This is a genomic window from bacterium (genome assembly GCA_013360215.1).
Taxonomy (GTDB): Bacteria; CLD3; CLD3; order SB21; family SB21; genus JABWCP01.
The window spans coordinates 1-41,647 of the sequence record JABWCP010000028.1; the positions used below are offsets into that span (position 1 = coordinate 1).

Sequence of the window (41,647 nt, forward strand, 5' to 3'; positions counted from 1 at the left end):
ATTTAATGCGAGAGTAATTCAGTGGTAGAATGCCGTCACGCAAAATGCGTGACTGGACGTCGCGAGTAAGATTACAAAGATAACTGATACCTAGTCTGAGAAGTAATAAGACAGTATTTAAATGCGAGAGTAATTCAGTGGTAGAATGCCAGCTTCCCAAGCTGGACGTCGCGGGTTCGACCCCCGTCTCTCGCTCAGAAGATCATTAGGAAACGTCATTCGGACGGAGTTCGGAATGGCGTTTTTTGTTATAACCAGAGACCTAGAGTGAGACGCGAACTGTTTTTTAGTTTAGTATTTTTGCTTAGTTGTACCGGTTGCACATCGGTGTCATCCATGTCTCCTGAAGAGCGGCATGATCGAGCCGAACAATATGTAGCGAAGGCGCGTTTATTTTATTTACAAGGCGATATGGAAGAAGCATTGGAATCATACTCACAAGCTTTGCAGTACGATTCATCACATACCGAAGCGCTGTTGGGTTCAGCCGAAATATGGACGCAGCAAAAACGTTACAACGACATTCTAATCGCTCTTCGAAATTTATCGTCTAAAAACCCGCGCACGGCGTATTTACGCGGGCAAGCCTACTTCGCAACATCCAGATATAATGAAGCGCTGGTTGATCTTTTATCGGTTTTAAAACATCCGGCTTACGGGTTATTGGCTTTACGCATGACGATCAGTTCGTATGCCCGCAATGGTGCTTATGCGCAGGCTGTTGATTTACTCGACAAAGAATTGCCTTCGCATGATCCGGCGACTGTTCGCGATTTGATCTTGGAACGGGAACGTTTGCATGATGCGCTTTTGATGGCCGAACCGATGCGGGGGTTTGAGGAAAAAAAATTAACCGTTCTGGAAAAACAATCGACGATTACACGAAGCGATTTGGCGTTTCTAGCGGTAACGTTATTGAGCTTGAAAAAAGATAGCGCCGGTTTGGCATTTCGTGACGTACCGGCTCAGGACACGATGGCGTTGTATTACCGAACCGCGATACGGTGCGGCTTTTTAGAAATATTACCGGATGGAAAATTTTATCCGGACCACATCATACGTCGCCGCAACCTTGCGCATTATATGTATCGTTTATTAAGAGCGCCGGAAGTCAAGCTCACCGCGTCCCCATGGTCCGATATTGATCCGCGTGATCCGATTTTTGCAGCAGCCCTGTGGGCTCATCAAAATAAAGTGCTTACACCACAAACTGGAACCCAATTTGGAGTGGATAAGCCTGTAACCGGATTGGAAGTTAAAAAAGCGTTAGAGCGTCTGGCGCTTTTGCGGGTCGAATTTTTTAAGTAGAATTGAAAACAGAAACTTATTGTTCCGCGTAGTTTGTGCTTATATATTGTTTGGTGCATTTAAAATAACCGAGGGTTCCTGTGTCTGATTCGTCACAAAAAGTCGTGTATGATCCGTTGATTGAAATCATCAATCACTTTGCTTCTAAAAAAAATGAAGCCAGCGTGTCTAAATCAACAACCGCCGCCACGGTCGAAGAACGGTTGAAAAACCGGATTATCGAAGGTGAAAAAAAAGGTTTGGATGATGATCTCAAATTGGCCATGCAAAATTATAAACCGCTTGAAATTATCAATACCATTCTCCTCGAAGGAATGAAAGTCGTAGGCGATTTGTTCGGCAAAGGCGAGATGCAGCTGCCTTTTGTTTTGCAATCGGCGGAAGTGATGAAAACCGCCGTGGCTTACCTGGAACCGTTTATGGAAAAATCATCCGGTTCTCAAAAAGGTACGATGGTGCTTGCTACGGTCAAAGGCGATGTGCACGATATCGGAAAAAATCTCGTGGATATCATTCTGACCAATAACGGATATAAAGTCATCAATCTCGGTATTAAAGTACCGGTAGAAACTATGCTGCAATCGCTGCATGAGCACAAAGCCGACGCGATCGGGATGAGTGGGCTTCTGGTAAAGTCAACTCTGATCATGAAAGAAAATCTTGAAGTGATGGCCGAACGCGGCATACAGGTTCCCGTTTTGCTGGGCGGTGCAGCGTTGACTCGTCGTTACGTAGAGGAAGATTTACGTTCCGTGTATGAGGCGCCGTTGTTTTATTGCGAAGATGCATTTTCAGGATTACGCGTTATGGAGCGTATTGCCAGTGGTGAACCGCTGCGGGCGGAAACGCAGGCGGACGTGCTCACGCAACCCGCAACTACAGTGGCCGAAACGATCAAACGTATTCGTATCGTACGTCATCAGTGGAATAAGGCCTTAGACTATATCACCGATTTGGATTTCGTCGTACAAAACACATTTGGTCGTTGGTCCGTGCGTGATGTGATCGCTCACTTTATCGGGTGGGAAAGAATACTGATCGAACGATTGGGTCACGTAAAAAACAACAATGCGGAGGGCGTGGCCGTATTTACGGATGAAGGCGTGGACGAAGTCAATACGCAGTGGGTGACCCGTTTCAAAGAAAGCGACCGATCCGAAGTGATGGACGAATGGAATGCGGCACAATCCGATTTACAACACATCATCCAATCGCTGACGGATTCGATGTTAGCCTCACAAGCGCGGGGGCGAACCGTATCTGAAATCATCGCGGGCTCTTCATTTGCACATGAATACGAGCATTTGCAGAAAGTGCAATCCTGGCTTCAAACTTTCCAAACTGCGTCGACGAGTACCGTCGGTGTACCGCGTGTTCGTTCCGATGTGAAGCCCTCATCGTCTATTCCGAATCCGCCTTTTTGGGGGGATCGCGTAGTCGAAGATATTTCGTTAACGGACATTTTTCCGTTTGTCAACGAAGTCGCTTTATTTCGCGGTCAGTGGCAGTTTACCAGAGGAAAAATGAGCGGCAGTGAATATCAGAGTTTCGTAGATGCGAAAGTACGCCCCGTATTTGATGCGTGGAAAAAACGCGCTTTGGAAGAAAAACTTCTTATTCCCAAAGTCGTTTACGGATATTTTCCTTGCCAATCGGATTGGAATGATCTGGTTATTTATGAAAACGACCATACTACCGAAAAATTACGTTTTACATTTCCGCGTCAGTCGGACAATCATCACTACTGTATTTCTGATTTTTTTGCGCCTAAAGAATCCGGCAAAATGGACGTGATCGGATGTATGCTGGTCACGGTCGGACAACAAGCGTCAGATTTTTCAGCGCAACTTTTCGAATCGGATAATTACGCCGATTATCTTTATTTTCACGGCCTCAGCGTGGAAACGGCCGAAGCGTTGGCTGAATATTGGCATCGCCAAATGCGACTGGAGTTAGGCATTGCGAGCGGAGATCATAGCGACACCAAAAAACTCTTTCAGCAATCGTATCAGGGCTCACGTTATAGTTTTGGGTATCCGGCATGCCCTCATCTGGAAGATCAAAGTAAATTGTTTACACTGCTAGACCCTAAACGCATAGGCATCACACTGACCGATGAGTATCATCTTGTACCCGAACAATCTACCAGTGCGATCATCGTTCATCATCCGGAAGCCAAATATTTTAATATATAACGAGGATTACATTTGAAACGCAATTTAATGCTTGGCATCACCGCGGCTTTGTTTATTGCCAGCTGTACTAAAACAGAGTTACCAACTATGAATACGATAGCAGAACATTATGTGCGTCTGATCCTTAAAATAGGACTGCACGATGGCGATTATGTGGATGCGTATTACGGGCCGGACAGCCTCAAACCGAAATCGGATGCGGCTTTACTTAAAACCGAATATCCGTTAACCGTTCTGCTCACGGAGTGTGATCAACTTCTTGCGCAACTGGCTCAAATAAAACCCGATCCGAAGCAACGCATGGACGGATTACGTCATACGTATTTGATTAAACAATTGACCGCGGCGCGTACGAAAATCGAAATGCTCAATGGAAAGAAATATTCGTTTGATGAAGAATCGCGTTTGCTTTATGATGCCGTCGCACCGACGTACGATTCGACCCATTTCCGAGCGATCCTCACGGAGCTGGAGCAAAAAATGCCGGGCCATGGCAATCTCACGGATCGTCTCGAAGAATTTCGCAAGGCTTTTATTATTCCCAAAGATAAGCTGGATGTGGTTTTCCAGGCGGCTATCAAAGAAGGACGCCGCCGCACTCAGCAGTATATCCCGCTGCCGGAAAAAGAAAATTTTACGGTCGAGTATGTAAACAATAAACCCTGGAGCGGATACAATTGGTATAAAGGCGGGGCTTACAGTTTGATTCAGGTGAATACCGACTTGCCGATTTTTATTGATCGTGCTGTGGATCTGGCCTGTCACGAAGGGTATCCTGGTCATCATGTTTACAATGCGTTACTTGAAAAGACACTCGTACGGGATCGGGGTTGGATCGAATTTACGGTCTATCCTTTGTTCAGTCCGCAGTCGCTGATTGCCGAAGGCAGCGCCAACTATGGTATTGAGATGGCCTTGCCCGGTGCGGAGCGCATGAAATTTGAAAAAGAAGTATTATTTCCGCTCGCCGGGATAGATGCCAAGCGCGTTGACGAATACTATGCCGTGCAGGCGCTTGTTGGAAAAATAAGTTATGCGGGCAATGAAGCCGCACGCGGTTTTATCAACGGTACAATGACACGCGAGCAAGCCATTGACTGGATGGTCACGTACGGCATGTACGCACGGGAGCGCGCAGAGCAACGCTTGCGTTTTATCGAACGCTACCGCAGTTATGTGATTAATTATAATTACGGCCTTGATTTGGTTCGCGGCTATATTGAAAAGAATGGCGGCACCTCGGACAAACCGGAAACGCGGTGGAAATTGTTTGAGAAGCTACTGTCAGAACCCACCATGCCGTCGGCGCTCCAATGAAAAAAGACAGTTCATACCCGCTTATTTGGGCAACGGTGATGAAAATTCCTAAAGGCAAAGTCGCAGCCTACGGTCAGATCGCTTATATCGCGGGACTGGGCCGACAGCCAAGATTGGTGGGGTATGCGCTGCATAATATTCCCGAAGGCATGGATATACCGTGGCATAGGGTGATCAATGCGCAAGGTAAAATTTCTTTTCCTAAAGGAAGCCGGCATTACGAGCGGCAAAAAAAAATGCTTAAAACCGAAGGTATCGAGTTTAATGGGGAGAAAATAAATCTCGATCGTTTTGGTTGGGATCCGGAGTAGGGAATGGATTTTTTTGATTTGTTTCTTTGGTATTCCGCATGGTTATATTTTTTTGGATTGACGGTTTTAGCCATTGGTTTTTGTTTGTATAAACCACACCGCGCTTCAAGTTATAATCCTCTCGTCTCTGTCGTTATTGCGGCACGTAATGAAGAAGTCCATATAGACCGCTGTTTAGCAGCGCTTTCGGAACAGACGTATCCTGCCGATCGGATGGAAATCATCGTGGTTAATGACCGTTCGACCGACGGAACAGAGAATGTCGTACAAACATGGTCTAAAAAAATTCCCCATTTGAAAATCGTCTCGATTCGTGAGGCATCCAAGTCCATGGCGCCAAAAAAATTTGCTGTGGATAGCGGAATACGGAACTCTAAGGGTGAGATAATTCTGTGTACAGATGCCGATTGCCGACCGGAGCGTGCGTGGGTTGCAACCATGATCGAACATTTTACACCGGAAGTGGGTATGGTGTTGGGGTATTCACCGTTGTGGCCGGTTCATCCGAATTCGTTATTCGAAAATTTTGTTGCTTGCGAAAGTATAGGGTTAGGTGTTGTAGCCGCTTCGACTACGGCATTACATAAACCATGGACCGTGACAGGTCGTAGCTGGGGTTATCGGCGTGGCGTGTATGACGAAGTCGGCGGCTTTACAAAAATTGCACTTCAGGTGTCAGGCGATGACGATTTATTGCTGGGTTTGATGAAAAAAACAAAGTGGAAGATCGCCTATGCGATAGGGGAGCAAGCCAATGTACGGACCGACCCGCCGAAAAGTATAAACCACTTTCGTAATCAGAAAACGCGCCAGTTATCTAAAACCCGCCTGTATTCGTTTAAAATGCAAATCAGTGTGATGTGGTATTATTTGTTTAATGTGGCGCTGATCGTATCACTTTTTTTTGCGGTTTTGTATTCTGAGCAATGGCGTACCGTTGTTTGGGCTTGGTCACTGAAAATGTTTTCGGACGTTATATTTTTGTCGGCCGGTGCGTATCGGTTTCGAGTCTTATTGTTTTTAAAATATTATCCGTTTCTTGTTCTAATTCATCCGGTATATGTATTGACGTTTGGTCTATTAGGACGATTTGGCCGGTATACCTGGAAAGATACGCCCGTGGCACAAGGAGAAGCGCGGTCATGATCGAAATGATATTATTTATTGTAATGGGTGTTTATTTCGCGAGCTATGTATTTGGCGTGATGTGGATACTTATGGGGTTATTTTTTCCGCATCGTGTTTTTTCAAAAAAGCAACCTAATGTATCCGTGATCGTAGCTGCGCGCAATGAAGCCGATAATATTCGGTACTGCGCGGAAAGTCTAGCTGCGCAGGATTATCCCAAAGATCAATATGAAATTATATTGGTTAACGACCGATCCGAAGATCAGACATTGGCGATCATGCAAGCGTTTGTCAAAAAATTCCCAGAGCAATTTCGTATTGTATCGGTTCAGGATAAGCCTCTGGATGCGTCCGGAAAGAAATATGCTTTGAAACAAGGTATTGAAGCCGCGGTCGGAGAGATACTTTTATTTACTGATGCCGATTGTACCGTCGGCCCGCAGTGGATAACGACGATGGCGTCTTATTTTTCGGATAAAACGGATTTTGTCATAGGGTTTTCTGAAGTACGTGCAGTAACGACATTTGAACGTTGGCAACGTACGGATTTTTTAGCCATGATGATCGCGGCTGCGGGCGTGTCCAACCTGGGAATGCCGTGGTCAGCCAGCGGACAAAATCTGGCTTATCGTCGCAAGGCCTATGATGCGGTCGGCGGTTTGGATCCGATCATGCATCGCATTTCGGGGGATGATATTTTGATGATGAATCGTATGCGACAAAACGGCGCGGGTATTGTCTTTGCAATGCATCCGGGCGCTTATGTTCAGACAGAGCCGGTACCGGATTGGTCAACCTTCATGCGTCAGCGCGCTCGCTGGGCATCCAACGGACCGATCATGCTGCGATACAATCCTTGGTTTTTTTGTTATCTCACGATCATATACGGCGTCTGCATTGGACTGATCGCCAGTTTGGCGGCGGGTATTTTTTTTAAACCGTGGCTATGGCTAGGCGGATTTATGTTGGTTGTTAAAGCTATAGTGGATAGCGCGGCCATGATGATCGGATCAAGGCAATTACAAAAGAAAGTATCGCCGACGGATTTTATATATTGGTTTGCCGTCCAACCTTTTTATGTGGTATGGTCAGGCTTGCGTGGTATGCTGGGGATATTTACCTGGAAATGAAAAGAATATCTCGATCTGAAGGGTTTTAGTACCAACGCGTACAAGATTTATAAACGTTATACTTTTCTCATATCGTATCTAAATAAACAAAAGACACACTAACTCAATAGATCGTACCTGATTACAGTCTATTAAAATAACTTATAATTATTTCACAAACTGGATGGAAGCGCCTTTGTTTTCATCATCCGTTCCGTAGATAATGCCGCCAAATTCGCCCGGTACCAATTCCATTGCTTCGATTTTATGTTTGGTATCCGTGAACAGGCGAACATATTGCGAATTGGCGGTGATAGATGCTTGTGTTCCGTTAAAGCGAATATTACCGACGATATAGACGGCCGATTCATAAGGACCGTTATCACCCGTATCGGATGAAGAAACAACATACAAAGTTCCGGCTTCATCCATTTTCATATCGGATATGTAACGCACTTTTTTCTTAGGGAACGGTGTTTTAAAAGGCAGTGTCATAATATTGGCGAACTTCATGGTGCGTGGATTGAATACACCGGAATAAATAACAGCCGGATCTTCATCTTGTCCGCGATGCCCCCAAATAGCTGCCATCAAGGTATCGTTGAGCAGGCGAAGATCAAATCCTTCGAAATTACTGCCTTTGGGCGCTTCGGGTAAATCAAAGCGACCGGTAATGGCTATTTGTTTAGAAGTCGGATCAAAGGTGAATAGAAAACATTTTCCCATGCTGGACATAACGACGTACGTGTTTTCGCCGATCGGATATTTACACAGCGCTTCACCGTCAATAGGGATATTTACGGAGTCCGGCCAAACCAAACCTTCATATTTTACAGGTTTTTTTTCTGCCATCGTAACCAATCCCAAACGTGGTTCGCCGCCTTTTTTATTATCATGTACGGTCAGCAAAACGGTTTCTTTAGCATCATGGCGCACCGTAGCGAAACCGCTGAATCCGTAGGGTTTTCCTTGTTTGCCGATATTCCAGTTACCGCAAGACGTCAGAGTGAGGCTGACGGTGAGCAAGGTAGTAGTCAACAACGCGCGCATGTGATTCCTCATAAGTGAGATGAAAAGAGTTGATCAATGTAGCGGAATCCCTACTGAAAAACAAAATATTTTTTTGAGAACTATAGGCGTGCCGCCGCTACTTTTTCAGAACCCGACATGACGAAAAAAGTGGCATCGTCGGTTAGGCTGTCAGTTTTGATATACGCTCGTGCGATGGGCGAGTGGTGACGATAGGAGTAACAAGCGCCGGTGATCAAACCGATTTCTTTATTATCCAAAAAAACTTTGTCGGCATAAGCGACTTCTTTTTCTATTTTAAAGGTAATCAATTGACGTTGTACTTTTTCACGACTATCCAGGCGTGCAATCACTTCTTGCCCGATATAGCACCCCTTGGTAAAACTGATGGCGCTTATCAATCCGGCTTCCAATGGATTATAGTTTTCTGATAACTCAAAATGGTACGCCGGTATGGCATCTTCGATGCGTACGGTTTCGTAGGTCATGCGTCCGCAGGGTTGTGCCACTGGAAGTAGTTTTTCGCACAACGCTTCGATAACAGAGGTTGGGCCAAAAAATTCAAATCCATTATTGGGATACGCCGCACATTGTGTATAGATGATATCGCCTTCCTTCAAAAATACGTTCGTGTCCGGTATGGTTATTCCTATTTGATTAAGCGCTTGTGCGGCTTGGGGGCCGATAAGAAATACAGAGGAAATGCTATCGGAAATATCATTTATCCGAACATCGTCCATGATGATGTATTTATCAAGCCATTGGGCGATCGTTGCTGACCGCTCCGCCGATATGCGAAGTGTCGTACTCTGATCGCCGTGGAATACACGCAATAAATCCATGATGCGACCACGATCGGAAGTGAGTACCGTTTGTTGTACGGTATTTGAATCCATGTTTTGAATATCTTGCGTAGACAAACGATGTAGTACGCTCAGCGTGTGACGGCCTTGGAGCCGGAGTGTTCCGTAAAATGAAGTGTCTATAAGTACCGCTTGTTCACGCGCCCGTCGGTATTCGGTTTCCGGATCATCATAATACGATACGAATGGTTGCGATTCCCCGTGTAGCGTGCTTTTCGGAGTGTCAGCTTTTTCAAATTGTTTGAACCACGGTATAGACATTATTGTTGCTTTCTATTCATATTTTGCGCTGCAATATACTTCATCCGTACGAACAGCGCAAGCATGTCCGCGGTTTGAGGTAAATTCTCTTTTGATATTCCTTCGTTTTTCGTAAACTTTGCCGCAATACCATCAATAACCTTTGAATCGGATTATGGCAAAACTACAATCAAAAGAACGGCAAAAAAAATCGGAAACTTCCACCGCGACGGGACTTCAAATCAAACCCTGGCAACAAACCGCGATCAGTATTCTTATTCTCTATGCACTCAATGTATTTCTTTTTAGTGATATTGTGATCAAAGGGAAAGCCTTTTCGAGCGGTGCGGATAATTCAGCGGCTACAGCGATCTCCCGCGGTATGGGCGAATTGGTCAAGCAAGAAGGTGATCTTCCGCTATGGAATCCCTTTATGTTTGCGGGCATGCCCAGTTTTGCCAGCGGTATGTACGGCAACCCTGACGCTACCCCACTGATCAAGTATCAGAAGTATTTTAACCCTTCGTATTATATTAGTTTGGTCGTTAATTTGTTTTTTGGTAACCGCGATAATGCGTGGGAAGTGGCGACGTTTTTTCTTGCCGGTGTATTTATGTTTTTACTGGCACGCAGTCTTGGATTTGGCCATTTAATAGCACTAACGGCGGCCGTTAGTTATATGTTTTGCAATTTTTTTGTCGCCTCGATGGCGGCCGGCCACGGCGGAAAAGTTCGTACGATCGCTTACATTCCGCTGGTCGTGTGGAGTGTTTTTAATTTTTTTCGAAGCCGTAGCGTATGGACGTGGGCGATCATGGGACTTGTTCTGGGGTTATTTTTTCAGGAAGCGGCGCACACGCAAATCATTTATTATGCTTTTCTGATGCTGGGTATTTATTGCGTCGTTTATCTTCTGGACGAATTTCGTAACAATCTGTCGGGCGTGATTCGAAACGGTTTGGGCTTCTCCGCCGCGCTGATAACCGGCTTGGGGTTTGGCGCGCTTGGCCAAATTGCACTGTATGTGTATTCCGATGTTACGATGCGGAGTATGGGGCCGGCATTTGCCGAAACTACGGAAATGGCCGGTGCCGGTGGTATGACATTTGACTATATCACGATGTGGTCATTTCATCCGCTGGAATCCGTTACATTTTTTATACCGGGCTACTTTGGACTTGAAAGCCCGTATTATTGGGGTTGGATGACGTTTACTTCGTCGGCTTTTTATTTTGGTTTGCTGCCGATGGTGGCCGCAGTTTTTGGAATTTTGTATCGACGCAATACGATCACTAAAGCGATGGTATTTACGGCGTTGCTGGCCTTGCTTATCGCATTCGGGAAATTCTTTGAACCATTTTTCAAACTTATGCTTTCGATCTTGCCGTTTTTCGAAAAGTTCCGTGTTCCATCCATGATTCTCACGCTTTTTATTTTTGCTGTAACCGTACTGTCGTGCTACGGTTTGGATTATATTTTTAATCCGACGGAAGAGGAACGCAAACGCAGAGGCGGTTTAGAAAAAATTTCACTCTATGTCATGGGTGGAATTGCTGTGCTGGGTGTAGTTTCATTATTGATGCCCGATTTCTGGTCCGGTATGGCCGGTTTTTTGGCCGACGGCGATGCGCAGCGATATAATGCCAATCAGATCGCACAATTAAAAAAATTGCGTTTGGATGCACTCAATAGCGGTGTAATTCGATTTGCCGTGCTGGGTGTGATCATATTCGGCGCGTTATATCTTTATATGAAGGAAAAAATCGGTGCCGGCTTGGCATTGATGATTCTGCTTATGGTGAATATCACAGATACGATCAGTCTCAACATGAAAACGCTCCGTCCGGTTTCGCGCGCAGCTACGCAACAGGAATTTCAGGAGACGGAAACCATTCGTTTTCTTCACTCGGATACGACGCGGTTTCGCGTTTTTTCTTTGCTCGAGCACGCCCAATCGGGATCGCCGGTGTGGAATTATTTTGGTGTTGAAAGTCTGAGCGGGTATAGCCCTGCTAAAATGCGTATCTATCAGGATGTCATCGAATTTTCGATGTACAAAGGTCCGGATCCGCAGTTTCCGATTAATATGAATGTAGTCAACATGCTCAACGCTAAATACATTTTAGCCAACGGACGTTTGCCGGAAGGTATGGGTTTTCTGATGCGCAAAATAGATGAAGCGGGGAAAACACTCATTTATGAAAATAAAAACGTTTTACCGCGTGCCTATTTTGTTTCATCCGTAGAAACGATCGGCGAACGCCAGCAAGCCTTGCTGCGCCTTAACAGTGTTGACTTTGATGTGCATCGCTCGGCATTTACAGACAAAGCGATCAAAACGCCGATAACGCCGTTTGATTCGGCTAAAGCGGAGATAACGCAATGGATGACGGACAAAATTTCGATTTCAGCGTTTGTAGATAAACCGGGATTTATGGTGTTGAGCGAAACATATTATCCGCATGGCTGGAAAGCTTATGTGGACGGACAGGAGACGGAGATTTATAAAACAAATTATATTCTGCGCGGCATTCAGGTACCGGCGGGACAACATACGATCGAATTTAGATTTGAACCGGCTGAATATACGGCCGGCATTTGGGCCAGCACGATTTCATTTTTTGGTGTGATCGGATTATTAGTAGTCGGCGGAGTTATGCAATATCGCCGACTGCAAAAAGAGCCGAAATCTTGATTTGGGATTTATCTTAAAAAGAGGTGTTATCATGAAAATGTTTTGGTTTTTTTTACTTTCTGTGCTGACCGTAAGTTCGTCCCAAGCACAGGAGGAGTATATGACGCAAACTTTGAATCTCAAAGTGTATGTCAAATTGATCAACGATGTTCAGCCCTTACTGGACAGGACCATCGAAGAAACGGGAAGTCGTATTTTGTCTTCCACGCAAGGCAGCTTACAATATAATACAACAGCTAATTCGCTTCGAATGACCATTTGGTCTTCGGCGGCGGGGTTTGTCAAACTACAACAAACGATCAAATCACTGGGTCTTGTTCGCCATCACGAGATTACCACGGTCAATAATGCGGATATTCTGGCATCGCTTGAAATGGAATTGGATCATCTCAATAAAAAGAAGCAATCGTATGAGAGTGAAATCAGCCGCATAGATGCATCGAGTGAAAAGCACGGTTTTTTATGGGACGAATTGCGCACGATCGAAGATCGGATATTTGAAACAGAGCGATCTATTTTAGAAAAAAAGCAGCAGACGTCCAATTATGTGATCGAACTCGAGGTCATCGAAGAATCGTATGCCCCGTTTGAAGATGCTCAAGATGTTCAGTTTGTCAATATGCCCGGTTTTGAGTACGCCGAACTGCGTATCGAAAATCCGCTGAATACGGTTTCGCACAAAACGTACCGAGGCGGCATGGTCAAATATCTTTTTACAAAAGGTAAGAGCTACGTTCGTTTTGGTGTTTTACGCAGTGGTCTGGATGGCGCAACACCGGAAGAAATCGAGGAACTTTTCTTTTACAGTTTTGGCCAAGATTTTTATCCGCGCTATTTTGGCCGAGGTGCACGTTCGTTTGCCAATCTATATACGGGTTATAGCACGGGCGGTGTTTTTGCGACAGCCGATGACCGTCGAAAAAATGTTTTTTTTCTGATGCCGCATATCGGTCTGGAACTGTATAAAACCCGCTTTATTTTGTGGGATACTCAAGCCGGATATTTTATCCCGTTTTATCAAAACCGCAATTTTCGCGGCATAGCAGGTCATATGTCGTTTAACTTTGTATTTTGAGATCACTATGAAAATTTGGGTTCGCCGTACGCTATTTGGTTTAACCGCATTGTTACTGGTTCTGACAGGGCTTGTACTTTTCGGTTATTTTGCTGCGCGCAAAAGTTTACCGCAGACCGAGGGGCAGCTTTCACTCAGAGGATTGTCGGCACCGGTGACTGTTTACCGTGATGAATTTGCCGTACCGCATATTGATGCGTCTGGCGAAACAGACCTGATGCGGGCGACGGGTTATGTGCAAGCGCAGGATCGTTTGTGGCAAATGGATTTGCTCCGTCGTATTGCCGAAGGACGCTTGAGCGAACGTTTTGGTACAAAAACCTTAAGCGTAGATAAAGCGCTGCGTACTATAGGTTTTATGCGTATGGCGACCATGCTCAAAGACAGTTTGCCGCCCGATGTTATGTCGCTTTTACAGGCTTACGCGGATGGCGTGAATGCCTTTATAGAAGAAAATAAGGGGAACTATCCTCCGGAATTTACACTGATTGATTTTACCCCGGAGGCGTGGAAGCCTGAGCATTCGATCGCGCTGTCACGACTACTTGGTTGGCAGCTGAGCATGGGATGGCATGTGGATGTCACATACGATCGTATTTTGGATACGGTTGGTTTTGCTAAATTGCAGGAGATTCTTCCGCGTTTTCCGGCAGATGCACCGACTATCGTACCAATGGTTCCACCTGATTACAATGCTAAATCCATTTTGAATGGCATTTCAGAAAACACATATCGTGAAGAACATTTTCGCCCCGCTCCAAAAGCCGCAGCGGCGGAACTGCGCCATTTTGCCGATGCCCTATATGAAGTTAAAAAGATCATCGGCATCGAAGGATTTAGTGTAGGAAGCAATAATTGGGTTGTATCCGGCGCACGGTCAGTTTCCGGTAAACCGTTACTGGCCAATGATCCGCACCTGGGGCACGCGATGCCGCCGACTTGGTATGAGATGCATCTGCGCGGAGGAAGATTGGATGTAGCCGGTTTCACGCTGCCCGGTGTGCCGCTTATCGTTTTAGGGAATAACAATCGGATAGCCTGGGGTTTTACCAATGTGATGATGGATGATGCAGACTTTTACCGTGAGCAGATCCGTGACAGCATGTATTATTTCAACGGCGCTTGGCGTAAGCTCGAATGGGCGGAAGAAAAAATTGTGATTTATGATTCGACCGATGTTGTATTCCGCATTCCGATGACACACCGTGGGCCGATCGTACAAGGGTTTTATGCCAATGTTTCGGGTAGCGAAGCGATTTCGGTGCGATGGAGCGGATATGAAGCCACGCGGGAAGTAGAGGCGATGCTGGGAATGAATATCGCGCAGGATTGGACCGGTTTTCGCAAAGCCGCTTCCGAATTTAAAATACCGGCGCAAAATATCGTGTATGCAGATGTGGACGGACATATTGCGTATCAATGTGTGGGGAACATTCCATTGCGGCGCAATGGTAACGGCATTTCTATTTTGGACGGAAGCGTATTACAGAATGATTGGGCCGGTTATTTACCTTTTGAATCGAATCCATACCGACTTGACCCGCCCGAAGGTTTTATTGCCAGTGCTAATAACAAAACGGCCGGCGATTGGTTCCCGTATTTCATCTCCAATTATTGGGAGCATCCGTCGCGCATCAAACGCATTCATGATTTTATGAATGGGCAGGAAAAATTTAGTTCTGCCGATTTCCAAAAATTTCAAAATGACTTTTATTCGTATCACGCATTAGAAGTGATTCCGTATATCCTTGAAGCGTGCAGTAAGGATTCGAATTTTACAAAACAAGATCTTGAGCATGTATCCAATTATCGCTATAACGAATCGTATTTATTTCTGAAGCATTGGGATGGTCGTATGCATGCGGACAGCCGGGGTGCGGCAATTTTTAATGTTTTTTTCAGGCGATTGACGCGCAACCTCTATTCGGATGAAATGGGGGATGATCTGTATCGCGATTTTGTAAAATTGACGAATATTCCAACACGGGTGACAACGCAACTCCTGCAACTTCCAAAGTCAGCATGGTGGGATAATGTACGAACCCGCGACATAGAAGACCGCGATGCCATACTTCGTATTACGATGACGGAAACGGTGGATGAATTAACGGCCGATTTGGGCAGCGAGCCCGGCGGATGGGCGTGGGGTAAAATTCATCATGTTGAATTTGAACATTTCGTAGGGCGACAGAAGCCATTGAATTATCTTTTTAATGTCGGTCCGTTTGCGGTCGGCGGTAATACTACGACTATCAATAATACCGAATTTAATTACAGTGACTCCACCTACAAAGCCGTGATCGGTGCGAGTATGCGCCGCATCGTAGATCTTGCCGATATACAGCATCCGAAAACGGTCTTGACCGTCGGACAAAGCGGCCAACCGTTTAGTCTCCACAACGATGATCAGGTTCGTATGTGGCTTGACGGGCAGTATAAGATACTCAATTTGGATTGGGGCGCTCTGCGCAATAACCCGTCGCATCACCGGCTGATATTGATGCCTCCGAATGCAAAATAAATTTTATAAAATAATTTCACTGTAAACATAAAGGCGTTATGGATATTCGTATAGGACAAGGTTACGATGTGCATCGGCTTGCGGAAGGCCGTAAGATGATATTGGGCGGAGTGGAAATTCCTGCGGACAAAGGCCCTTTGGGGCACTCGGATGCGGATGTACTGCTGCATGCGATCTGCGATGCGCTTTTGGGGGCTATCGGCCTCGGCGACATCGGTAAACATTTCCCGGACACCGATCAAGCCTACAAAAATATTTCCAGCCTTATTTTACTTGAAAAAGTTTACGCGTTGATCACCGAGCGAAATTATCGCGTAGGAAATGTGGATGCGACATTAGTTTTACAGAAACCTAAAATTGCGCCGCATGTGCCGGCTATGAAAAAAAACATAGCTGCGGTTTTGCATGTCGAAGAGGAACGGGTGTCAATCAAAGCCACGACCTCGGAAGAACTTGGGTTTGTCGGTGCAGGTGACGGAGTTGTAGCGTATGCCGTCGCGTTGGTTTTTAAATCCTGATCAGATTCGTTGATTTTTTGATATCACGACGATGCCTGATGGCGTCACAAAAAATCGTTTTTTATCCTCTTCAAGATTGTAGCCGATTTCCGAATTCTCCGGGATGACGACATTTTTGTCTATGATCGCACGTTTGATTTTCGAATTGCGCCCGACGCTGACATTATTGAAAAGAATGGATTCGTCGACGCTCGAATAACTGTGGATACGGACATTGGGTGAAAGCAAGGATCGTGTTACACGACCGCCGGAAATAATCACGCCGCCCGAAACGATCGAATCAAGCGCCACGCCCATACGTCCGCCTTCTTGCGGTTCGGAAAACACATTTTTAGCCGGCGGGTATTGTCCCTGGTATGTGCGTATCGGCCAGTCTATGTCGTACAGGTTGAATGTCGGTGAAACGGAAATCAAGTCCATGCTTGTATCAAAATAACTATCCAGTGTACCGATGTCGCGCCAATAGGGTTGACCGGCCTTATTCTCGTCTTCAAAATTATAGGCTGTCACTTTGTATTTACCGAGCATGGAAGGAATGACATTTTTACCGAAGTCGTGGGCCGAATCTTTTAGTTTGGCATCATCTACCAAAACGTGTGCCATCGCATCGGCGCTAAAAATATAAATACCCATATTGACGTAACAGAAATCAGGTTTGTTCGGAAGCGGTTTGGGTTCTTTGGGTTTTTCCTGGAATTCGATGATATCATTGTCCTCATTGACCACCATCACGCCAAACTGATGGGCTTGATCGCGTTGAAATTCGATCCCGGCAATGGTCAGATCGGCTTGTTTGGCAATGTGGTACTGAAGCATTTTGAGATAATCCATCTTGTAAATGTGATCACCGGAGAGAATGATCACATATTCCGGTTTATCATCTTGCAGCACATGAAGATTTTGAAATACGGCATCGGCCGTGCCCTGATACCAGTGATTGGCCGTACGAAATTGCGGCGGAATGCAGTAAATATATTCACCGAGTTCCCCGTTGAGAAAACTCCAGCCTTCGCGGATATGCGTATCGAGCGATTGCGATTTGTATTGGGTAATCAGATATATTTTACGAAAACCGGAATTGATCGCGTTACTGAGTGCAAAATCAATGATGCGGTATTTCCCGCCAAACGGGACAGCAGGTTTGGAGCGATCTTTGGTGAGAGGATATAGACGTTCGCCTTGACCGCCGGCCAAAATAATAGCGAGGGTCTTGCGGAAAAGCGATGATGAAATCGGCGTCATGCCATGCTCCCGTTCAGTAGTTAGATGTATTCCGTTGAGAACAGATAGATTAGTTTTTAAATGTATTAAAGTCGCGGGCGAAGTCCAAATATTTTTTCTAAGCGTGCGCCATTACAAAAACAGTCTTTCTTTAAGTCATACTAACGCACAGCTATTATCACTGGATTTCCATAGAAAAAGCGATTTGAGTACTGAATGGGCCGAATTAGTTTTTCGTTGCATTCCTATAGCGCTATACGTAATTTGCGCCCGTTATGTGTTAGCTTTAGAGTTAAAAGCTTCTAAGGCGTTGTTTACCACTGTTTGGAGCGAATGGCATGTCCAAGATCTTTGATCGAGTGAATCTTCCTAAAGATATTAAATCGTTGTCGTCCGATGAATTAGTGCAACTTGCAGGAGAACTGCGCGCCTATGTGATTGATGAAATTTCACGTATTGGCGGCCATCTCGCCCCGAGTCTCGGCGTCGTAGAAATATCGGTCGCACTGCATCATGTATTTGATACGCCGACGGATAAAGTTATTTGGGATGTGGGGCATCAGGCCTATGTGCATAAACTTCTCACAGGACGTAAAGATCAATTTCACACGATACGACAAACGGACGGCATCAGCGGATTTTGTAAAATTCATGAAAGTGAATACGACGCTTTCGGTGCAGGCCATGCCAGTACTTCGATTTCGGCGGCTGTCGGCATGGCGATCGCCCGCGATCAATTGAAAAAAAACAACAAAGTCGTAGCTGTGATCGGTGACGGTTCGCTCACCGGCGGTATGGCTTTTGAAGCCATGAATAATGCGGGTTCGCTTAAAACCGACATGATCGTCGTACTCAATGATAACATGATGTCCATTTCTTCCAATGTCGGGGCTTTATCCAATTATCTTACGGATCTAATTTCAGCACCGTTGTACAATAAAGTAAAAACGGAAGTGTGGAATGCGCTCGGTCATTTGCACGAAGTCGGTGATCGCGTACGCCACGGTCTCAGCAAAATGGACGAAAGTATCAAGTCTATGCTTGTACCCGGTCATTTTTTTGAAAGCCTCGGCTTCCGTTATTTCGGTCCGATTGACGGCCACGATCTTCCGCGTCTTATCAAAGTTTTGCGTGATGTCAAAGATCTCAAAGGCCCGATTCTGATTCATACCCTGACCAAAAAAGGAAAAGGTATGCCTTTGGAAGAGCAGGATGTGGAAAAATATAAAGTCAACGCCAATAAATTTCACGCCGTCTCTCCGCCGAAAAAAGTAAACGCTTCGGAAACCGTTGCAGCGCCGACGTACACCGAAGTTTTCGGTAAAACAGTAGTCAAGCTTTGCAAGATGCATTCGCATGCTGTCGGTATTACGGCCGCTATGGCCGACGGCACCGGATTAAAATTTTTAGCTAAAGAAATGCCGGAGCGCTTTTTTGACGTAGGCATTGCTGAACAACATGCGGTGACGATGGCCGCAGCGATGTCGCTCAACGGAGTCAAACCTATTGTTGCGATCTATTCCACATTTTTGCAGCGCGCGTACGATCAGATCGTACACGATGTGGCCATTCAGAAAATTCCTGTTTTATTTTGCCTTGATCGTGCAGGTTTAGTGGGTGCGGATGGGCCGACACATCACGGCGCGTTGGATTTATCGTATTTGCGTTGCATTCAGGGCATGGTCATCATGGCACCCAAAGATGAAAACGAATTGAAAGATATGGTGTACACCGGGCTGATGTACGATAAAGGACCTATTGCGGTGCGTTTTCCGCGCGGCAACGGTATCGGTGTGCCGGTTACAGAGGCGTTTGAAAAAATTCCGATCGGTAAATCAGAATTTGTACAACGCGGCAAGGATATCGCTTTATTGGCCGTAGGAAACATGGTCCAACATGCTCTTAGTGCGGCGCAGGAGCTAATTCGCAACGGTTATTCGGCTACAGTGGTCAATATACGATTTGTCAAACCGCTTGATGAAGCGATGCTTTTTGAAATATGCCGTGATTTTGATGATGTGATCACGATCGAAGATAATGTTACAACCGGTGGTTTTGGCAGCGGTGTATTGGAAGCGATATATAGTCCCGATTTTATTGAGCGCGGCCAAAAACAAGATAAAGATTTTGTACAAAAGATGGCCCGTTTGCGCCTTAAGCGACTGGGCTTACCGGATGCGATCGTGGAGCATGGCGATAATGATGTATTATACGAACGCGTAGGACTTGATCCTGCTTCCATTGCTCGGGATGCTAAAACTATGATCGAAAAACGTCGCGGGGGAATTCAGGTCGAAACTATTATGGCCGCGGCAGCACGATAGAATTAAAAAACATACAAATAGAAAACCCTGCAGTTTTTTCTGCAGGGTTTTTTTGTTTTAGGATACGTTTTACGCTTTGAGTGCGCAGATGGCCGTTACATTGGCAATGTCTTCCGGCGTACAACCTCGGGAAAGATCATTGATTGGTTTGGCTAAACCTTGAATAACCGGGCCGATGGCTTGTGCTTTACCGATGCGCTCGGTTACTTTATAGCAAATATTACCTGCATCGAGATTAGGAAAAATGAATACGTTCGCTTTACCGGCAACGGCACTACCGGGAGCTTTGCGCTGGCCGATGGATTCGATAAATGCTGCATCAAACTGCAATTCTCCGTCAATTTTTATATCCGGTCTTTTTTCACGGACGATAGAAAGCGCCTGAACTACTTTATCCACAGCTTCATGTTTGGCGCTACCTTTTGTCGAAAAAGAAAGCATCGCCACCATCGGTTCTTCACCGGTGAGTTGTTTGTGACTTTCGGCGGATGCGATGGCGATATCGGCCAGTTGGGCGGCATCCGGATAAGGCATGACGGCGCAGTCGCCGTACGTAATGGCCCGTCCATCCGGAAGTACCATCAAAAAAATACTCGAAACCGTATTGATGCCGGGCGCCGTACCCACGCAATGTATGGCCGCACGCAACACATCCGCGGTTGTGGATACGGCGCCTCCGACAAAACCTTCGCATTCGCTGCGCCGTACCATCATCGCGCCATAATATAAAACGGAATGCATGTGTTGTTTGGCCTGCTCGTAAGTCATGCCTTTGGCCTTGCGGAGATTAAATAATTCCGACGCATAATCCGCCGTTTTTTCAGAACGCTTGGGATCAATGATCGAAACCGATGAGGGCAAGTCCACCTGCAATTCCCGTGCTCTATTTCTTATCTTGTCGGCATCACCGAGCAAAATCGGTTTGGCGATCTGTTCGTTTATTATGATTTTGGCGGCAAGCAATGTGCGATCTTCTTCGCCTTCGGGAAGAACAATACGGCATTTTTTGTGACGGGCACGTTCGCGTATCGAAGCAATGATGGACATAAAAAAATCCTTTAGTTAGTAAAACAAACTAAAGGATTTTACGATTAAAATCAACGCGTGCGCTTTTAAGGATTTTTATAATCGCGATTTACGGTAAAGGACACCCACGGCGATCGGGAAGCATTGTTCTTACCGAAATAGCTATCCACGCGCCATTGGTAAACTCCTTTTTGAAGCCGAGCGCCCTCAAAGAAATTTGAATTGGCATATACGACGCGGGTCGGGGAATCCGTAGCGTAGAGTGAATCGCCCGGAATACCGTCAAAAAATTCATCAATATAAGAATAGGTTTGTTTGTTGAGCGTCATGGATTCTTGCGCGCCGCAATTTTCCCCAAACGTTCCGGGCTGCTGATAGGCGAGCCATACGAGTTGACCGGAGGACGTCGCGACTTTGATCACATAATACCCGGGTTCATCGCCAAAAATACACCAGGAGAATTGCGGTTTGGTGGTCACCACCGTATCCTGATTATGCGGGTGCCCCGGGGAGGCCTTTTGTGCAAGACGGAAAGGCATGACATATGTGTACAGATTTTCTTCATCCAAATAATCGGATATATCGGTGGTATTACCTTTGGAATCTTTTGCGACGACGTAGTAGTAATACGTTTTTTCGGCGATCACGGCGTCTTCGATAAACGAATCGGTTTCGGCTTCATTTACAGTACGAACGGCGATCTCTGCAAAGGCGCTGTCTAAACCGCCGGATCGGTACACGATATATTCCGTGATTAGATTATCAGAGACGGTGATCGGTGACCATTCTAAACGAAGCAATTGTAAAGCACCTTCGATCGGACGTGTGCCGCGATCAACCGCCAGCGTATCGCCGTTATGTGCTTTGATACGCACTTTGGAAGGACGCGGCTCCGGCGGATTGACTTCGTCCGGACATCCGGTAAATATCATTGCAGCCAAGCCGATAAATGTAAGCGATAAAATGCTGTTGCGAAACATGATCATCCTTTATGAACTAAAACTTATACGAAGTACCGATACGATGCGTGTATCCCAACGCATGATTATTTAATGCGTAATCAATGTGGATGTGATTGTACTGAAATCCGGCACCGTAAGTCAAAGTACCGTTGTCTATACCGAGGCGCAGCGCAGCTAACTTATTGTATTCCCACTCAAGGCCGTAGTGACGATCGTTGGCGTAGCGCGTATTACTTTCGTACGATAAAAGTATGTTGCTCTTCCATTCATCCAACCCTTGGATGTACGACATGCCAAATTTGAAATTAGCTTTGACGATATCCTGAGCGCGTACGTCGGATGAAATTTTATTATACTGCACGGCTGTCGTCGTGGCATCCTGAAAATTGAAGCTCATTACAAAATCACCAAGAGTGGGAATTTCCAAAAGATCATTCATGCCAAACATGATCATCGTTCCGATATCCACGCCGATGCCCGACTTACGTACATCGTTGAGAACCACGCCGTTTTCTCCGGAGATGCCGCTTGTACCGCCGCGGATAATTTTAAAACTTGCGCCGACGGGAATTTGTATAGGGAAGTCGCTATAGGCCCATCCGAGATTAAGGCGCAGGGTATTCATACGCGCAAAAGTAAAAAAGAAAGCATTATCGGCATACGAAAAGTGTCCGTGTTGCAGCGCCGCAAAATCAAATCCGGGAACAGCATGTTCCGAAGCCGAGCCGGATAGATCCGCATTTTCAGGAATATTGCTGATGCTATAGCGAATCCAGCCTACAGCGAAAGAATAACGGTTGTTAATTTGATGATTGTATCCTAAAACATGATACTGCGCGAGTCCGCCAAACTGGCTCGAATAACTTCCCGTGACTTCATGGCGATTAACCAATACGGAACCTGCCGGATTCCAAAAAAATGCCGTCGCGTCGTTGGCTATCGCCGAATAGGCACTACCCATTGATGCCGCTCTGACACCGGCCGGGATTTCCAAAAAGGCATTGGCGTAACGTCGGTTTTGTGCCGTGATGACCGTAGCTACGCTAATGAAAAGTAATATTAAGGTTCGAACACTTTTTTTCATATCGGGTTATCAGCGAAAATACGCCAGTTTACCTTTCTTCTCGATAGTTTTTCCATTGAGTTTGCCGCGTATACGATAAAAATAAACACCATTGGCAATTGGGCGTCCGTCTTCGTCCAACGCATCCCAGGTCACCTCATGATAACCAACAGCTGTAATATTTTTTCCGGACGCAATCGCGTCGGTGTCTGTAATTTTGCGAATGCGACGACCCGACACCGTGTAGATGCTTATATCCAGTGCCTCCAAAGGTTCCGGAGCTTCGACACGGAATGCAAACGTTGTTGTGTTGATAAAAGGATTGGGGTAATTGCCATACGATTCGATGTCAAATTTACGAATGACCTGAAAATTGAGCGTGTCGGTCTTACTTGTATTCCCGTTGACATCTTTCGCCGTAAACAACACTTCGTGTTGGCCGTCATCAAAAGCCTGGTTCAGATTTAACGTAAATGTGACGGTATTTGAATTGGGTACCGAATCCGGTAATACGATTTGTGAAGCGCTGATCGGTGCGTTATCAACAGTTATCGCATAGTGGTTGCGATTTAGGCTTACGCCATTGCGGTCATAGACTATAGCCGAGACGCGCGGTTGGCGCGGTGCAATACCACCTTGCGTAAAAAGTTGTCCTTCGATCGTAGTTTCGATCACCGGTGCAGTGCGATCTCGATTGATCATGAGCATCCACGGTGCACGGTCTTCATTTGAAGTCAGTATCGCCGAGATTTGGCCGTGTGATTTAGTTTGTGAAGCAGAGAGGATAGTCCACTTACGATTTCCGGAGTCCCAACGGTAAACGGACAGCGAATCAGTATATGTTGCATTATAGCGTAATGTATCATAACGCATGATCAAATGTATCGGTTGGCCATCGGCGATAAGCCGCGAAAAGCCCGGTTCGTAAACTTGCGCAGCCGATGCACCGTACGGAATCGCAGGGCTAATATCCGGTTGATTGACGATCGTATATTCGCCGGTGACATGGAGGCTCATCGTACCGTTTTGAGTATAGACTCCGGGAGGAATACTTATACGCAGTGCCGAATCAACGGACACGGTATCATTTTTGGTTCCGTTGAACGTAGTTCCTAAAGACGGTGTAACATTAAATGCACCTAAGCGAATAGTTTGAAAGCGCAAGTTATTGGAACGGTTGACATCGTTGATACCGGAGTCGGGATCTACCCAAACGGCGATCACATGTTCTCCGTTGGACAGACTGGAAAGAATAGAGGCCGTATCGGATGAGATCACGCCGGAATTGGTAATGCTACCTTCTACTTGTACAAATGTTTCACCGATCAAAACGCCGGTACTCAACGGGTTGCCTTCATAAAATCGCACATTTACATTTTCAGCTTTGGCAAAACCCAGATTTTGTACGACGGCATTAATGCGCACTTCCGATGATCCGCCGACATAAATGGACTTGGTGAGCGGCGTAGGGATGTTTAAATCAATGCCCGACAGAATTTTAAAATTAGGCGACGGACTTTGTGTGGAATCGCCATTGGTATCATAAATGGTAAGAACGTATGTGATTTTGTCGTTTTCTGCGAAAGGGCCTATGCCTTGGCTTTCGTACGTATTTCCGGATGTGAGTTTGAGCGTATCAACGCCGGATGATGCTATCGGACCTGTTACCGTATAATGAGCTATGACACGTGCAACACCTTGAGGATCGCTGACCGTGGCTGAAAACCGAATAATATCTGAACTGGTCGGTGTGGCGGGTATCGTTTTCATATCCGCGATAAAAGTACCGTCAATATAGAAATCCGTGTTGCTGTTGAAGTATTTTTGACCGTCCGATGATTCGCCGTAAAGCCGTATTCCCGTCAATCCGGAGCGAAGCGCAGAATTGGGGATCGAATTCAGATTGATCGAAAAATCATACTGTCCGTTGGTGATGGTAAACGGTATCGAAACGACATTGGCAAAACTTGATTTATTGGCACCGCCGGAAACGGAATCGGTCGTAGGTTTGGTTTGAAAAATCTCCGCCGTTCCGGAACCGTTTGAAAAATCAGTAGCACCGCTCACGTTAAAAGAAGCGCTTCTGGACGGGCTGTAGTTACTCAGTGTCATCGTACGAGCACGCGGCGCACGAACTTTTAAAGCCGGATCGCCGAGGAAGTTAAATTGATATACCATGCTCTGAGGTACGAGCGATTGAAAGGTCGTGGAAGAACGATTGGCACCCTCAGCGGAAAAATCCTGCTCGCCGCGAAAGATCAAATAATTGGTTTTTCCTTTGGCGATAGATTGCCCGGCGGTTGTATTTTGTGCAAGAAATTCGTTCATCATATTATCGAGCATCTGATAATCGCCGATGATCCAGCCTGTTCCGCTGGCGGCTAAAACTGCGGCCGCGCCGCGATCGCGGGATAACATCATTGTTTCGCCCAACGCAAATTGACCGTCGCTGTCAAACGCGCCTACAAAACAGGTCATGCTCAGGACGATGGGATAACGTCCGCCGTTGGGCGTGATCAGATTGATGCGGTCGTGATTCATCATCGGTTCACCGGCAATATCGCGATCACCCCACACGCCGCCGCCGCCATGGCCGAGGTACGTTATGATAAGTGCACCATCGCTAAAAAAATCAGTTACAGCGCCCGCACCGCCTCCGTATTCTTGGCCGGGGTAAGCATAGATGCGTTCGGGTGTAAAACGCTGAGCCAATCGGTTATTGATAAGTAAAGTGGATTGGTATCTGAATACGTCGCGTGGAATTTCAGGATTTCCCAACGTCGCGCGTTGTTCCTCACTGCCACCGATAAACACAATTTTATTTTTCCAATTGCCCGAGGGTCCTTTTTCGTAGGCAATGATTTTATCAATGTAGGCATTGAGTTGTGTCGCATTGATCACCGGAATGCGTCCGATAAAAAAATCGGGTATGATATCCTGATCATCGGCGAGGCAAAACCAATAGTCGCTGGACGCCGCACCGTACTTCTGTGTTTGTATAAATTGCGTCGGAACGATTTCGTTTGAACTTGTTTTAGGCTGCCGGGATGCATCACCGATCAAGCATACGTAAAGCGGATTACCTTGCGAGCCTTTCCAGTTCGCAGCGGAATAGACATACCTCAGGAAATCGCGAATGGCGTACGGTCCGGGAGCACCATAACTGAATTCATCATAAATATCTTCGATAGTAATTGTTTCGGCTGAATAGCCTTGGCCCTTGCGGTAGTTCTCTAATCGCAGTGCGCTATCACGTAGTGCACGACTGGTAATGATAAGATATCGCGCATCATGATTGCCGGTCTGTAAGTTACCGGGATTATAGGCTGTCACGGTTTTAGGCGTTAGTTTGGCTGTTTCACCAACCGCAATATATTCGATACCGGATATCGGTACATCATCTTGAAATAATGCCTGATATGTAGTTTTACCCTGAATGGACGTATTACGAATAACAGGGTTAACGATGCGGCTTGAACCGCGTTTGTAAATACTGATATTGAGATCGTTAAAACCACTGAGTGTGAATTCGTGCAATGTCGTGCCGGAAATAGTAACATCCGGCGTGAAAATCAGCATATTATCGACCGCGGAATAGTTTCTTTTATAAGTGATTTCAAACCAGTTCATAGCAAATATATCGCTATTTCTTTCGGTGCTGTTCGTCGTTGAGATGCGGAGGGTATTCGTACCTGTCGGCGATAATAGATCTGATGAAAAAGGAATATCTTGCTGAAGTTTGGTAGCGTCGGTCCACGTGATGGGGTTGGGTGTGATCAGATTATTATTCAATTCGACATTTACAAAATGTTTTTGTGTAGAAATGGCTTGTAGATTGATGCGCAGACTAAATTGTTGAATCGTTCCAGTAGGGACGCCGGGCAATTCAAATTCGTACTCGCGCGATGTCGTAGAAGAACCTACCGCTGCAGAATACGATATGCCGTTGTCATATACCCAAATATCTTCTTCCGCTACGGGGCGTATCAGGTTAATATCTTTGACATCGTAGAGTACATTATCTTCTTCGAAATGTTTTGTCGTCGTATAAGAAGCCGGTTTGATCACAGACAATGGATCGCGCTCTTGAAGAGAACCTTCTTCTTCGATGAGGCGCAGCCCCGCCGAACTTCCCCAAATCAAAAAATAAACATTATCGGTAGCCCATGGATCAAGATAATGGCCTTGTTTGGACGGAATATCACGCAGGTATTTATTGTGTTTTGCGCGGTAAGGTTCGCCGTAAAATTCGATAATATCATCGGCTGCAAGACGATCCGTTTTTTTGGAACGAACGTATACACGTTCTTCCAGACCCTGGCCGATCAAACGCAGTGTACGCGGATCTACGGATTGGAGGTTAACGCCGGATAAGGCCTGAAGCTCTCGGACGGATATTTTATAAATGCCTTCTTTGTCCACGGTCATGCGGATGTATGGGCCGCCTGTAATCGCTGCCGTCGCGGCGGAAGAAAAAGAAGATTTAGAAAGTTTAATTGCCGTGGAAGATGCGTTGGTCTGAAGTTGGCGTGCGCGTCGTGCCGATTCTGCATTAATCAGCCGATCGCTCAGCAAAGCGTCAATCTCCCCGTTATTTATTTCCTGAACCGGTGTACGAGTGTTGGCGTTATAACGAACTACCACTTGCATTCGGGTCGTTATTTCCAAAGTGTGATGTTGGGCATGGTACTGTATCGGGGTGATGTTCAATTCATAAAGTGGAATATCGCGCATTTTACCGTGATAACGGATGGATGCCAGAGCTGAAGTAGAAGATTTGCGAGATGAACGGAGTCCGGCCGTGGGATCGGCTTGCGAATCGGCCGACCAATCATCGCGCGCAGAAGACAGGCGAATGCCGTGCAGTATTTTTTTGTTCATTGCTGTAGCGCGGATCGTCGGATTGGCTTGCACAGGCAGTTCAATCAAATAATTCAACGAAGGTACGGCATAACCATCCGCTTGTAAATGCGATTCAGCGTGTTTGAGTGCGACCGAGTGCAAGGCTCTATTATCGCCGATAACCGAGTCAATATCCGGTGTGGGGATAGAGACTTCATAGATCAATTCGCCCGGTTCTTGTTTTATGACGGTGACATAACCGCGAGAAGAAGCCATGTCAGTCGTTTGTGCAGTTAAAAAAGTTGTGCTGCACAATAGGATAATTACTAAAACAAAATTTTTATTCATTCGGTACGTATTTGCAAAAACAAAATCCATAGTGTCAATTAATATGTATATTGTACGGTAAAACAGAGATTTCGGTTAATTATTTACAAGCGTTTTTCGGGGTTGACGCCGGATACGGCGCCACAGGCCGCGCGTTTTTCCGGAGGTGATCACTTCTTCGATAAAACCGCGCAGTTCCGACGGTGTCAGATTGCGATGGAGTACACCTTTGAAAGCGACGGATATTTTCCCGGTTTCTTCCGAAATAATAATCACGATCGCATCCGATTGCTCCGACAGCCCGACCCCCGCACGGTGACGTGTACCGACCGAAGTTTCAAGGTAAGGATTGGGACTCAGCGGCAGTAAACATTTGGCCGCAGCGATCTGATCGTTTTCGATAATAACGGCGCCGTCATGCAGCGGTGAACGGGGATTAAAAATCGAAAGCAAAAGTTGTTGAGAGATATTGGCCTCAAGATGAAGCCCGGTTTCTACAATATTGCGCAAACCCGTGGACCGCTCAATGGCGATGATGGCACCATTACGCCGTTTGGCGAGCAATTCGCAAGCTTTGATGATCTCTTCGATGTATTCGGGGATTCCAAGTTTGATGATATTTCGCAAAAAACCGCTCTGGCCGAAAAAAAGAAGTAGGCGCCGGAGCTCGGGCTGAAAAATAATCACAAAAGCGATAACCCAAACCGTACGAATCTGATCCACCAGCCAGATCATTCCACTCATATTGAGTGCTTGCACGGCAATGGATAAAATCAAAATAAATATCAAACCCATAAGCATACGTGAAGCGGTGGTTCCCTGAATCACTAAATAGGCACGATAAAAAATAATCGTCACGGCGGCAATATCCAGCAAATCAATGGCCGTTACGGAAATCGTCCATATTTTGAAAAGCTCGTCTTGCATGTCAGGCCGTTTCGATCATCTGATGAATATGGAGTGCGCGTTTCATTGACAATACATCATGTACGCGCAATAGGGTTGCACCTTGCTGTACAGCATAGATATTGCTGATGAGCGTACCTTCCAGTCGATGCGTCGGCGGTGCATCAAATGCTTTTCCTAAAAACGATTTGCGCGACGTGCCCGCCATCAAGGGATAACCCAGTGCCGTAAAAGTACGTAAATTTTTGAGTAATGTAAAATTGTCTTCATACCGCTTACCAAATCCGAAACCCGGATCAATGATCAATTTGCAAGCCCCCATTTGTTGGGCTTTGGTACATTGGGTTTCAAGAAACTGTTTTACTTCGTTGATCACATCGTCATACGACGGATTATTTTGCATCTGACTCGGTGTGCCGCGAATGTGCATAATGACCAAAGGGGCATCATTTTGAGCAGCCACCTCGGCGATACCTTCGTCCATCGTCATCCCGCTGATATCGTTGATCAGGTCTGCACCTTCGTCCAATGCGGCTTTCGCCACAACGGCTTTATAGGTATCAATAGAAATTGGAATGTCGGATTTTTTGCGAATTGCGCGAAGCACGGGAAGAACGCGATCAAGTTCGTCTTTCAGTGTCAAAGGTTCCGCACCGGGGCGCGTGGACTCTCCGCCGATATCCAGTATATCGGCACCTTCAGCGATAAGTTGTTCGGCATGAACGACGGCTTTTTCTGTTGAAAAAAAACGACCGCCGTCAGAAAAAGAATCGGGAGTCACATTGAGAATACCCATGACATGGACGCGCGTTTTTAGTGCGTTGTATAGGGCTTCCGAATTATTCGACATCGGGAAAATACTCGCGGAGTTTTTTACGCGCTTCTTCGCGATAGCGGTCATCCGGTTTGAGCAATTTCATTACCGTTCGCAAAGCTTCGATGGCTTCGTTGCGACGTTTTTGATAATCATAGATCTTACCGAGATACAACCAAGCATACGGCGAATTATTGAGTTGCACGGCTTTTTTGAAATACCCTTCGGCAATGGGGAATTGTTCATGCCCTTCGCGCAGTTTTGTTTTTTCGCGAATGTACTCGCCCTTGTGATAATAAATCACGCCGTAGGTATAATAAACATCGGCGCGATCCGTGTAGATTTTTTCTGCCCGCGCCAGCAGTTCGACCGCTTTGTCGAAGTACGCCAAATAATCGCACGCTCTGACCATGCCCATAATAGACTCGAAATCGTTGGGTTTGAGCTGTAATGCGACGTTAAAGTTATTCAATGCGTACTGGGAAAGATGATCATGAGGGCGACTGCGTTCCAGAAAATCCTGACCCAAGGCAACGTATGCATCAAAAGCTGCAGGATTGATCTCTATCGCACGGTTAAGAATAGCCTCGCGGGATTTCATTTCAAATGTTTCCCATCGCATGCGCTGCATAAAACTCAAGATGTAATACAACTGATAATCCCGTTTGTATATGGCTTGGCTTGCGATCATCGCAAATTCGGCGTCCAAATAACGCGGTTCCGGTTTAGTAAAACTGAAATTGCGTGCCAAGCTCATCAGAATGGGTTGGTATTGATCATTGATTTGCGCACCGCGTTTGAGATGGTATTCGCCGCGACGCTGAAGCATTTCGCGCGCGCGCACTTCTTTTTCACGAATCATCTTTTCCGTGTAGGCCGAACCTGCGGCAAACCATCCTAAAACGGAAGCGCTGTCTTTTTGTAACGCCATACGAGCCACCGCAAAAGCGGAATCCCATTGCTCATGTGCCAAAAGCGCACGTGCCGAAAAATATAAAGGCAGCGATTTGGTCTGAAACAATTCGGTGTGATTAGCGGCGGAATTAAACTCCTCATCCGTAACTTCGTATAAATAGGTCATCAGTTCTTCCGAGGCCGTACGCATCGCTTGTCCGTATGACACGTCGTCGCCGGTGGGGATGGTGTTTGTAAAAGAACGCATCGTTTCCCCGGTCAACACATCATAAACTTCATAACTCAAGCGAGCCGGACTGGTATCGGCGTTATAAAAACCGGCAACGAGGTAATTCAGTTTGATCAGGCGCGCCCATCTGAAAAGTTTTTGTTTATTGGATGGTGAAATGGCCGAAGTCGAGTCCCCATAATACGATTCGACGAGCCATTCCGGGCGAAGGAAATGAAGATGTTCGGGTGATCCGAGTGCGGCGTGATGCGCCGTGATTTCGGCTAAGCCCCAACCCGTCCCGGCCACGGACAAATTTTTATTGGAGCCTTGATTTTCCAGAGGGAGAATTCCCACATATACATTAAATGGTTTAGGCGGGCGTGCGAAACGTATCGCAGTGTACGTAAGTACGATAAGACCGAGCACGATCATCATTTTCCGTGCTAATCCGGAATGATTGACGACCGGAGAATAACGATGCAAAAACCACCATATAAAACAAAGTGCCACTACGACGGCAAACCAAAGTCCAAAGCCGCCGGGCACGCCGCCCGACAGCCAGTACAATATCTTATCCATATTTTTTCCTGCCCGTTCGCTATTAGAACCCTATGCACATACAAAGCTTGGCGATTATTACCGTCAAACTGCAATCAAAACAACATGGCGATTATGCCACAGGCGCTTCAACTTTAGTCGCACTCTGTCCATTATTTGGAATTTCAAGCGGCGGCAGCTGTTGTCCTTTGAGTATCATGTCCAGTTCTTCCGAATCAATTGTCTCACGTTCCACAAGCGCAGTGGCGATATTGTGCAGTGTCTGAATATTTTGTTCGATCAGGGACAACGCTTTGTTTTCGGCTTCTGAGACGATACGTTTGATTTCCGCATCGATCTGTACCGCGGTATTTTCGCTATAGTTTTTGGATGTTGCGATTTCACGCCCGAGAAAAACTTCTTCGTCTTTTTTTCCGAAGGCCACCGGGCCTAATGAGTCACTCATGCCCCATTCGCAGATCATGCGACGCGCCATTTCCGTAGCGCGTTCGATGTCGTTGCTGGCGCCCGTCGTATAGTGGTTGTAAATGATTTTTTCTGCCGCACGGCCGCCCATCATCATCGCAAGACGCGCTTCGATGTACGTCCGCGAATACGAATGCCGATCATCCGAGGGGAGATAGTGCGTAATGCCGAGCGCTCTACCGCGGGGAATAATCGTGACTTTGTGGACGGCGTCGGATTCCGGCAAAAGACGACCGACCAGAGCATGACCGGCTTCATGATAAGCCGTGGAACGTTTTTCTTTGTCGCTGATGACCATACTTTTTCGTTCAACGCCCATCATGACTTTATCTTTGGCGCTTTCAAAATCTATGTTTTCGACTTTATCCGAATTGCGACGCGCTGCGAGCAAAGCCGCTTCGTTGACGAGGTTTTCCAAATCCGCTCCGGCCAAACCGGGCGTTCCTTTGGCTATTTTTTCGATTTTTACTTCGTCACTGATCGGTACTTTCCGGCAATGTATCTTTAAAATTTCCTCACGGCCTTTGACATCCGGATAATCCACGACAACTTGACGGTCAAAGCGGCCGGGGCGCATCAACGCATTATCCAAAATGTCGGGGCGGTTGGTCGCCGCGAGTATGATGATACCGCTGTTTTCTTCAAAGCCGTCCATTTCGACCAGCAATTGATTGAGCGTTTGTTCGCGCTCGTCGTGACCGCCACCCAAACCTGCGCCGCGCGAACGGCCTACGGCGTCAATTTCGTCAATAAATATGATGCACGGATGACTGCGTTTGGCTTGTTCAAAAAGGTCACGCACACGTGCCGCGCCGACCCCGACGAACATTTCCACAAAGTCCGCACCGCTGATGGAAAAAAACGGAACTTCCGCTTCACCGGCGACGGCTCTTGCCAATAGGGTTTTTCCCGTACCCGGAGGGCCCAGCAAAAGGGCGCCGCGCGGAATACGACCGCCAAGGCGCGTGAATTTGTTGGGGTCTTTGAGAAAATCAACAATCTCGGAGAGCTCCTGTTTGGCCTCTTCACAACCGGCGACATCGGTAAAAGTGACTTTGTGATCTTTATCCGTGCTCATACGAGCGCGGCTTTTGCCGAAGGTAAAAATATTTTTTCCGCCCGGTCCGCCTTGCATACGACGAAAAATAAAAATCAGAATAGCGATGGCCAGAATCCAAGGCAGCATTTGGAGAATAATCGTACCGAAATCCGTACCGCGCTTCATAAATTCAACGTCCACGCCGCGTTGTTTCCATTCGTCCAGCATCTTGCTGTCCACAAACGGCAAATTGATGCGAAACTGCGTAAATCGGTACGGCGTACCGTCCGTGGTGATCGTCTCTTCGGCTTTGAGCGTTCCGCGTAATTCGCCTTCACCGACGGTGATGGTGCGAATTTTATCCTGTTCCAGATAGAATTGGTATTGCGTAAAAGAAAGTTCGATATGTTTATCCGCGCCGGCCGACACAATCTGATAGAGAAAAAAGAACGATCCGAAAATGGCGATCCACAAAAAGAAAGTACCGATCGTACCTTTCCAATTGGGGCCGGAATCCGGCGAAGGACGATTTTTCTTTTTGGCCGGTCCGGGTTTGGGGGCGTCGTTTTTTTGTGCGTTCTGGTTTTCCAAAAACAGCTCCTTATTAATCCTTTGTTACATAAATATCTTTGAGATGGCGAAAACGCTGGCCGAGATCAAGACCGTAACCGATGACAAATTCATTGCCGATCTCAAAACCGACATATTCCACCCGAAAATCAATCTTGGCTTTTTCGCGTTTCATAAGCAAAGTAGCGAATGCCAGCGAGGCGGGTTTTTTTGCCAGCAAATGATTGCGGATGTACGTCACGGAAAGACCGGAATCAATGATGTCTTCCGCGACGATGACGTGGCGCCCTTCCAATTTGGCGCTTACATCTTTATCCAAGCGGACGCTGCCGCTGGAATGCATCGCATCGCCGTAGCTTCCTATTTTCAGGAAATCCACTTCACATTCCGTAGCGATTTCCCGGATCAGATCGGCGACAAAAAGAAACGATCCGTTTAATACGCCGACAAGAATAGGGTTTTTGTCTTTGTAGTCGGTTGTGATTTTTTTTCCCAGGCGCACGATAGCGTCTCGAATTTCCGATTCGGAAATCATGACGGTAAAACGATGGGATTCGGTGACAATAACTTTTTCAGGATTCATGGGTGATTAACTCGAGCTTTATTACTGTGAGGGTATCCGGAGTTACTTTGTAGCGATCATCGGTACGCATCCCGCCGATCCACACGATGTCGCGGCCATGGGTCAAAACGGGGATAGTGTGCTTTTCGGTTACGGGTATTTTATGGTCCACAAAAAAATCAGACACATTTTTAAATTGATGCATGCCGTACGGCTTAAAACGATCACCGTTTTTCCAAGCGCGCACGCGTATAGGTTTTGTAACGGACCCGGCATCAAGGTACACGATGAAAGGATTTTTAGCTAAGTTTTTTCTAATGGTATCGGTGTACCGTGCTACGGAGGATCGTATTTTCCATGACCCCCACGAAACAGTATTTCCGATCGTCAAAGTTACATCTTTTGTCCGCGAAGAAGCGTCAACCGGTGTGATAACGACGGCCCTTGTTGTTTTAGTCCATCGCCATTTTCCGGCATCAAACTTTCGCCCGGGTTGTTGATGTTGTATCAAATCCAATATCCGTTCATACTCGACGGAAGTCAGCGTAAACCAGGGTGCATGCGACGCAAAGAACATTTGCAATAACGTGTATTGCCGGATCGGATAATAGCGGTTAAAGGCTTGAATTTCAAGCCAAATTTTGCCCTTCTGCGTGCGGAAAACCTTGGTGTAGCAACGTTTGGCGTCCATTTGCAAAACATCGGCGGCCGATTTTGCAATGTCAGCCAATCGGCTCAAGTGATGTGAAATTTGAGGATTGATCGTGCGTAGATCGGGAAGTATCTGATGCCGTATTCTGTTGCGCAGAAAAGCCGTATCCTCGTTGGTCAAATCCGTGACGAACGGGATACGATTTTCGCGTGCATAACGATGTATTTCATCGCGCGTAAATGGGAGCAGCGGGCGAATATACTTACCGCGCACTTCCGGTATTCCGGATAAGCCTTGAATGCCTGTTCCTTTGATAATACGCATCAGTACGGTTTCGGCCTGATCGTCGGCATGGTGGGCCGTCGCGACGTGATCAAAACCGTATGTGCTCGCGGTGTTTTCTAAAAAATCATATCGAAGCACCCGGCAGGCTTCCTCGACGGACAGTTTATTACGGCGTGCGAGTTGCTTTGCATGGACGCGGGTTTCATAAAAAGGCATACCATACAGCCGGGCCATTGCTTTGACAAAGGCCGCATCGTCTTGTGCAGATTTTCCGCGAAGACCGTGGTTTACATGCGCGATGGCAAGTTGCAGTTTTAGTTCCGATGCAAAACGGCGAAATAAGCGCAGCATAACCATCGAATCCACGCCGCCGGAAACAGCCAGTAAAATGTGCTGGTTTTTGGAAATTAATTTTTTGGCGTGAATGTTTTGAAAAAAACGCTGTTCAAACCATGCGGTAAATTCGATGGTTTTCATGGCAGACTAAAGAAAACCGTACGTGACAGCACGACTACTGTTAACATGCATACGAGCGCAGGTATCAGGAACCAAAGGTAGAGCTCACGGTAACGCTGGTACGTTTTGACATCCACTTTGGTTTTTTCTAATTGGCCGATCTGATCGTAAATCTCCTCAAGCGCTTTTTGATTGGTAGCACGAAAAAATTTTCCTCCGGTCATATCGGCGATTTCGCGCAGCGGGGTTTCATTGATTTTGACTTCGGCGGTCAGGTATTGGCGACCAAAAAAAGGATCGTCCACAGGGATGCGGGCAATGCCGTCTTTTCCGGCGCCGATCGTATAGACGCGAATATTCATGGCTTGGGCGATTTGTGCGGCGGTCAAAGGATCAATTTCACCGCGGTTATTATCGCCGTCCGTCAGCAATATGATCACTTTACTTTTGGCTTTACTTTCTCTTAATCGGTTAATGGAATTAACCAGCCCCATGCCGATGGCCGTGCCGTCTTCGACCACGCCGATCTGAACTTGTTTGATAAGCTGGGTGAGCATGGTATAGTCTACCGTCAGAGGGCATTGGGTAAAACTCTTTCCCGCAAAAAGTACCAGTCCGATGCGATCGGATTGACGTCCGGAGACAAATTTTTCCGCTACCGATTTGGCCGCTTCCAAACGGTTCACCTTGCCCAAATCTTCGATCAGCATGCTGCGAGAGATGTCCATGGCCATCATGATGTCAATGCCTTCCGCCGTGATGACCGATTGCGTATCCTGCAAACGTGGTCGCGCCAAAGTGATAATCAGTAAACCTAGCGCCGTATATTGGAGAATGTAGTGCAGCGGCTTGATGCGCAGCCGCCAGGAGCGGGGGACGTCACGGATAAGCGCGACCGTCGCATAACGTAGCGCCGAACGGCGACGTCGTTTCCAGTTCCAAAAAATCAGAATCGGAATCAAAAGCAACAGCAGTAAAAAATAGGGGTCGCGAAATTCGATCATGCGCGGCTTTCTGTTTTGCGATTACCGATGCCGATATAAAATACAACGGCGATCAGACTCAAACCGACAAACCACTGAAATTGGTTCTCATACTCTGTGAATTGATATTCGGCACTTTCGCCTTTTTGAAGCTGGGAGATGGCGTCGTATATTTTCTGGATTTCTGTTTCGTTGATAGTGGCTTGATAATACGCGCCGCCGCTCATATCTGTGATAGCCGTGAGCATCGCATCTTCACGTTTGGTCGTAACGACGGATCCGTTGAATTTTTTAAAATCCGTTTGGCCGGTGCGATCATCGTACACAGGGATGGGAACTGCATTTTCCGTGGCTACACCGACGGCAAATATGCGAATGTTTTCGCCGAGCAGGGCTTTGGCTTTTTCAGTGGCCTCGTCGCTGTGATCTTCACCGTCTGAAAAAATAACGATGGCTTTTCCCGTAGCCGGTCCTTGCACGTCCTGCGGTTTCGGAAAAGCGGATCGCGCAACGTCGAGCATTTCGGCAAAATTTGTACCGCCGGCTGTCGTGGATTGCACGTCAATTGCGTCCAGAAACATGCGCACCGCGCTGTAGTCGCTGGTCATCGGGCACTGAATAAAAGCCTGTCCTGCAAATATCACTAAAGCTACACGATCTCCGCCGAGCCGCGAGAGCAGGGTGCCGATTTCATGCTTGGCTTTTTCCAAACGATTGGGTTTGATGTCTTCAGCTCCCATGGACGCGGAGATATCCAGTGCGATAACCATATCCACACCGGTTATTTTAACTTTCTCATAGCGACTGCCAACCGATAAACCGGCCATAGCGAAAATTCCGAAAATCATTCCCGCCGTCCACATCGTCCATCGCGCTAAACGTCGTTTTGGATCAATTCGCTGAGACAAGTGATCTACCAAGCGGGTATCGCCGACACGCTGCATGCGGAGGCGCTGTGTGCGAAACCAATCCCAAAGCAGCAAGGCTAGGAGCGGTATGATCGCAAATGCATAAAGATATTCCGGATTGGCAAATTTGATCACAGGGTCCGTCGGATAAAATTAAACTAAAAATTAAAACGGTCTCAATATATACGGATGAAGTCAATTTTGCAAAATCAAAGCGTGTTTAATTTTTTGTTTGAAATTATAAACACAATTTTTATCTTCTTCGCATCGCAGCAATGCGTTTTATGTACCCATCCCATGTGTGGAGCGATGCCGCAAGAGATGCTAGAATCGGTCGCTTAGCATGTTGACAAAAATCTATAAATAAAAAGCACAGAAATACAATTTTAATAAATAGAGGAATCGTATGCGCCTTATCAGTTGGAATGTCAATGGCATTCGTGCCGTATCTAAAAAAGGTTTTCTTGAGTGGCTGGATAAAGAAAGCCCGGATGTGATGTGTTTGCAGGAAACCAAAGCAATGCCGGAGCAACTGGATGCGTCTCTACTTAATCCGATGGGATACACCGGGTATTTTAATTCCGCACAACGCAAAGGGTATAGCGGGGTGGCTACATTTTGTTTAAAAAAACCGACGTCTGTTCAAAATGGTATCGGCGTAGAACGATTTGATGCCGAAGGTCGGGTACTAATGACGGATCACGGCGATTTTATTTTGTTTAACATTTATTTCCCCAACGGGAAAATGAATGCGGAGCGTTTGCAATACAAAATGGATTTTTATGACACCGTGTTAAAGTATTTTGATGCGTTGAAAGATCAGGGAAAAAAATTAGTCATTTGCGGGGATTATAATACGGCCCATAAACCGATTGATCTGGCCCGCCCGCGTGAGAATGAAAAAATTTCCGGTTTTTTACCGTCTGAACGAGCCTGGATGGATGAATTGGTTAGTCACGGTTATGTAGATACCTTGCGTGTTTTCAATCAAGAGCCCGGTCAATATTCGTGGTGGGATCAGCAGAGTCGGGCACGCGAGCGAAACGTGGGGTGGCGTATTGATTATTTTTTTGTCAGTGATAATCTGCTTCCCGCACTGAAAAACGCATGGATCATGCCCGATGTGATGGGTTCGGATCATTGTCCTGTAGGCATTGAGTTAAAGTTTTAATTTGATCGGGCACGTATGAAAAATCGCTTTTCAATCAAAGATCTTGAGCAGTTCAGCGGAATCAAAGCACACACTTTGCGCATTTGGGAAAAACGCTACGATATGCTTAATCCCAACCGCACAAAAACTAACATTCGGTGGTACTCTTCGGACGATCTCAAACGACTGCTAAATATCGCTCTGTTGTATCACCATGATCATAAGATTTCCAAAATCGCTGCGCTGACCGATAAGGAGTTATCGGATAAAGTCGCAGAAATAGCGCAAAACTCATCGGATTATTCGGTTTTTGTGGATGGCCTTGTGATGGCTATGATCGAAATGGATGAACAGCGTTTTGAGAAAATTTTTTCAAGCGGACTGATCAAGCTTGGTTTTGAGGATACCATCGCTAAAGTTGTTTATCCATTCCTCATCAAGATCGGCTTCATGTGGCAAATGGGTTCGTCCAATCCCGCACAGGAACACTTCGTGTCCAATTTGATTCGTCAAAAAATTATCGCCGCGATTGACGGGCAAGTCGTCCCGATGGACCGATCTCCCAAAAAAGCGATTCTTTTTTTGCCGGATGGCGAAATGCATGAATTGGGTCTTTTGGTGCTCAATTATATGATGCGTGCTCGAGGTTTAAATACGTATTACCTTGGCCAATCGGTACCCATGGAAGATTTACGACGAGCTTGCGAAATAAAGAAACCGGACTACCTGGTATCGGTTTTCACCAGTCCTATGCCTAAGCTTAAAGAGTTTGTTCGCCTATTATCACAACACTTTCCTCATACCAAAATCATACTGAGCGGTAAACAAATATTATCCGCCAATCTAAAATTACCGTCTCAATTTTATCTGCTGCCTTCGTTTGATCAATTAAACAAACATCTGTCATAGGTATTCTTTTTAATGGGGCTTGTTTATATGTTGAATTTTTGTTTAATGTTTAATGATAAATTTTAAACAAAATTATTGACATTATCCCAACCATATGGTATTTTGGTTTAGTGTTTTTTAAAGCTAAACATCGAATATCAAGGAATTAATATGCGAACACAACCCGATTTCCGGATTCCTTTACAGGCTTTAAACAATACGACGGCTGGGGCACGGGAAGAAAATGGTCATATAGACCTTATCGAAGATGATTTCGGTGACGATCACATCAGTTCGGCCGTTGAAACACCGATGCGTGATGATGCCTTTGCGTTGAATGATGAGGCCAAAATAGAATTGATCGAATACCATTTCAAAAAAATCATGCATGTTTTAGGACTTGATCTTACGGATGATAGTTTAAAGGGGACACCGCGTCGGGTTGCCAAAATGTACGTGCAGGAGGTTTTTCAGGGTCTCAACCCCAAGAACAAACCGTCGGTAACGCTCTTTGAAAACCGGTATCACTATAATCGCATGCTGGTTGAAAAAAATATAACATTATATACGTACTGCGAACATCATTTTGTTCCGATTTTCGGAAAGGTCCATGTGGGTTATATTCCAGCGGGCCAAGTGATCGGTTTATCCAAAATAAATCGTATTGTGCAATACTTTGCCAAGCGACCTCAGGTGCAAGAACGTTTGACCGTACAGATTGCTGACGAGTTGCGGCGCATTCTAAATACGGAAGACGTGGCCGTAGTTATAGACGCGGCGCATTTATGTGTGTCATCGCGGGGTGTACAAGATACCGGCAGTACGACAACTACATCCAGTTTTTTAGGTCGTTTCCATGATGAAGGCGTACGGAATGAATTTTTACGTTATATTGAAATTAAATAAAGAACGTTTAACACATCTAGGCAAATATGAAACAAATAATTTTTTTAAGTGTATCAATTAATATGTTGCTGTTTGGCATAGCATGCCGCGATGTACGCATAAAACCGGAGCAATCAAATATGAAATCTACGCAACCCGTGTACAACATTGCTGTCAAAACAATTGACGGCGCCGAAACAAATTTGGCTACGTATCGCGGAAAAAAAATACTCCTCGTTAACGTGGCTTCCGAGTGCGGTTATACGCCGCAATACAAAGATTTACAAAAATTGCAAGAACAGTTTGGCTCTAAAGTCGTCGTTCTTGGTTTTCCGTCGAACGATTTTGGCGGACAGGAACCGGGCTCCAATGCTGAAATAAAGAATTTTTGTGAGCGCAATTATAAAATAACATTTCCTATGTTTGATAAAATAACCGTGGTCGGCGAAGGACAACATCCGCTCTACCAATGGCTCAGTCAAAAAAACCTCAATGGATGGAATGAAAAGGCGCCGAGCTGGAATTTTTGTAAATATTTAATCGACGAAAACGGGGAATTGATCGGATATTATAATTCCTCCGTTAATCCGCTGAGCGATGAAATCATTAACAAATTATAACAAAATCGCGCAATGCACGTTTTAGAGCGCGAACAAATTTTGTCCTGCACGTTGTTGGATGCATGGCAATTTTTGTCTTCACCACAGAATCTCAAATTGATCACGCCGCCGTATATGGGATTTGACATCCGTTCGGGTCAAAACGGCGAATCCATGCACGCCGGGATGATTATTACCTATCGGGTAAGCCCTTTATTTAACATACCCATGACGTGGGTAACTGAAATAACCCATGTGCGGGAGCCTTATTATTTTGTGGACGAACAGCGCATAGGACCTTATACGTTCTGGCATCATCAGCATTTTCTTGAAGTGGTGGAGGGCGGAGTTCGTATGCGAGATTGCGTACATTACAAGTTGCCGATGGGAATTATAGGGAATCAGTTAGAAAAATGGGTTGTACGCCGTCGCCTTGAATCCATATTTGATTTTCGGTGGCATAAATTAAATGAAATTTTCAATGCTTCATCGTAAGCCGTATCACTAATTTTATCGCGCTCATACTTACGCTTATACTCGCCTCATATTTTCATCAGCCCATTATTTGAATTCAGATCGTGTAGCTCGTTAAACGAGCCTGATGTCACAACGTCCAATCAATGAAAAGAGGGATACTGAATAAGATCATACCCCCTTTGGCTGTTGTTTTCAAGTTTGAATTTCCAGAGCAGGTCGAGATTGAATGTAGGAAGCGTAGCAATTTTCG

Annotated in this window: 31 protein-coding genes and 1 tRNA gene; 17 read left to right on the forward strand and 15 right to left on the reverse strand. The window is 46.1% G+C overall.

Annotation, left to right across the window (positions count from 1 at the left end):
• The first annotated feature begins 123 nt into the window (after nt 1-123).
• The 7 genes from HUU58_13505 (at nt 124) to HUU58_13535 (ending at nt 7,389) form a co-directional block, all read left to right on the forward strand.
• Nucleotides 124-195: transfer RNA gene (locus tag HUU58_13505), tRNA-Gly, on the forward strand.
• 141 nt (nt 196-336) lie between these two features.
• Nucleotides 337-1,308 carry a tetratricopeptide repeat protein gene (locus HUU58_13510; GenBank protein NUN46687.1) on the forward strand — a complete coding sequence of 324 codons (972 nt, stop codon included), beginning with the start codon at nt 337-339 and terminating at the stop codon, nt 1,306-1,308.
• Between the two features lie 80 nt (nt 1,309-1,388).
• Nucleotides 1,389-3,503: a B12-binding domain-containing protein gene (locus HUU58_13515; GenBank protein NUN46688.1), complete on the forward strand. Its 2,115-nt coding sequence runs from the start codon at nt 1,389-1,391 to the stop codon at nt 3,501-3,503.
• A 27-nt stretch (nt 3,504-3,530) separates the two neighbouring features.
• On the forward strand, nt 3,531-4,820 hold the full coding sequence (locus HUU58_13520; GenBank protein ID NUN46689.1) for a hypothetical protein: 1,290 nt from the start codon (nt 3,531-3,533) through the stop codon (nt 4,818-4,820).
• Nucleotides 4,817-5,131, forward strand: a complete 315-nt coding sequence (locus HUU58_13525) for an MGMT family protein (GenBank protein NUN46690.1) — start codon at nt 4,817-4,819, stop codon at nt 5,129-5,131. The genes HUU58_13520 and HUU58_13525 overlap by 4 nt, the downstream gene beginning before the upstream one ends.
• 3 nt (nt 5,132-5,134) lie before the next feature.
• Nucleotides 5,135-6,277 (forward strand): glycosyltransferase, encoded by a 1,143-nt coding sequence (locus HUU58_13530; protein NUN46691.1) that lies wholly within the window; start codon nt 5,135-5,137, stop codon nt 6,275-6,277.
• Nucleotides 6,274-7,389: a glycosyltransferase gene (locus tag HUU58_13535; GenBank protein NUN46692.1), complete on the forward strand. Its 1,116-nt coding sequence runs from the start codon at nt 6,274-6,276 to the stop codon at nt 7,387-7,389. The genes HUU58_13530 and HUU58_13535 overlap by 4 nt, the downstream gene beginning before the upstream one ends.
• Before the next feature lie 147 nt (nt 7,390-7,536).
• Here HUU58_13535 and HUU58_13540 read toward each other — a convergent pair whose 3' ends face one another.
• Together HUU58_13540 and HUU58_13545 are read right to left on the reverse strand one after the other, a co-directional pair.
• Complete coding sequence (locus HUU58_13540) at nt 7,537-8,418, reverse strand: hypothetical protein (GenBank protein ID NUN46693.1); 882 nt, start codon at nt 8,416-8,418, stop codon at nt 7,537-7,539.
• A gap of 80 nt (nt 8,419-8,498) precedes the next feature.
• Nucleotides 8,499-9,521, reverse strand: coding sequence for a folate-binding protein YgfZ (locus tag HUU58_13545; GenBank protein NUN46694.1), 1,023 nt, complete (start codon nt 9,519-9,521; stop codon nt 8,499-8,501).
• A 154-nt stretch (nt 9,522-9,675) separates the two neighbouring features.
• On the opposite strand from HUU58_13545, the gene HUU58_13550 reads away from it, so the two are divergent.
• Genes HUU58_13550 through HUU58_13565 form a run of 4 tightly spaced genes read left to right on the forward strand, consistent with a single transcriptional unit; the run spans nt 9,676 to nt 16,309 of the window.
• Nucleotides 9,676-12,195 carry a YfhO family protein gene (locus HUU58_13550; GenBank protein ID NUN46695.1) on the forward strand — a complete coding sequence of 840 codons (2,520 nt, stop codon included), beginning with the start codon at nt 9,676-9,678 and terminating at the stop codon, nt 12,193-12,195.
• 31 nt (nt 12,196-12,226) lie between these two features.
• Nucleotides 12,227-13,270 (forward strand): hypothetical protein, encoded by a 1,044-nt coding sequence (locus HUU58_13555; protein NUN46696.1) that lies wholly within the window; start codon nt 12,227-12,229, stop codon nt 13,268-13,270.
• A gap of 7 nt (nt 13,271-13,277) precedes the next feature.
• Entirely contained in the window at nt 13,278-15,791 is a 2,514-nt protein-coding gene (locus HUU58_13560; GenBank protein ID NUN46697.1) for a penicillin acylase family protein, read from the forward strand.
• Between the two features lie 38 nt (nt 15,792-15,829).
• Entirely contained in the window at nt 15,830-16,309 is a 480-nt protein-coding gene (locus HUU58_13565) for a 2-C-methyl-D-erythritol 2,4-cyclodiphosphate synthase (protein NUN46698.1), read from the forward strand.
• Here HUU58_13565 and glgC read toward each other — a convergent pair whose 3' ends face one another.
• Nucleotides 16,310-17,551: a glucose-1-phosphate adenylyltransferase gene (gene glgC, locus HUU58_13570; protein ID NUN46699.1), complete on the reverse strand. Its 1,242-nt coding sequence runs from the start codon at nt 17,549-17,551 to the stop codon at nt 16,310-16,312.
• A 317-nt stretch (nt 17,552-17,868) separates the two neighbouring features.
• Here glgC and HUU58_13575 point away from each other — a divergent pair, with 317 nt between their 5' ends.
• Nucleotides 17,869-19,854 (forward strand): 1-deoxy-D-xylulose-5-phosphate synthase, encoded by a 1,986-nt coding sequence (locus HUU58_13575; GenBank protein NUN46700.1) that lies wholly within the window; start codon nt 17,869-17,871, stop codon nt 19,852-19,854.
• A 69-nt stretch (nt 19,855-19,923) separates the two neighbouring features.
• On the opposite strand, the gene pta is transcribed toward HUU58_13575, so the two are convergent.
• The 12 genes from pta to HUU58_13635 form a co-directional block, all read right to left on the reverse strand.
• On the reverse strand, nt 19,924-20,901 hold the full coding sequence (gene pta / locus HUU58_13580) for a phosphate acetyltransferase (protein NUN46701.1): 978 nt from the start codon (nt 20,899-20,901) through the stop codon (nt 19,924-19,926).
• A 65-nt stretch (nt 20,902-20,966) separates the two neighbouring features.
• The gene (locus HUU58_13585) at nt 20,967-21,860 is read right to left on the reverse strand and encodes a hypothetical protein (protein NUN46702.1); all 894 of its coding nucleotides are present in this window, start codon (nt 21,858-21,860) and stop codon (nt 20,967-20,969) included.
• A gap of 16 nt (nt 21,861-21,876) precedes the next feature.
• Nucleotides 21,877-22,926, reverse strand: coding sequence for a UPF0164 family protein (locus HUU58_13590; GenBank protein ID NUN46703.1), 1,050 nt, complete (start codon nt 22,924-22,926; stop codon nt 21,877-21,879).
• A gap of 9 nt (nt 22,927-22,935) precedes the next feature.
• Complete coding sequence (locus tag HUU58_13595; GenBank protein NUN46704.1) at nt 22,936-28,023, reverse strand: T9SS type A sorting domain-containing protein; 5,088 nt, start codon at nt 28,021-28,023, stop codon at nt 22,936-22,938.
• A gap of 147 nt (nt 28,024-28,170) precedes the next feature.
• Nucleotides 28,171-29,001 (reverse strand): TIGR00159 family protein, encoded by an 831-nt coding sequence (locus HUU58_13600; protein NUN46705.1) that lies wholly within the window; start codon nt 28,999-29,001, stop codon nt 28,171-28,173.
• 1 nt (nt 29,002) lies between these two features.
• Entirely contained in the window at nt 29,003-29,830 is an 828-nt protein-coding gene (gene folP / locus HUU58_13605; protein ID NUN46706.1) for a dihydropteroate synthase, read from the reverse strand.
• The gene (locus tag HUU58_13610) at nt 29,820-31,499 is read right to left on the reverse strand and encodes a hypothetical protein (protein NUN46707.1); all 1,680 of its coding nucleotides are present in this window, start codon (nt 31,497-31,499) and stop codon (nt 29,820-29,822) included. Before HUU58_13610 ends, folP begins: the two co-directional genes overlap by 11 nt.
• A 91-nt stretch (nt 31,500-31,590) precedes the next feature.
• The gene (locus HUU58_13615; protein ID NUN46708.1) at nt 31,591-33,210 is read right to left on the reverse strand and encodes an ATP-dependent zinc metalloprotease FtsH; all 1,620 of its coding nucleotides are present in this window, start codon (nt 33,208-33,210) and stop codon (nt 31,591-31,593) included.
• Between the two features lie 376 nt (nt 33,211-33,586).
• Entirely contained in the window at nt 33,587-34,135 is a 549-nt protein-coding gene (gene hpt, locus HUU58_13620; protein NUN46709.1) for a hypoxanthine phosphoribosyltransferase, read from the reverse strand.
• Nucleotides 34,125-35,528 (reverse strand): tRNA lysidine(34) synthetase TilS, encoded by a 1,404-nt coding sequence (gene tilS, locus HUU58_13625; protein ID NUN46710.1) that lies wholly within the window; start codon nt 35,526-35,528, stop codon nt 34,125-34,127. The genes hpt and tilS overlap by 11 nt, the downstream gene beginning before the upstream one ends.
• The gene (locus tag HUU58_13630) at nt 35,525-36,511 is read right to left on the reverse strand and encodes a VWA domain-containing protein (GenBank protein NUN46711.1); all 987 of its coding nucleotides are present in this window, start codon (nt 36,509-36,511) and stop codon (nt 35,525-35,527) included. Before HUU58_13630 ends, tilS begins: the two co-directional genes overlap by 4 nt.
• Nucleotides 36,508-37,533 carry a VWA domain-containing protein gene (locus HUU58_13635; GenBank protein NUN46712.1) on the reverse strand — a complete coding sequence of 342 codons (1,026 nt, stop codon included), beginning with the start codon at nt 37,531-37,533 and terminating at the stop codon, nt 36,508-36,510. The genes HUU58_13630 and HUU58_13635 overlap by 4 nt, the downstream gene beginning before the upstream one ends.
• Nucleotides 37,534-37,804: 271 nt before the next feature.
• Between HUU58_13635 and xth the strand changes: the two genes are divergently transcribed.
• The 5 genes from xth (at nt 37,805) to HUU58_13660 (ending at nt 41,415) form a co-directional block, all read left to right on the forward strand.
• Nucleotides 37,805-38,569, forward strand: a complete 765-nt coding sequence (xth, locus tag HUU58_13640) for an exodeoxyribonuclease III (GenBank protein ID NUN46713.1) — start codon at nt 37,805-37,807, stop codon at nt 38,567-38,569.
• Nucleotides 38,570-38,584: 15 nt separating this feature from the next.
• Nucleotides 38,585-39,457 carry a MerR family transcriptional regulator gene (locus HUU58_13645; GenBank protein NUN46714.1) on the forward strand — a complete coding sequence of 291 codons (873 nt, stop codon included), beginning with the start codon at nt 38,585-38,587 and terminating at the stop codon, nt 39,455-39,457.
• Between the two features lie 150 nt (nt 39,458-39,607).
• On the forward strand, nt 39,608-40,342 hold the full coding sequence (gene folE / locus HUU58_13650) for a GTP cyclohydrolase I FolE (protein ID NUN46715.1): 735 nt from the start codon (nt 39,608-39,610) through the stop codon (nt 40,340-40,342).
• A gap of 26 nt (nt 40,343-40,368) precedes the next feature.
• Nucleotides 40,369-40,941 (forward strand): glutathione peroxidase, encoded by a 573-nt coding sequence (locus HUU58_13655; GenBank protein ID NUN46716.1) that lies wholly within the window; start codon nt 40,369-40,371, stop codon nt 40,939-40,941.
• Nucleotides 40,942-40,953: 12 nt separating this feature from the next.
• A complete protein-coding gene (locus HUU58_13660) occupies nt 40,954-41,415 on the forward strand; it encodes an SRPBCC family protein (GenBank protein NUN46717.1) in 462 nt (153 codons plus the stop codon).
• Nucleotides 41,416-41,647: the final 232 nt, after the last annotated feature.

Coding starts and splice junctions, on each gene's coding strand:
- HUU58_13630 (NUN46711.1), bottom strand. CDS start 36,511: ATGATCGAATTTCGCGACCCCTATTTTTTACTGCTGTTGCTTTTGATT.
- HUU58_13545 (NUN46694.1), bottom strand. CDS start 9,521: ATGTCTATACCGTGGTTCAAACAATTTGAAAAAGCTGACACTCCGAAA.
- HUU58_13530 (NUN46691.1), top strand. CDS start 5,135: ATGGATTTTTTTGATTTGTTTCTTTGGTATTCCGCATGGTTATATTTT.
- tilS (NUN46710.1), bottom strand. CDS start 35,528: ATGAAAACCATCGAATTTACCGCATGGTTTGAACAGCGTTTTTTTCAA.
- HUU58_13560 (NUN46697.1), top strand. CDS start 13,278: ATGAAAATTTGGGTTCGCCGTACGCTATTTGGTTTAACCGCATTGTTA.
- glgC (NUN46699.1), bottom strand. CDS start 17,551: ATGACGCCGATTTCATCATCGCTTTTCCGCAAGACCCTCGCTATTATT.
- HUU58_13590 (NUN46703.1), bottom strand. CDS start 22,926: ATGAAAAAAAGTGTTCGAACCTTAATATTACTTTTCATTAGCGTAGCT.
- HUU58_13585 (NUN46702.1), bottom strand. CDS start 21,860: ATGTTTCGCAACAGCATTTTATCGCTTACATTTATCGGCTTGGCTGCA.
- HUU58_13525 (NUN46690.1), top strand. CDS start 4,817: ATGAAAAAAGACAGTTCATACCCGCTTATTTGGGCAACGGTGATGAAA.
- HUU58_13550 (NUN46695.1), top strand. CDS start 9,676: ATGGCAAAACTACAATCAAAAGAACGGCAAAAAAAATCGGAAACTTCC.
- HUU58_13600 (NUN46705.1), bottom strand. CDS start 29,001: ATGCAAGACGAGCTTTTCAAAATATGGACGATTTCCGTAACGGCCATT.
- folE (NUN46715.1), top strand. CDS start 39,608: ATGCGAACACAACCCGATTTCCGGATTCCTTTACAGGCTTTAAACAAT.
- pta (NUN46701.1), bottom strand. CDS start 20,901: ATGTCCATCATTGCTTCGATACGCGAACGTGCCCGTCACAAAAAATGC.
- HUU58_13645 (NUN46714.1), top strand. CDS start 38,585: ATGAAAAATCGCTTTTCAATCAAAGATCTTGAGCAGTTCAGCGGAATC.
- hpt (NUN46709.1), bottom strand. CDS start 34,135: ATGAATCCTGAAAAAGTTATTGTCACCGAATCCCATCGTTTTACCGTC.
- xth (NUN46713.1), top strand. CDS start 37,805: ATGCGCCTTATCAGTTGGAATGTCAATGGCATTCGTGCCGTATCTAAA.
- HUU58_13610 (NUN46707.1), bottom strand. CDS start 31,499: ATGGATAAGATATTGTACTGGCTGTCGGGCGGCGTGCCCGGCGGCTTT.
- HUU58_13575 (NUN46700.1), top strand. CDS start 17,869: ATGTCCAAGATCTTTGATCGAGTGAATCTTCCTAAAGATATTAAATCG.
- folP (NUN46706.1), bottom strand. CDS start 29,830: ATGTCGAATAATTCGGAAGCCCTATACAACGCACTAAAAACGCGCGTC.
- HUU58_13510 (NUN46687.1), top strand. CDS start 337: ATGTCTCCTGAAGAGCGGCATGATCGAGCCGAACAATATGTAGCGAAG.
- HUU58_13655 (NUN46716.1), top strand. CDS start 40,369: ATGAAACAAATAATTTTTTTAAGTGTATCAATTAATATGTTGCTGTTT.
- HUU58_13660 (NUN46717.1), top strand. CDS start 40,954: ATGCACGTTTTAGAGCGCGAACAAATTTTGTCCTGCACGTTGTTGGAT.
- HUU58_13565 (NUN46698.1), top strand. CDS start 15,830: ATGGATATTCGTATAGGACAAGGTTACGATGTGCATCGGCTTGCGGAA.
- HUU58_13555 (NUN46696.1), top strand. CDS start 12,227: ATGAAAATGTTTTGGTTTTTTTTACTTTCTGTGCTGACCGTAAGTTCG.
- HUU58_13520 (NUN46689.1), top strand. CDS start 3,531: ATGCTTGGCATCACCGCGGCTTTGTTTATTGCCAGCTGTACTAAAACA.
- HUU58_13535 (NUN46692.1), top strand. CDS start 6,274: ATGATCGAAATGATATTATTTATTGTAATGGGTGTTTATTTCGCGAGC.
- HUU58_13595 (NUN46704.1), bottom strand. CDS start 28,023: ATGGCTTCTTCTCGCGGTTATGTCACCGTCATAAAACAAGAACCGGGC.
- HUU58_13615 (NUN46708.1), bottom strand. CDS start 33,210: ATGCTGGACGAATGGAAACAACGCGGCGTGGACGTTGAATTTATGAAG.
- HUU58_13540 (NUN46693.1), bottom strand. CDS start 8,418: ATGCGCGCGTTGTTGACTACTACCTTGCTCACCGTCAGCCTCACTCTG.